We start from the raw sequence: 57,671 nt of genomic DNA, 5'->3' as shown, positions 1-57,671 counted from the left end.
AAGGCGGAGAAGTACCCGAACGCCGCCAAGGACGGCGAGGGCCGCCTGCTGGTCGGCGCCGCCGTCGGCGTCGCCGGTGACTCCTTCGAGCGCGCCCAGGCCCTCATCGAGGCCGGCGTCGACTTCATCGTCGTGGACACCGCGCACGGCCACTCCCGGCTGGTCGGCGACATGGTCGCCAAGATCAAGTCGAACTCCGCCGGCGTGGACGTCATCGGCGGCAACATCGCCACCCGGGACGGCGCCCAGTCCCTGATCGACGCCGGCGTGGACGGCATCAAGGTCGGTGTCGGACCCGGCTCGATCTGTACCACCCGCGTCGTCGCCGGTATCGGCGTCCCGCAGGTCACCGCCATCTACGAGGCCTCGCTCGCCGCCAAGGAGGCCGGCATCCCGGTCATCGGCGACGGCGGCCTGCAGTACTCCGGCGACATCGCCAAGGCGCTCGTCGCGGGCGCCGACACGGTGATGCTCGGCTCGCTCCTCGCGGGTTGCGCCGAGTCCCCGGGCGAGCTGCTGTTCATCAACGGCAAGCAGTTCAAGTCGTACCGCGGCATGGGCTCGCTGGGCGCCATGCAGTCCCGCGGCGACCGCAAGTCCTTCTCCAAGGACCGCTACTTCCAGGAGGGCGTCGCCTCCGACGAGCAGCTGGTGCCCGAGGGCATCGAGGGCCAGGTCCCCTACCGCGGCCCGCTCTCCTCGGTCGTCCACCAGCTGGTCGGCGGCCTGCGCCAGTCGATGTTCTACGTCGGCGGCCGCACCGTCCCCGACCTCCAGGCCAACGGCCAGTTCGTCCGGATCACCTCGGCGGGTCTCAAGGAGAGCCACCCGCACGACATCCAGATGACGGTCGAAGCGCCGAACTACAGCCGCAACAAGTAGTCACCAGGCACCACAAGGCTCCAGCAGGGCGGCCCCGGGACCTCCGGGGCCGCCCTCGCCGTGCCCGTCGGCGATACTGGAAGACGCTGAAACGCATCAGGGAAAGGCCACAGACGTGACTGAGATCGAGATCGGGCGCGGCAAGCGCGGCCGCCGCGCGTACGCCTTCGACGACATCGCCGTCGTTCCGAGCCGCCGTACGCGGGACCCGAAGGAGGTCTCGATCGCCTGGCAGATCGACGCCTACCGCTTCGAGCTGCCGTTCCTCGCCGCTCCCATGGACTCGGTCGTCTCCCCGGCCACCGCGATCCGCATCGGTGAGCTCGGCGGCCTCGGCGTGCTGAACCTCGAAGGGCTGTGGACGCGCCACGAGGACCCGCAGCCGCTGCTCGACGAGATCGCCGGGCTGCCCACCGAGACCGCCACCCGCCGTCTCCAGGAGATCTACTCCGCCCCCATCAAGGAGGAGCTGATCGGCGCGCGCATCAAGGAGGTGCGCGACTCCGGCGTGGTCACGGCGGCCGCGCTCTCCCCGCAGCGCACCGCCCAGTTCTCCAAGGCGGTCGTCGACGCCGGCGTGGACATCTTCGTCATCCGCGGCACCACCGTCTCCGCGGAGCACGTCTCCTCCTCGCACGAGCCGCTCAACCTCAAGCAGTTCATCTACGAGCTGGACGTCCCCGTCATCGTCGGCGGCTGCGCCACCTACACCGCGGCCCTGCACCTGATGCGCTCCGGCGCGGCCGGCGTGCTGGTGGGCTTCGGCGGCGGCGCCGCGCACACCACCCGCAACGTGCTCGGCATCAGGGTCCCGATGGCGACCGCCGTCGCGGACGTGGCCGCAGCCCGCCGCGACTACATGGACGAGTCCGGCGGCCGGTACGTGCACGTCATCGCCGACGGCGGCGTGGGCTGGTCCGGCGACCTCCCCAAGGCGATCGCCTGCGGCGCCGACGCCGTGATGATGGGCTCCCCGCTGGCCCGTGCCACGGACGCGCCGGGCAAGGGCCACCACTGGGGCATGGAGGCGGTGAACGAGGAGCTGCCGCGCGGCAAGAAGGTCGACCTCGGCACCGTCGGCACCATCGAGGAGGTCCTCACGGGCCCGTCGCACACCCCCGACGGCTCCATGAACTTCTTCGGCGCGCTGCGCCGGGCCATGGCCACCACCGGGTACAGCGAGCTGAAGGAGTTCCAGCGCGTCGAGGTGACGGTCGCGGACTCGCAGCACCAGCGCTGACACACGGGAAGGGCCGGTCCTCCTCGAGGGGACCGGCCCTTTCGCATGGGCCTACGGCGTTCAGAGCCGGTGCGCCGCCCCCGTGGGCGTGGCGCCCCGGGTGTCCAGCAGGAGCTGGGCCTTCACCGACAGGGCCTGGAGGTCGTACGTGCGGTGCTGCTGGAGCAGGATCGTCAGGTCGGCGTCGGCCGCCGCCTCGTAGAGGGAGTCCACGCGGGGGAGCGGGCGGTCCAGGACGTTCCAGGACGGGACGTGCGGGTCGTGGTAGCTGACGGAGGCGCCGAGGCTCATCAGCCGGACGGCGATCTCCTCGGCCGGAGTGGACTGCTGGTCGGCGAGGTCGGGCTTGTACGTCACCCCGAGCAGCAGCACGCGGGCGCCCCGGGCCGACTTGCCGTGCTCGTTCAGCAGGGTCGCGGCGCGCTGGACGGCGTAACGGGGCATCTGGCTGTTGACCTGCTGGGCCAGTTCCACCATGCGCAGGGTGCGGCCGGTGGGGACGGGCAGTTCCTGGGGGACCGAGTGGCCGCCGACGCCCGGGCCGGGGCGGAACGCCTGGTAGCCGAAGGGCTTGGTCTCCGCGCAGCGGATGACGTCCCACAGGTCGACGCCCAACTCCTGGCAGAGGACGGCCATCTCGTTGACCAGGGCGATGTTGACGTGGCGGTAGTTGGTCTCCAGCAGCTGGACCGTCTCCGCCTCCCGGGGGCCCCGCGCGCGGACCACCTTGTCGGTGAGCCGCGAGTAGAACGCGGCCGCCGACTCCGTGCAGGCCGGGGTCAGACCGCCGATCACCCGGGGAGTGGTCGCCGGCACGAAGTCCCGGTTGCCGGGGTCCACCCGACTGGGCGAGTAGGCGAGGTGGAAGTCGCGGCCCGCGCGCAGGCCGGAGCCCTCTTCCAGGAGCGGGCGCAGGAAGTCCTCCGTGGTGCCCGGCGGGACCGCCGACTCCAGCACCACCGTGGTGTGCGGGCGCATGTGCCCGGCCAGGGTGCGGGCGGCCGTCTCCACCTGGGCGAGGTCCAGGCCGCCGTCCGCGCCGCGGGGCGTCGGCGCGCAGATGACCGCGGTGCGCACCCGGCCCAGTTCGGCCGGGCTGGTGGCGTGCCGGAAGCCCGCCGCGAGCATGCGGCGAAGCTCCGCCGGGCTGAGCGACCCGGGCTCCGGCCCGGTGCGGTACCCGAGGGTGGGGATGCCGGCCGCCACGGCCGTCTGTGCCAGCGGCAGGCCGAAGGGGCCGAGTCCGATGACGGCGAGATCTGCGGGCATGGCGTGGGCCGTCCTTCCCAGTAGCCGAAGCGGGACAGGTGCGCAAACGCTGGGGACAGAATGAGCGAGCGCAATGTCACACTAGGAGTAAATATGACCGAAATACGGGATTGATCCACTGTGTCTTTCCGGCAGGCGGGCGACCGCCGACGGACGGCGCGGTGAAGGTTGTCCACAGGCTGAGGGCGACTGGTGGCTGAAGTCGGGCAACCCGGTCAGAATTCTGGGCATGGGGGACTTGACCGGGCTTCGCCCCACGGGTGATGCCGGCGGGACCTACAGCGGGAGGCAGCGGTGAGGACAGCGACACTGGGGCCGGCGCAACGCGCCGAGTCACTCGCATCAATGGCCGAGCGTGAGCTGGACGTGCTGGTCGTGGGAGCCGGAGTGGTCGGCGCGGGCACCGCGCTGGACGCGGTGACCCGAGGACTGTCCACCGGGCTGGTCGAGGCGCGTGACTGGGCGTCGGGCACGTCGAGCAGATCCAGCAAGCTGATCCACGGCGGCCTGCGCTATCTGGAGATGCTCGACTTCGCCCTCGTCCGCGAGGCCCTCAAGGAACGCGGCCTGCTGCTGGAGCGGCTCGCCCCGCACCTGGTGAAGCCGGTGCCCTTCCTCTACCCCCTCCAGCACAACGGCTGGGAGCGCCTCTACGCCGGTGCCGGCGTCGCCCTCTACGACGCCATGTCGATGGCCCGCGGCCACGGCCGGGGCCTGCCCGTCCACCGCCACCTGAGCCGACGTCAGGCGCTCAGGATCGCGCCCGCGTTGAAGCGGGAGGCCCTGGTCGGGGCCATGCAGTACTACGACGCCCAGATGGACGACGCCCGCTACGTCGCCACCCTGGTGCGCACCGCCTACGCGTACGGCGCCCAGGTCGCCAACCGCGCCCGGGTCACCGGGTTCCTGCGCGAGGGCGAGCGGGTGGTCGGCGCCCGGGTGCAGGACGTCGAGGCCGGCGGGGAGTACGAGATCCGCGCCAAGCAGATCGTCAACGCCACCGGCGTGTGGACCGACGACACCCAGGCCATGGTCGGGGAGCGCGGACAGTTCCACGTCCGCGCCTCCAAGGGCATCCACCTGGTCGTGCCCAAGGACCGGATCCACTCCGCGACCGGCCTGATCCTGCGCACCGAGAAGTCCGTGCTCTTCGTCATCCCCTGGGGCCGGCACTGGATCATCGGCACCACGGACACCGACTGGGACCTCGACAAGGCCCATCCGGCCGCCTCCAGCGCGGACATCGACTACCTGCTGGAACACGTCAACTCCGTGCTCTCGGTGCCCCTCACCAGGGACGACGTGGAGGGCGTGTACGCCGGACTCAGGCCGCTGCTGGCCGGGGAGTCGGACGCCACCAGCAAGCTCTCGCGCGAGCACACCGTGGCCCATCCGGTGCCGGGGCTCGTCGTGGTCGCGGGCGGCAAGTACACGACGTACCGGGTCATGGCCAAGGACGCGGTGGACGCGGCCGTGCACGGGCTCGACCTGCGCGTCGCCGACTGCGTCACCGAGGACATCCCGCTGCTGGGCGCGGAGGGCTACCGCGCGCTGTGGAACGCCCGGGCCCGCATCGCCGCCCGGACCGGACTGCACGTGGTGCGCGTGGAACACCTCCTCAACCGGTACGGCTCGATGGCGGAGGAGGTCCTCGACCTCGTCGCCGCCGACCCCGGCCTCGGGGAGCCGCTGCGCGCCGCCGAGGACTACCTGCGCGCCGAGGTGGTCTACGCGGCCTCGCACGAGGGCGCGCGGCACCTGGACGACGTACTGACCCGCCGCACCCGTATCTCCATCGAGACCTTCGACCGCGGCACGCTCAGCGCGCGCGAGGCGGCGGAACTGATGGCGCCGGTGCTCGGCTGGGACAAGGACCACATCGAACGCGAGGTGCAGCACTACGAGAAGCGGGTCGAGGCGGAGCGCGAGTCCCAGCGCCAGCCGGACGACCTGACGGCGGACGCGGCACGGCTCGGGGCGCCGGACATCGTGCCGTTGTGAGGGCGGAGGACGGCCGCCGGGCGGCGCGGGGGAGTCGAACTCGGGTGTGAGCGGCCCGTGTTCGAGTCGGCACTCCGCGCCCTCGGCGGGGCGCGGAATGCTCCGTTTCACCGGAGCTGTCCCCGGGCCGCGGACCTCTCGCGCACCAGCGGCACCCTGGGCGTCGGGCACTTGTCGGGTGAGGGACAATGGAGGCTCTGTCAGGGCGGGTTGCATGAGGGGACGCATGTCGGAGGCGGAGCGGGCGGGGTCATCCCGTCAGGACAGCAGCGCACGTCTCCTCGCCGGGCGGTACCGGCTGGGAGACGTACTGGGCCGCGGCGGCATGGGCACCGTGTGGCGCGCCGAGGACGAGACCCTGGGCCGGACCGTCGCCGTGAAGGAGCTGCGCTTCCCGTCGAACATCGACGAGGAGGAGAAGCGCCGGCTCATCACCCGGACGCTGCGCGAGGCCAAGGCGATCGCCCGGATCCGCAACAACAGCGCGGTGACCGTCTTCGACGTGGTCGAGGAGGACGACCGGCCCTGGATCGTGATGGAGCTGGTCGAGGGCAAGTCGCTCGCCGAGGTCATCCGGGAGGACGGCCTGCTGGAGCCCAGGCGCGCCGCCGAGGTCGGGCTCGCCGTCCTCGACGTGCTGCGCCTGGCCCACCGCCAGGGCATCCTGCACCGCGACGTGAAGCCCTCCAACGTGCTCATCGCCGAGGACGGCCGGGTCGTGCTCACCGACTTCGGCATCGCCCAGGTCGAGGGCGACCCGTCCATCACCTCCACCGGCATGCTCGTCGGCGCGCCCTCCTACATCTCCCCGGAGCGGGCCCGCGGGCACAAGCCCGGACCGGCCGCCGACCTGTGGTCGCTCGGCGGTCTGCTGTACGCGTCCGTCGAGGGTGTGCCCCCGTACGACAAGGGCTCGGCCATCGCGACGCTCACCGCGGTGATGACCGAGCCGCTGGAGGAGCCCAAGAACGCCGGGCCGCTGCGGGACGTCATCCACGGGCTGCTCACCAAGGACCCGGCCCAGCGGCTCGACGACGCGGGCGCGCGGGTCATGCTCAACGACGTCATCCACGCGCCGGCGCCGAGGGCGGCGGAGCCGCTGGACGCGACGAAGGTCGTCCCGCTGCCGGCGCAGCCCGACGGGGGGTCGGGGAAGGGCCGTTCGCGGTCGGCGTCGGGTGCGGGTGCGGGCTCCGGCTCGGGTTCGGGGGAGGCCGGGGAGCGGTTGCGCGGGGCGCTGCGCTCCGTGCGCAAGGCCGCCGTCGCCGCGGGGACGGGGGCAGCGGCCGCTACCGCTCGCGCCAAGTCGGCCGCGGGGTCGGGCGGTTCCGCCGGTTCCGCTGGTTCCGCCGGTTCTGCCGGTTCTGCTTCCGGGACCGAGGCCGGTTCTGGTTCCGGTGCGGTCACGGCTTCTCCGTCCGGTGGGGCCTCCGGTGGCGCGTCCGGCGGGCCGTCGAGCGGGGCCGGTGACGCCAAGTCGGGCGGGCGCAGTTCGGGTTGGCCCGTGATGACTCCGCCGGATCTGCCGGACCTGCCGCCCAGGCAGGTGCGCAGGGCGCCGATCACCGACGTGGTGCCGCGGCGGACCCTGGTGATCATCGCCGCGGTCCTCGTCGCCGTACTCGGTGTGGTGCTCGCGCTCGTGTTCAACGGTGACGACTCCGAGGACGCGGCGAGCGGCGGGGCGAAGCCCTCGACCAAGGCCAGCGCCGGCGAGAACCCCAAGGCCGAGGAGAGCGGCGGCACGCGTCCGGACGGCGACGGGAAGGAGTCCGCCCCGGCCGGTTCCGGCGCCTCGGCCGACGCCGGCCCGAGCGCCGACGACGACGCGGACGACGACTCCTCCGACGGCTCGTCCAAGGACTCCTCCGACGACGACGCGGACAGCGGTTCGAACAGCGGCGCGGCCACCACCCACCAGGGCGGCCAGGGCTACTCCATCGGGCTGCCCAAGGGCTGGAAGTACGTCTCCTCCAGCACGGCGGGGGACCGGTTCACCGGGCCCGACGGGCAGAAGCTGCTCATCGGCTGGACCACCCAGCCCAAGGACGACCCGGTTGCCGACTGGGAGAACCAGGAGCGCGGCATGGTGCGCTCGCAGTACCAGCGGATCCGCATAGAGGCGGTGGACTACCGGGGCTGGAACACGGCCGACTGGGAGTTCACCTATGTCGATGGCGGCACCAAGTACCGCAGCATCGACCGCGGGTTCGTCGTCGACGACGATCTGGGATACGGCCTCATGTACACGGCCGAGGCGGCCAATTGGGGCAGTGACTCCCGTAAGGCCACATGGCGGACGCTCACCAGGTCCTTCGAGCCGAGGTCGTGATCAACCGGCTTCGGTGACTGGTCACGGTTTGGGGCGTGAGATCTGGCATCCCCTCTTTGTGAGTTGCCTCCGGCACGTATCGTGAGTGCTTGCGGACCGTAAGCAGCCGACATCGGGGGCACAACGGGACGCAAGGCGAACGGATTTGACCAACCGGGCGGCCGGGGGAGGCATCGTGGACGACTACGCGGGTCGAGTGCTCGCCGACCGCTACCGCCTGCCGCTGCCGCCGTCGGACGAGTACGAACTCACCGAGACCCGCGCCTTCGACACCTACAGCGGGCAGGAAGTCCTGGTCCGCCAGGTGCCGTTGCCCGAGGTGGTCGAGGCGGAGGTGCTCGACGCCGAGGGGCTGCCCGACGGATTCACCGCGCGCGAGCGGGGTGCGGCACGGCGGCCCGCCGGCCGCGGCGGCACCCGGCGGCCCACCGACCCGGCCGTGCGGCGGGCGGTGGAGGCGGCCCAGGCCGCGGCCCGGATACCCGACCATCCCCGGCTCGACCAGGTCTTCGACGTGTTCGCCGAGGGCGGCTCGTTGTGGATCGTCAGCGAGATGGTGCCGGCGCGACCGCTTGCCGCGCTCCTCGCGGAGAAGCCGCTGACGCCGTACCGGGCGGCCGAGGTCGCCGCCGACGTGCTGATGGCGCTGCGGGTGCTGCACGCCCACGGCTGGGTGCACCGCAACATCACCGCGCGGACCGTGCTCGTCTGCGACGACGGGCGGGTGATGCTCACCGGGCTCGCCGTCGGCGCCGCGGAGGAGGCGCTGTGCGGGTACGACCCGGTGCCGCCCGCCGAGGGCGACGACGGCGCGGACCCCGCCGGGGCCGGCCCCGGCGGCCGGGGCGCGGCGGGTGCCGCCGTCTCGGTCGAGGTCGACCCGGAGGGCGCCCGTCGCGCCGCGATCGAGGCACGGGCCGCCGGCGGTCTTCCCCCGGCCGGCGCCGACCGTGGCGCGGGCGGCAACCGGGGTGGAGGCGGCGCGCCCGCCCCCCGGGCCGTGGAGGGCGGCGCGGACGTACGCGCCGCGCGGGCCGGGGCCATCGCCGCGTACCGGGCCGGTGCGCGGGCCGCGGCCCGGGTCCAGGAGGCCCAGCAGCACGACCGCACGGCCCTGCCGGGCGCCCGCCCGTCCCCGGAGGCGGGCGGCGGCACGGCTCAGCCGCCGTACGGCGCCGGTGCGGGGCAGCCGGGGTATCCGCCGCAGGGCGGCCCGGGGCAGCAGCCGTACCCGCCGGGGCAGGCGCCGTATCCGTCAGGCGGCGGGGCCGCCGGGCAGTCGCCGTACCCGCCCGCCCACGGGCCGCAGCCGCTTCCCGCCGCCGGGCAGCCCGCCGCGCCCCCCGCCGGCCCGCCCGGCCAGATCGCCGACCCCTACGGCGTACGCGCCACCCCCTGGCACGGCGCCGCACCCCGCACCGGGGCCGGACCCGCGCTCCCGGAGTCCGGCAACCGCCCGCCGGTTCAGCAGGGTCCGGGCCGCACCGCGCTGCCCCCCTCCGGCGTCGGCCCGCACGCCCCCGCCCCCGTACCGCGACCGGCCGGACCCACGGGCCCCGCCGCCGTACAGGGCCGCCCCCCGCACGCCGCCCTCCCCGGCGCCCAGGGCCCCGGCGCCCAGGTCGGTCCGCCCGGCGGGCCCAGCCGGTGGGAGGAACTGGCCGCCGAGGCGCCCGTGCGGCGCGGCCCGGCGACCGCGCTGGCCGCGGAGCGCGCACGGCAGGCCCGGATGGCCGTCGTCGGACCGGTCACCGAGCGGTGGGCTCCCGAGCAGGCCGGCCCCGTCCACGAGAACTGGCAGCTGGCGGCGCCGATCGGCCCCGCGACCGACCTGTGGGCGCTCGGCGCGCTGCTCTTCCGGGCCGTACAGGGCCACGCCCCGTACCCGGAGGAGTCCACCGCCGAACTGGTGCAGCTCGTCTGCGCCGAACCGCCCGCCTTCGCCGAGGAGTGCGGACCGCTGCGGCCGGTCGTGGAGTCCCTGCTGCGCCAGGACCCCACCGAGCGGCTCGACTTCGAGGAGCTGCGCGGCTGGCTGCGTTCGCTGGTCCGCTCCGCGCCCGAGCCGGACGCCGGTGCGTACGTCGTCGCCGCGCCGCCCGTCGACACCAGCCGTCTTCCGGTGGTGCGCCGCCGGGGCGAACTCGTGCGCAAGCGGCGGGCCCAGCTCCCCGCGCACCACGGACGCCACAAGCGGGCCCGGGAGGAGGCCGCGTCACCGCGCCGCCTCGGCCGCACCCTGCTTCTGCTGGTGCTGCTCCTGATGGCCGGCGCCATCGCCTACGCCGTGCTCTTCATGCCCAAGGCCGGCACCGACGGCACCGGCGACACCGGCCGGACCGGGGCCACCGGCGAGGCCAGTGGCGCGCCGGAGGCCAGCAGCGAGCCCCGCCCCGACCAGACCACACCGAACCCCACCGGAACCCCCTCGAAGACGGCGGACTCCAACGAGTCGCAGACCACCGGGCCCGAGACCGCCGACGGCTTCGCCCTGCGCGCCGACGACGAGGGCTTCCGGGTCGCCGTCGCCAACGGCTGGGACCGGACCCCGAAGAACGGACGCGGCCAAGTGCTCTACACCCACGGCGACTTCGAGCTGATCGTCGTCCCCGGCCGGGACAGCGCCTCGCAGTTCGGGGCCGACCCGATGGCGTACCAGCGCGAGAGCGAGCCCGAGCTCCAGCCCTACCGGGACTCCAGCTGGGCCACCTCCACCGGTCTGAAGACCATCGAGGTGGGCGGACGGACCATGGCCGAGGGCCAGTTCACCTGGACCGACGACGCGGGCCGGGAGAGGTACGTACGCAATCTCGCGATCCTGGTCGACGGCCGGTTCCATGTCGTGCAGGTGCGCGGCCCGGAGGCGGAACGGGACGAGGTGACACGGCTGTTCGAGCAGGCGTCGACCACCTACCAGGTCACCGGGTGAACGGTCTCCCCGACTGTCGGTGACGGAGAGCGGACGGTTCCCTTCCAGGGGTGGAAGCGACAACAGTCACAGTGGTGTCTCTGTGCCGTGCCGCCAGTTCCCTGTGCGCGACCCGGTCCCTAATGTGACCCTGTCAAGAGCATTGCGGGGCAACGTGAATCAGATGCAGGGCCGGCTTCTCGCGGGTCGCTACCGGCTGGCCGACGCCATCGGTGCCGGAGGCATGGGCCGGGTGTGGCGGGCGCACGACGAGGTCCTCCACCGGGCCGTCGCGATCAAGGAGTTGACCGCGGGGCACTTCGTGTCGGAGAGCGACCGGGACCGGCTGCTCGCCCGTACCCGGGCGGAGGCCCGCGCGGCGGCCCGGATCAACCACTCCGCCGTGGTCACCGTGCACGACGTCCTCGACCACGACTCCCGGCCGTGGATCGTGATGGAGCTCGTCGAGGGCAGGTCCCTGGCCGACGCGGTCAAGGAGCGGGGCTCCGTCGAACCGCGCGAGGCCGCCCGGATCGGACTGTGGGTGCTGCGGGCCCTGCGCGCCGCGCACACCGCCGGTGTCCTGCACCGCGACGTCAAGCCCGGCAACGTGCTGCTCGGCGACGACGGCCGGGTCCTGCTCACCGACTTCGGCATCGCGCAGATCGAGGGCGACACCACCATCACCCGCACCGGAGAGGTCGTCGGCTCCGTCGACTACCTCGCCCCGGAGCGGATCCGCGGCCACGACCCCGGCCCGGCCTCCGACCTGTGGGCGCTCGGCGCCACCCTGTACACCGCCGTCGAGGGCAGATCGCCGTTCCGCCGCACCTCGCCGCTGACCACCATGCAGGCCGTGGTGGAGGAGGAGGCGGACCGGCCGGAGAACGCCGGACCGCTCGGTCCGGTCATCGCGGCCTTCCTCCACAAGGACCCCGCGGCACGCCCCGACGCCGCCGCGGCCGAGGCCATGCTCGCCGAGGCCGCGGAGGGACGGCGGCCGCCCGCGGCGCAGACGTACGTGCCGACGCAGGCCGCGCACCCGGCGGCCACCCCCGAGGCCCGTACGACCCCGGAGGCGGCCCCCGCCACGCCGTACCCTCCGGCGTCGGCGTACGCACCGGCCACGCCGTACCCACCGGCGTCGGCGTACTCACCCGCCACGCCTTACCCCCCGGCCTCGTACCCGCCGCCCGCCGGTCCGTCCCGGGCGCGGCGGCTGCGCGGTCTCGCGCTCGTCGTGGTGCTCGCCGCGCTGGTCGGCGGGGGCACGGTCGCCGCGCTCCAGAAGTGGGGCCAGGGCGAGCGCTCCGACGGGACGTCCTCCTCGCCGAGCCCGACGCCCACGGACGCCGACACGCCGACGGACAAGCCCACGGACAAGCCCACCGGTTCGGCCACGCCCGGCGAGACCCCGCGCGACAACACCCCCGCCGGCTGGGTCGCCGTCAGCGACCCCCTGGGCTTCGGGATCTCCGTGCCCGAGGGCTGGGAGCGGACCAACCCCACCGAGTCCGGCGACATCCGGTCGGTCGACTACTCGCCCGACGGCGGCCGGAACCTGCTGCGCATCTCCGTGGACGGCGCGCCGGACTTCGACGAGGCGTACGCCCACCAGGTCTCCCTGGACAAGGGGTTGGCCAAGCGGCTCGTCGACTACACCACGCTCTCCCTGGAACCCGTCGTCTACCGGGACCGCCAGGCGTCCCGGATGGAGTGGACGTGGACCGCGCTGGCCAAGGACACGGCCTTCCCGGGGCCGTACCGGGCCGTCGACCAGATGTACATCGCCGACAGCGGGGTCGAGTACGCCTTCTACATGGCCGCCCCCGCCGGTGAATGGGAAGTCGCCGAGGAGCGGTTCGAGAGCGTGCTGCGGAGCTGGCGCGAGGGCTGAACCGACCGCCCACCTGCTGCGAACGCGCCACAGCTCTCGCACAGTTGGCCGGTCGGCACCGCGGAAGAGGGCCGTCCGGCGGGGCATGATGGGACGTATGGCGACCCATGGGGATCAGGGGGACGGCGACGTCCGGATCATCGCGGGACGTTACCGGCTGGAGGACCGGATCGGACGCGGCGGGATGGGCGTGGTGTGGCGGGCCACCGACCAGCTGCTCGGACGGCGTGTCGCGGTCAAGGAACTGCCCTTCGACGAGACCGACTCCGGCTCGCACTCCCCGGCCGAACTCCGGCTGCGCCGTGAGCGCACCCTGCGCGAGGCGCGGGCGGTCGCACGGCTGCGCCATCCACACGTCGTCGTCGTGCACGACGTGGTGGAGCACGCCGAACGGACGTACATAGTGATGGAGTTGATCGACGGCGGCTCGCTCGCCGACCTGATCCACACACACGGTCCCGTCGACCCCGCCGAGGCCGCCCGGATCGGCGCCGACCTGCTCAGCGCGCTGCGGACCGCGCACACGGCCGGGGTGCTGCACCGGGACATCAAGCCCGCGAACGTGCTCGTCGACGCCACCACCGGCCGGGTCGTCCTCACCGACTTCGGCATCGCCCAGGTGGCCGGTGCCAGCACCCTCACCGAGACCGGCACCTTCGTCGGCTCCCCCGAGTACACCGCGCCCGAGCGGATGTCCGGCGCCGCCGCCGGACCCGCCGCCGACCTGTGGTCGGTGGGCGCGCTGCTGTGCACGGCGGTCAGCGGTGAGTCGCCGTTCCGGCGCGACACGCTGGGCGGCATCCTGCACGCCGTCGTCTCCGACGAGATCCGGCCGCCGCCGCAGGCCGCACCCCTGCTGCCCGTCGTACGGGGCCTGCTGGAGCGCGACCCGCCGCGGCGGCTGGAGGCGGCCCGCGCCGAGTGGATGCTCCGCGACTACCTCGCCACCGGCCGGACCCCCGGAGCGCCCGCCGGGTCGGTCTGGCGTTCCCCCCGGGGCGTGCTGGTGAGCGTGCTCCTGGCGGTGGCGGTGGTGGTCGCGGGGGTGTCGGCGGTGGCGATGCTCATAAATGGGAGATAAGCCGTGCCTCGGGTCACGGGTCTGTGACCGGACACCGTTCGAGGTGGATTGACGGGCCCTTGGCGCGATATGGATGGATGCATGAGCAGCAACGGGGGAGGCCCTTACGGGGCCGACGAACCAACCAGTTTCGGTCTGCAACCGCCGAGACCGTCCGCGGGTGTTCCACAGCCGCACCACGTGCCCCACCCGGGCAACCCGTACGCGGCACCCGCCCAGGTCGCGCCGCCCGCCGCCCCGGAACCCACGCAGGTCGCGCCGCAGCGGCCCGCCGCCCCGGAACCCGGCACCGGCCGCCTGATCGCGGGCCGCTACCGGCTGCTGAGCAAACTCGGCCACGGCGGCATGGGCACGGTGTGGCGGGCCAAGGACGAGACCGTGGACCGCGAGGTGGCCGTCAAGGAGCCCCGCATCCCGGACCACCTTCCCGAGCGTGAACGCGCCAACGCCTTCGAGCGGATGCGCCGCGAGGCCCGGGCCGCGGCCCGGCTCGACCACCCCAGTGTCGTCAACGTCCACGACGTCGCCGTCGTCGACGGCCAGCCGTGGATCGTGATGGAGCTGGTCCAGGGCCGCTCCCTGGGCAGCGCCCTCCAGGAGGGCACCCTCGGCGCCCGCGACGCCGCCCGCGTCGGCCTGGAGGTGCTCGGCGCACTGGAGGCCGCGCACGCGGCGGGCATCCTGCACCGGGACGTCAAGCCGGACAACGTGCTGCTCGGACGGCACGACCGGGTCGTGCTCACCGACTTCGGCATCGCGCAGATCGAGGGCGAGACCAACCTGACGGACACCGGCGGCTTCGTCGGCTCGCCCGAGTACATCGCCCCCGAGCGGGTGCTGGGCCAGCGCCCGGGCCCCGCCAGCGACCTGTGGTCCCTCGGCGTGGTGCTCTACGCGGCGACCGAGGGCGTCTCCCCGTTCCGCCGCAGCAACACCCCGGCCACCCTCCAGTCCGTCCTCAACGCCACCCCGGCCGCGCCCGCCTCCGCGCAGGGCCCGCTCGCCGAGGTCATCACCGGGCTGCTCCAGAAGGACCCGGCCCGCCGTCCCAACGCGGCGCAGACGCGTGCGCTGCTGGAGGCGGCCGCCAACCCGCCGGCGCTCGCGCCCACCCAGGTCGTGCCGTTCGCGCCGGCCGGGGGCGGCGGCGGAGTGCGCGTCGGCCGGGGGACGCTCGTCGGGATCGGTGCGGCCTTCCTCGCCGTGGTCGTCGCAGCGGCCGGCCTGGTCCTCGCCGACCCGTTCGGGGACGAGGAGAAGCCGGACCCCTGGGCCCGGCACGCGCACACGAACCTCGGCGTGACCCTGAGCGTGCCCGAGGAGTACAAGGTGGGCAAGCCGGACGCGGACAACTCCGACCAGAACTGGGTCACTTACACGGACCTGAGCGGCGCCATCTGGATCCGTGCGCAGGTCGCCCGCAAGAAGGACGACACCTCGGGCACCATCAAGAACTCCGCGGCAGCCGAGATGTACGCCGACAACGAGACGTTCAAGGCCAGCGGCGACTACGACCTCGGTATGCCCGAGGGGCCCCGGACGGAGACCGAGGAGACTCGGTACAAGGGCAAGAAGTCGGCGCTGAACACGGTTCGCTACGACACCAACGACCTCCAGAACCCGCGCCCGCGCGAGGTGCAGCTCTTCTACTACAAGTCGTCCGGGGGCGACATGTACAAGGTGCTGATCAGCTACCCGGGCGACGGCGACTTCACCGAGCGGGGCCAGGAAGTGGCGGCGAACGTCATCCAGGACCTGGAGATCAAGCCCCTCTGAACTGGCGCCGCCCCGGCCGCGCGCGGTAGGCATGGCGCATGAGTGACAAGCGGGTCGGCCGGGGCGCCGAGGAGCGGGTGGTCGGCGGCCGGTACCGGCTGCTCGAACGCATCGGCTCGGGCGGCATGGGCACGGTGTGGCGCGCGCACGACGAACTGGTCGAGCGCGAGGTCGCCGTGAAACAGCCCCGGTTGCCCGGCGACCCGGAGGACGAGGCCCACCAGCGGGCCGCGCACCGGCTCTACCGCGAGGCGCGGGCCGCCGCCCGGGTCGACCATCCGTCCGCCGTCTCCATCCACGACGTCGTCGTCGAGGAGGAGGACGGACTGCCCTGGATCGTCATGGAGTTGATCCGCGGCGAGTCCCTGCACGAGTTGCTCCGGCGCGGCCCCGTGGAGCCCGCCGAGACGGCCCGGATCGGCCTCGCGGTCCTCGGCGCGCTGCGCGCCGCGCACTCCGTCGGCATCGTGCACCGGGACGTGAAACCCGCCAACGTGCTGATCGGCGGGCACGGCAGGGTCGTCCTCACCGACTTCGGCATCGCCCATGTCCAGGGCGAGGAGTCCCTCACCGCCACCGGGGAGTTCGTCGGCTCCCTGGAGTTCGTCGCGCCCGAGCGCATGTCCGGCCGCACCGCCGGCCCCGCCTCCGACCTGTGGTCCCTCGGCGTCCTGCTGTACGCGGCCGTGGAGGGATGGTCCCCGTTCCGCCGTACGACGGTGCAGTCCACGCTCGCCGCGATCCTCTCCGCCGAACCGCCCGAGCCCGAACGGGCCGGCGCCCTCACCCCGCTGCTGGCCGGGCTGCTGGCGAAGGAACCCGAGCTGCGCCCGGACGCCGAGGAGTGCGCGGCGGCCCTGGCGGCGGTGGCCGGTGGGCCGGGCGACCCGGAGGAGCCCCCGGTCGGGGCCGAGCCCCAGGACGCCGCGCGGCTGGCGGAGTTCGGGGACGACATCGGCACGGTGCGGCTGGCGGCGGAACCCGAGACGAGGGTCGGGCCGAGGCCCGGCGGGGCGCCGGCGGGGGAGGGGGCCGGCCCCGTGTCCGCCGAGCCGATACGCGGGGAGGCGTCCGCCGAGCCCCTGGCCGGGGAGGCCGCACCTGCCGAGCCCCTCCCCGGGGAGGTGTCCGCCGAGCCGATATCCGTCATACGTCCCCCTGGTGCCACCTCCGCCCCGCCCCGCCGCCGCCCCCTGCACCGCCGCCCGCTCCCCCTGGCCGGCGTCGGCGCCCTCCTGGTCGCCACCGCCTGGACGGGCATCGCCCTGCTGGCCCACCCCGACACCGGCGCGACCACCCGAGGCACCGGAAGCACGGGCAGCACCGGGAGCACAGGCAGCACCGGGAACACGGACAGCACAGGCAGCACCGGGAGCACCCCCGGCTCCACCCCCGGCTGGTCCGCCCACCCCGAGAAGGCCATGGGCGCCACGCTCGCCCTCCCCGACCAGTACGAGGAGTTCGCCCGGCAGGGCAGCGACACCTTCCAGCCCCGCGCCGTCGAGTACGCGGCCGGCTCCGTCCAGGTCCGCCTCACTCAGTGGGACAAGGCGCCCGGAACGCCCATGCGTCAGGCCGAGCAGCACGCGGCGACCTGGGAGTTCTTCGACGACCCGCAGACGCAGTACACCCGTACGAGCTTCCGGGGCTGGGAGGCCGTCCAGTCCGACAGCACCTACGGCGAGCCGGAGCTGCGGCGCCGCGTGATGGAACTCTTCGTCCGCACCGACGACGGCCGGCTCTACGAACTGCGCGTCGAGATGCCCAAGGGCACGGCCGAGGAGAAGCGCGGCACCGCCGTTTTCAAAAGTGCCCGCGACCGGCTCACGATTGCCACAACGCCCTGATCAGCGCGTTCGTTGCCAGCGCTCACTGGCAACATGTGAGCGGACGGTGAATCCCCGTTACCGACGGGTACACAAAGCCCTCGCCGCGGCATACCCTGCGGCTCATGACGGAGACCCAGGCCCCGGCACAGACCGGCACGAACCCCCTCGCCCCCGCCCCGGAGGGCGCCCGTACCGCCGCCGACGTGGTCACCCCGGAGCTGGTCGCCCAGCTGACCCGGGGCGTCACCGGCTCGGGCCGTACCGCCAACCACTCGCCGTACACCGGCGAGAAGCTGGCCGACCTGCCCGAGTCCACCCCCGAGGACGTCGAGAAGGCGTTCGCCGCGGCCCGCGCCGCCCAGGAGATCTGGGCGCAGACCCCGGTACGGCAGCGCGCCGCCGTGCTGCTGCGCTTCCACGACCTGGTGCTGGCCCGTCAGGCCGAGGTGCTGGACCTCATCCAGCTGGAGACCGGCAAGGCCCGGCTGCACGCCCACGAGGAGGTCCAGGCCGTCGCCGTCGCCTCCCGGCACTACGGCCGCAGGGCCGCCGCCTACCTGCGCCCCAAGCGGCACACCGGCGCGATACCGACCCTCACCAAGGTGACCGAACTGCGCCACCCGCGCGGCGTCATCGGCCAGATCGCACCCTGGAACTACCCGCTGGAGCTGTCCGTCGGCGACGCCCTGCCCGCGTTCGTCGCCGGCAACGCCGTCGTCATGAAGCCGGACACCGAGACCTGCCTGACCGCCCTGTGGGCCCGTGACCTGCTCATCGAGGCCGGACTGCCCGCCGACGTCTTCCAGGTCGTGCTCGGCGAGGGACCGGTCGTCGGACCCGAGGTCGTCCGCCACGCCGACTACGTCTCCTTCACCGGCTCCACCCGCACCGGCCGCGAGGTCGCCCAGGGCGCCGCCGCCCGCCTGGTCGGCGTCTCCCTCGAACTCGGCGGCAAGAACGCCATGCTGGTCCTGGAGGACGCCGACATCGAGAAGGCCGCGGCGGGCGCCGTACGCGCCTGCTTCTCCTCCGCCGGCCAGCTCTGCATCTCCATCGAGCGGCTCTACGTCCACGAGTCGATCGCCGACGCCTTCCTGGAGCGCTTCGCCGCCCGCACCCGGGCGATGCGGCTCGGCAGCTCCCTCGCCTACGGCGCCGACATGGGCTCCCTGGTCGGCGAGCGGCAGCTGGAGACCGTCAAGCGGCATGTGGAGGAGGCCGTCGCCAAGGGCGCCAAGCTCGTCGCGGGCGGTGTCGCCCGCCCGGACATCGGCCCGTACTTCTTCGAGCCGACCATCCTCGACGGCGTCGAGGCGCCGATGGCGGTCTGCACCGAGGAGACCTTCGGCCCGGTCGTCTCCATCTACCGCTTCAGGACCGAGGACGAGGCCGTCGAGCACGCCAACTCCACGCCGTACGGGCTCAATTCCTCGGTCTGGACGAAGGACGGCGGCCGTGGCCGCGCGGTCGCCGCCCGGCTGCGCACCGGCACGGTCAACGTCAACGAGGGCTACGCCCCGGCCTACGGCAGCGTCCAGTCGCCCATGGGCGGCATGAAGGACTCCGGCCTCGGCCGCCGGCACGGCTCGGAGGGCATCCTCAAGTACACCGAGGCCCAGACCGTCGCCCACCAGCGCCTGCTGCCCATGGCGCCCTCGCTCGGCATGGACGACGAGAAGTACGCGGCGTTCATGAGCCGCAGCCTGCGCCTGATGAAGGCCTTCCGCTTCCGCTAGAAGCGCCCGGAGCCGCCCGGACACACCGGGAAGCCTTGGGGAGCACCCCGAACCACCGAACCACCGCCGCACTGCTGGCTCAAAGGAGAGAACGCACGTGCCTCTGGACGCGTACGACTACGACGTCATCGTCGTCGGATCGGGCTTCGGCGGTTCGGTGACCGCCCTGCGCCTGACCGAGAAGGGTTACACCGTCGGGGTCCTGGAGGCAGGACGCCGCTTCACCCGGGACAGCCTGCCGAAGAACTCCTGGGACCTGAAGAACTACCTCTGGGCGCCGAAGCTCGGGCTCTTCGGCATCCAGCGCATCCACCTGCTCGGCAACGTCATGGTCCTGGCCGGCGCCGGCGTCGGGGGCGGCTCGCTCAACTACGCCAACACCCTCTACGTGCCGCCGACTCCGTTCTTCGAGGACCCGCAGTGGCGGGACATCACCGACTGGCAGGAGGAACTGCGCCCGTACTACGACCAGGCCAAGCGCATGCTCGGGGTGCGGCTCAACCCGACGATGACGCCCTCGGACGTCCATCTGAAGGACGCCGCCCAGCGGATGGGCGCCGGGGACACCTTCCACATGGCGCCGGTCGGCGTGTTCTTCGGCGACGGCGAGGACGGGCAGGGCACCCGGGCGAAGCCGGGCGAGAAGGTCGCCGACCCCTACTTCGGCGGCGCCGGCCCGGAGCGCAGCGCCTGCACCGAGTGCGGCGAGTGCATGACGGGCTGCCGCCACGGCGCCAAGAACACCCTCAACGAGAACTACCTCCACCTCGCCGAGAAGGCCGGCGCGGTCGTGCACCCGATGACCACGGTCGTCTCGGTGACCGGTGACTCCCAGGACGGCTACGCCGTCACCACCGTCCCCACGGGCCGGCGCCGCAAGGGCGAGGGCCGCACCTTCAAGGCCCGCCGGGTCGTCCTCGCCGCCGGCACCTACGGCACCCAGACCCTGCTGCACCGGATGAAGGCGAGCGGGCGGCTGCCGTACCTCTCGCCGCGCCTCGGCGAGCTGACCCGGACCAACTCCGAGGCCCTGGTGGGCGCGCAGACCGACAACCGGCGCTACCGCAGGGCCACCGGCGAGAAGAAGGTCGACTTCACCCGGGGCGTCGCCATCACCTCCTCCGTCCACCCCGACGCCAGCACGCACATCGAGCCGGTCCGCTACGGCAAGGGCTCCAACTCCATGGGCAGCCTGACGATCCTCCAAGTGCCCTACACCGAGGGCGCGTCCAGGTTCGCGGCCTGGCTCGGCAACGCCGTACGGCACCCGATGCTCGTCCTGCGCTCCCTGTCCAACCGGCGCTGGTCGGAGCGGACCATCATCGGCCTGGTGATGCAGTCGCTCGACAACTCCCTGACGACGTACCTGAAACCGGACGGCGTCGGCAAGGGCATGCTCACCGCCCGGCAGGGCCACGGCGCGCCCAACCCGATGCAGATCAAGGCCGCCACGGACGGCGCCACAGCGCTCGCGGAGTCGATCAACGGCTTCGCCGGCTCCAACATCGGCGAGCTGATGGGCACCCCGCTCACCGCGCACTTCCTGGGCGGCTGCCCCATCGGTTCCTCGCCCGAGAACGGCGTCATCGACCCGTACCACCGCCTCTACGGGCACCCGGGCATCTCGGTGGTCGACGGCGCCGCGGTCTCCGCGAACCTCGGCGTGAACCCCTCGCTGACCATCACCGCGCAGGCCGAGCGGGCGATGTCGTACTGGCCCAACAAGGGCGAGCCGGACACCCGTCCCGAGCAGCACCTGCCCTACGAGCGGCTCCAGGCCGTCGAGCCGAAGACGCCCGCGGTCCCGGCGGACGCCTTCGGCGCGCTGCGGCTGCCGTTCCTGGGGATGCCGACGGTGCCGCCGAAGAAGTGACGCGGGTGCGTCACGCGAACAAGTGACGGCAAAGGAAAAGGACCTGCGCCCCCCTCCGAGCGCAGGTCCTCTCCTTGCTTGTGCCGGGATGCCGGGGCTTACGCCTCGGCGCCCTCCTGACGGCGCCTCATCGCGAAGACCACACCGGTACCGGCGAGCACCGCGATACCGCCGATGGTCGCGACGACCGGCAGGTTCGAGTCCGAACCGGTCTCGGCCAGCTCACCGTCGACGTCGACCTCGTCGACGTCGGTGATCTCGTCCTTGCCGCCGGTCTGCGGCTTGGAGTCGTCCGGCTTCCCCGCGTCGGAACCGGCCGGCAGGACCTCGAAGAAGTAGATGCCGTAGTTCTCGTCCTCGGAGGTCCAGCAGGCGTCCTCGGTGGAGTACTCCGCCAGACCGATGGCGATGCCGATCGCGCTCGGGACGTCACGGCTGATGTTCAGCCGCAGGTCGTAGCTGATCGACTGGCCGCCCTCGAGGGTGAAGGTGTTGAGCGCGCCGCCCTCGCCGAACTGGGTGGCCAGGTCGACCCAGGTGCCGCCGCTCCTGACCTGCACGGTGATCAGGTCGGTGTAGTCGTCCTCCAGCTCCCAGTCCATCGCGGCGACACCGACGACGGGCAGGATGTTCTCGATCCTCTCGTCGCCGGAGTTGCTGACGTTGAACTTGAAGTTCGTCCAGCCGCTGCCGGCCACGACGGTCTCGGGCAGGCCGCTCAGCGAGCTGTGCAGCACCTGGCTGATGTCGTAGACCGGGTCGCCGTACTCGTCGACCGGGCACTCCTCGACGACGACCTCGTCGTCGTCCTCGTCCTCCGACTCCTCGTCGGACGGGGTGCTCTCGGACGGCGCGGGGGAGCTCTCACCGGCGGCGGGGCTGCTGTCGGCCGGGGCCGGGCTGCTCTCCCCGGCCGCCGGGGAGGAGTCGGCGGGCGCGGGCGAGGTCTCCTCGTCGGCCGGCGTCGACTCCGTCTCGGACGGCGTGGTCTCGGGGGTGGTCTCCGGCGCGCTCGGCGTGCTCTCCGTCGCCGACGGCGACGGCGTCACGTCGTCCGTGGCGAACGCGGCGGGGGCGGACAGCAGCGCGATCGGCGCTATGGCGGCCGTCGCGGCCGCGGCGGCCAGGGCGCGGCGAAGCTTCATGAAGACCTCAAGGTGTACGGCGCGCGCGGAGGCGTTCCGGCGCACGATGTGGGTGAGGCCTCCGCGATGGGGGCGCGGATGTGGCCCTTGGTACGCCTGGTTTGATCCACGAGCCCCGCCGATGGTTGCGGTCCCGCTTACGGCTTTCTTATGTGTCACGCGTCACAGGCATGTGCGCTCGGCACATGCCTCGGGGTGGCTGCATGGGTTCCGGCATGACGTCGTCGGGCCGACGGGCCGACGGGCGGGCGGGCCGGCGGGCCGGTGCCGGACATGGCGAAGGGCCCCGCGGGACGGATCCGCGGGGCCCTTCTTCCGTCAGCACCGACGTCAGGGCAGCGTCGGTGCCGGGGAGCGGCGCCGGGGGGTTGCGCCGCTGGTCTGCTGTGCCGGTCTCGGCATGGGTGCGACGGGTCGTCGCCGACGGGACCTGGGGGACGGGCCGGGTTCCCGCCGGTCGGCCCCGGGCGTCCCCGGAGCCGACCGTCTCTTGGGTGACCGGGCTGCTGTCCCCTGCCGTCCGGTCACTTGACTGGAGCGAGGTCCCACGACGCACGGCACGATCCGTACGTCTCACCGCTCCAGCGAAGCCACGCGTGGTTCTTTCGGGCCCGCCTCTGGGTGACACGGACAACAGCTCCAACGAAGCGCCGGGCGTCCCGGTCACGCGCCGTACGGGTGAGGGTGCGCCCGAACTCAGATGCGACCGCGGCACAGTTCGAGCAGCGTCATCGCCAGCGCCGTACCCGGCTTGCCGAGCGCCTCGCGGTAGTGGTCGAGGATCTCCATCTCGCGGGAGAGGTTCACCCGGCGCCCGCCGGAGGTGATCCGGGCCTCCTGGATGACGGCCGAGACGGCCACCCGTTCCTGGATCAGGCCGATGATCCGGTCGTCCAGCGCGTCGATGCGCTCCCGGGCGCCGGTGATCACGGAGGCGGCCTCGTCGGTGCGGGCACCGGTCTTCTCCGCGGCGGTGGTCCTGTCGATGGCGCCGGTCCTGTCCGTGGCGGTGCTCTTGTCCGTGGCGGTGGTGGTCATGAAGGGGGCTCCTGTACGGGGTGGGGTGCCCCGGATCGGCAAGGCCCGGACACGACAGACGCCCCGGGCCTTGTCGGCCCGGGGCGCCTGGGAAGTCGCTTGTCAGTAGCTCAAGCGGCACGACCATGGCAGCCGGCGGGCCGGTTGCCATAGGTAAAGAGGAAGGTCGTCTGCGTGAGCATGCGGTCAGTATGCAGTCCCGCACGGTGACCGCCCAAACCGGTTCGCATCCTGAGACGTCCCGAGACGCGATCCGGTGGTGGGCGCCCCGTTAGAATCGGTGCCACAGCCCTTGTCAAGCCGCCGGAAGGCAACCCGTGTCACCAGCGACCCACGCCGCCCCCGACACCGTCCTGGTCGTCGACTTCGGCGCGCAGTACGCCCAGCTCATCGCCCGCCGCGTCCGCGAGGCCCGGGTCTACAGCGAGATCGTGCCGAGCACCATGCCGGTCGCGGAGATGCTCGCCAAGAACCCGGCGGCGATCATCCTCTCCGGCGGCCCCTCGTCGGTCTACGAGCCGGGCGCCCCCCGCCTCGACCGCGCGCTGTTCGAGGCCGGCGTCCCCGTCTTCGGCATGTGCTACGGCTTCCAGCTGATGGCGCAGAGCCTCGGCGGCACCGTCGACAACACCGGCGCCCGCGAGTACGGCCGCACCGACCTGCACGTCTCCCGCTCCGCCTCCACCCTCTTCGAGGGCACCCCGGACGAGCAGCACGTGTGGATGTCGCACGGCGACGCCTGCTCCGCCGCCCCCGAGGGCTTCACCGTCACCGCGTCCACGGACGTCGTCCCGGTCGCCGCCTTCGAGAACGACGACAAGAAGCTCTACGGCGTCCAGTACCACCCCGAGGTCATGCACTCCACGCACGGCCAGCAGGTGCTGGAGCACTTCCTCTACCGCGGCGCCGGTCTCACCCCGTCGTGGACCACGGGCAACGTCATCGAGGAGCAGGTCGCCGCGATCCGCGCCCAGGTCGGCGACAAGCGCGCCATCTGCGGCCTGTCCGGCGGCGTCGACTCCGCGGTGGCCGCCGCCCTCGTGCAGAAGGCCATCGGCTCCCAGCTGACCTGCGTCTACGTCGACCACGGTCTGATGCGCAAGAACGAGACCGAGCAGGTCGAGAAGGACTTCGTGGCCGCCACCGGCGCCAACCTGAAGGTCGTCGACGCGCAGGAGCGGTTCCTCGACGCGCTGGCCGGCGTCTCCGACCCGGAGACCAAGCGCAAGATCATCGGCCGCGAGTTCATCCGCGTGTTCGAGCAGGCGCAGCTGGAGATCCTCCAGGAGGACGGCCCCGAGGTCGCCTTCCTGGTGCAGGGCACCCTCTACCCGGACATCGTCGAGTCCGGCGGCGGCACCGGCACCGCCAACATCAAGTCCCACCACAACGTCGGCGGCCTCCCCGACGACATCGAGTTCGAGCTCGTCGAGCCGCTGCGCCAGCTGTTCAAGGACGAGGTCCGCATGGTCGGCCAGGAGCTGGGCCTGCCCGAGGAGATCGTCCAGCGCCAGCCGTTCCCCGGCCCCGGCCTCGGCATCCGCATCGTGGGCGAGGTCACCCGGGAGCGCCTGGACCTGCTGCGCGAGGCCGACGCCATCGCCCGCGAGGAGCTGACCGCGGCCGGCCTCGACCGCGACATCTGGCAGTGCCCGGTGGTCCTGCTCGCCGACGTCCGCTCGGTCGGCGTCCAGGGCGACGGCCGCACCTACGGCCACCCGATCGTGCTGCGCCCGGTCTCCTCCGAGGACGCCATGACGGCCGACTGGTCGCGCCTGCCGTACGACGTCCTGGCGAAGATCTCCACCCGGATCACCAACGAGGTGCGGGACGTCAACCGAGTGGTCCTCGACGTGACGTCGAAGCCGCCGGGCACCATCGAGTGGGAGTAGGCGCTCCCCGTGGGTACGCCTAGGTGCGCTTGATCAGGCGCGTCGGCTGACCGGGCTTCCAGACCTGGAGGACGAGGTACTTCTCGTCCTCCACCCAGGTCCGGACGACCTCCGTCAGCTCGGTACGGAAGAGGTGGAACGGCTCCGGCGGTTCCACCTCTTCGCTGTACGCGGCCTTCTCCGCCGGGTCCTCGACCTCGAACGCCCGGCCGCTGATCCGGACGTCACCGCCGCCCATCGACTGGCCCTCCCCGGGGTTCGCCTGGAGCGCGAAACGCGGGTCGCGGCGCAGGTCGAGCGCCTTGAGAGAGTTCGGCATCATGCCGAGCCACAGCCCGCCGCCGCGGAAGGTCACCTCGAGCCCGGTGGTGCGCGGGGAGCCGTCCTTGCGGAGGGTGGCGAGGACATGGTGCGTGAAGGCGCCGAAGCGCTCCTCGACGGTCCTCGCGAGGTCGGGTTCGGCGGCGGTCAGGTCGGCCCAGCTGTTCGTCATACGCCGAGTCTCGCGCCGAATCCCGACACCCGCTGTCCGGATATCCCGGGCTCCGGGGGCGGGGTGCGGCGCTCAGGGGCGTACGAACCGCTCCGCGCCCTGCTCGTCGCGCACCGGCGTGCAGCCGGCCGCGGTCAGGCGCTCGGCGAGCTTGGCGCGGCGGGCCGTGTTGATGCGCAGGGTGAGCAGCAGGAACGCCGGGGTCAGCGCGGCGAGCGTGAGCAGCACCGCGAACTTCCCGGTGACCGCGGCCAGCAGCACGAACAGCAGCGGGAACGCCCAGGACATGGTGATCAGCTGCTTGCGGTTGGCGGCGGCGCCGAGGGCGTCGTACCGGATGAGCGTGGCGATCAGGTCGACATCCGGCTGCGCCTCGGGCACCGGCGTCAGGGAGCCCTGGTACATGCCGGGCACCGGGCCGCCCGCGCCCGCCTGCGGGAACGCGGCCGCGTTGGCCGCCGCGCGCTGCTGGGCCCGCGGGTCGAAGTCACGGACCATGCGGACGCAGAGCATCTTCTGCTTGCCGATGTGCCGGACGTCCGCGTACCGGAAGCCGTAGCACTCGGCGATGTAGGCGAGCGCGCCGATGGTCTCCCACTCGGCGAAGGGGTGGATGAGCTCGACCACGTCCTGCGAGGCGAGCTGCCGCATGAGGGCGGAGACATGACGGTCGGCGATGCTCACGGGGACTCCTGGCATTCCTGGCGATTCTGGCTGAAAAATGACGCTGAACTACTGATTCCGGATACCAGACCGCCCAGCCCCTGAAAGGGTTGTGCGTCATCTTTACAACTCGGCCCTGCCCTTTTGCCCTGACCGAAGGTAACTTCCGGGCCGTAAAGGACCAGCGCAGGAGGCTGCCACATGCCCGGGCCCACCCCACCGCTTCCGCTCCCCACCGACCGGCTGCGCTTCGCCATGCCGCCGATGCACGAGTCGGCCGAGGACGAACGCCGGCACCGCAAGGAACGGCTCGCCGGCGCGCTGCGGGTCTTCGGGCGGCTCGGCTTCGAGGACGGTGTCTCCGGGCACATCACCGCACGCGACCCGGAGTACTCCGACTGCTTCTGGGTGAACCCCTTCGGGATGCCCTTCCGGCACGTCACCGTCAGTGACCTCGTCCTGGCCAACTCCGACGGGCAGGTCGTCGAGGGCCGCTACCACGTCAACCAGGCCGCCTTCACCGTCCACGCCCAGGTGCACGCCGCACGCCCCGACGTCGTCGCCGTCGCCCACTGCCACTCCGTGCACGGCCGCGCCCTCGCCGCCCTCGGCGAACTCCTCGACCCGATCACCCAGGAGAGCTGCGCCTTCTACGAGGACATCGCCCTCTACGACGCCTACAGCGGAGTCGCCGTGGACACCGTCGAGGGCCGCCGCATCGCCGGCGCGCTCGGCTCCCGCAAGGCGCTGGTCCTGCGCAACCACGGGCTGCTCACCGTGGGGGACTCGGTGGACGCGGCGGCCTGGTGGTTCCTGTCCCTGGAGCGCTCCTGCCAGGTGCAGCTCACCGCGAGGGCGGCGGGCCGGCCCGTCCTGATCGACCACAAGGCGGCGGTCGCCACCCGGGAACAGCTCGGCGGCGACCTGGTCGCGTGGATCAACTACCAGCCCATGTGGCAGGACATCAGCCGCAGCGAACCGGACCTGCTGAGCTGAGCCTGTCTAGAAGTCCCGCAGGACGGCGGCCTTGGTCAGCGTGAACTCCTCGTCCGTCAGCACCCCGTCGCGGTACAGCTCGCCCAGCTCCCGCAGCCTGCGCAGCAGCACGTCGTGACGGTCGGCGGGCGGCGACGGCACGGTCGCGGCGGTCGGACGGGCCCGCTCGGCGTGACCGCCGCCGGTCCGGGTGGAGGGGTGCGGGAGCCGCGCGGTCACCGCGGTGGCGACGAGCGCGGTGAGCAGATCGCGCCGGGCGCTGCCCCACAGATCGAGGGCGTACGGGTCCTTCTCCGGCGGGAGCTTCGCGAACGCCGTCTCCCGGGTCACGAACCGCAGAAAGCCGTCCTCGTGACCGGTGTTGGGCAGCCACTCCACCGCCGAGACCTCGGCGATACCGAGAATCCGCGGCCCGGTCGCCCGCTTGACCCGGTCGGAGGTGTCGGCCCAGTCCACCCGGATCCGGCCACCGTCGAAGGAGACCGTGCCGTCCGAGGAACGCACCGCGACCGGGACCGGCGGCCCGGGCAGCAGATACGCCTTCGTCGGCTCGCCGGGGACCTGGTCCAGCAGCAGCGAGCGACGGATCTCCTCGACCACGTACTCCGCCGCCCCCGCCCCGTCCGCCTCCACCGCCAGCCGGTACGGGTCCGCCGGTTCCGGCAGCCGCCCGCCCGTCGCCTGGAGGAGCGGATCGGCCCCCTCGCGCAGCCGCATCCGCAGCCTGCCGCGCCTGCGCTCCGGCTCGAAGGCGACACCGGCCACCGCCTCCAGCGGGACCGCGATCTCCCCGTACGTCCGCCGGAACAGGGACACCGAACGGTGCAGCCCCGGGGTGATCCGCACCGTGCCGCCGTCGAAGGCCCAGGACCCGTCGCGCTGGATGATCTCGGCCATGGGGGGATTCTCCCAGCCGGGTCAACACGAGGCCCGCGACCTCGCCGCGGACCGGCTTCCCACGGACCGGACCTGCCCGCCGGACCCCCCGTGGCGTAGGGCACAATTCGCTGTCATTGCAATGGAGTTGTGGCGGTACGGAGCGCGGGGAAGGCAGGCGTCGGACGTGGCGGTGCAGGAGGCGAGACAGGGCTCGGACGCGGGCGCGGGAGCGCACGCGGGTGGCTGCACCTGCGGGGACTGTCCGCACGGGGCGCGGGCCGGACACCGGCGCGCGGTGGCCGAGTTCCTGGTGAAACGGGACGAGTTCGCCGCCGGACAAGGAGTCCCGGCGGCGGTGGCGCACTCCGCCTCGGCGTCCCGGCAGTGGGTCTCGGAAGAACTCACCCAGTCCGCCGAACTGGTCGCCGAACGCGGCCGCGCCGAGGGCGAGGCATGGCTGGCCCGGCTGTGGCACCGCACCGCGTTCACCGTGTGGGGCCTGGTGGTCCTGCTGCTCCTCGCGCAGGCGCTCACCGCGGTCGGCACGGGCTGGAGCAGCGCCCGCACCGCCGGACTCCTCGCCGCGGTGATCACCGCCGGGGCCCTGACGGCGGCCTCCTGGTTCCACCGCGCCCGGGGCGGCTCCCTGGCCCCCGTCATCGGCGAGGACAACCGCCTGTCCACCTCCCGTGCGGTCGCCGCGGTCTGGGTGCTGTTCGTGGCCTACGCGGTGCTGGTCCTGGTCGGCCGCCTCGCCGTCGCCTCCGACCCCGCCGAACGCGACGCCCTCATCTCCGGCCTCGAACTCGCCCGCGGCGCCGGGGTGGTGACGGTCCTCGCGGTGGTCTGCGCCATCGCCGTACTGGTCCGCCGCGTCGTCGGGCTGCGGGTCCTGGGACAGCGGCTGCAGAAGGTCCGCGCCGACCGGCCCCGCGCGGCCGACCTCCTCACCGACGACGCCGGACGCGGCACCTTCGCCGACATCCAGTACGTCGTGATCAGCGCCGTCGCCCTGCTGTTCGCCGCCGTCCGCCTCGCCCGTCGCCCCGACCAGCTCCCCGACCTGCCCTGGGGTCTGGCGGTACTGGTCCTGATCTCCGCGGCCACCTACGTCGCCGGCAAGTACGCCGAGGGCGGCCGCCCCATCATCCTCTCCGTCGTGCGCTCCCGCGAGGCCGGCGACCTCGACGCCCCCATCCGGACCGGCGACGACATCGAGATCCGCGGCGCCGGCTTCGTACCGCCCGGCGCGCAGGGCGCGGAACGGCTGTCCCGGATGACCGTCCGCGTCGGCACCGTCCATGTCCATGTCCCGCTCGTCCCGGTGACCGGGGGCTTCAGCAACCCGACGGACGCCGTGCTGACCGTGCCCGTCCCGGCGGACGTGGAGCCCGGACGGGTCGAGGTCCAGGTGATCACCGCGGCGGGCGTGGAGACCAACCGCTACGCGATCGACGTGACGGACTGAGCGGGGGCCCCGTGCGGTTGCGGTCCGGGCTGCCGACGGCGGGCCGGGTCCGCTGACCTCGGCCGTCGACCGGTGGACAGGCGGGGGCGAAATCCGGTCGAGCCGGTGAGAATGGGCGGGTCAGGATTGAGCGGGCTCCGGTCGGTGTACGTATCGTCCTTTGAGGGGCACGTCCCGACGGGCGAGAGGCGGCACCGATGACTCACGGCTTCCGTACCGACACGCATGACCCCTATCTGGACGGCGGCCACGACTGGCGTGAGCTGGCCACCCGCTACTGCCTTCTCCCGTTGCGGATCTTCCTCGGCGTCACCTTCGTCTACGCCGCCCTCGACAAGCTCACCGACAGCGCCTTCCTGAAGGACTCCGGGTCCGGCTCCATCGGCGACATGATGCGCGCCGTCCGCGACTCCTCCGCCATCCCCGCGATGGTCGACGCCGCCCTGGACAACCCCGTCGCCTTCGGTTACGCCATCGCCCTCGGCGAACTGGCCGTCGGCATCGGCACCCTCCTCGGCCTGTTCGCCCGTGTCGCCGCCCTGGGCGGCGCCCTGATCTCCCTCAGCCTGTGGCTGACGGTCAGCTGGGCGGCGGAGCCGTATTACTACGGCAACGATCTTGCCTACTTGATGGCCTGGCTGCCCCTCGTCCTCGCCGGCGCCCCCTATCTCTCCCTCGACGCCATGATCCGGGCCCGGCGGCGGCAGCGGGCCGGATACCAGTAGGCGGCACCCCGCCGGAGCGAGTGTCCGCGACCGCGGTGGTGGTGGCGGGCGCCCGGTCCGGCTAGCGGGACGGGCCCGGCCGCTCGGGATGCGCCGCCGTGGAGCCGTCCCCATCGGTACGGCCCTCCCGGCGACGCCTGCGTATGTCCCCCGTCAGCACGGTGACCGTGCCGGCCAGGCCGAGGCCACCCAGCACCACCGGGATCACCACGAACCACGGTGTCTCCCAGGCCCCGCCCGCGTCACCGACGTAGATCACTCCCGCGAGGGCCAGGAACGCGCCCGCGACCAGTCGCCCGGGCTGGAACTCATGACGCAGCACGGCTGACCTCCGCCTGGCCTATCCCGACGTTCAGGTCGATCTCGATGGTGCCCGCGGCGTCGGCGCCCTTGGCGGGCCGCAGCGTCACCTCCTGGTGCTTGCCCGGCTCCACGTCCACGTCCTTCTTGTCGTCGCCCGGCAGCTGGATGTCGCCCACACCGACGTCGATGCTCGCCTTCACGGTGACGTCCGGCGGAACGATCACCTTCACCCGGCCGACGCCCACGTCTGCGCTGGTGCTCACCGTCTTCCCCTCGGCGACGTCCAGCGCGCTCAGATCCAGCGTGCCGACACCCGTGCCGAGGTCGTACCGGTCCTGGACGGCCGCCACGGTGGCCGGCTGCCAGGTCGTGCGTATCCACTCGGTGCCGATGTCCTTGGGCAGGGCGGCGGAGGCGGCCAGCAGACCCGCGGTGACGACCGCGAGGAATATGGACCCGGCGCCGGTGCGCCCCAGGAAGGAGCTGACCGCGATGCCCAGCCCGAACACCAGCAGCGCACAGGCCAGGCCGGTCTGGAGGCTGGTGCCGAGCGGGTGCTCGTCCCAGCTCGCACGCGTGCCCAGGGCGCCCGCGAACAGGGCCAGCAGCAGGATCCAGCCGCCCGTCCAGCGCGGGCCCCGCGGCTTCGGCGGCTCCGGGCGGCGGGTGCGCGGGTCGTGGCGGCCGGTGACGCCGCGGCCGATGGTGACGGCCGCCGCGACATCCCGGTCACGCGACTCACGGGGGCCCCACAGATAGCCGGTGCCTCCGTCGTGGGTGCCGTCCTTGACGATCGGGTCGCGCCACCAGGAGGGGTAGGCGGTGGGCACCGGGGGCGCCTTCGCCTCCGGCGGGGCGTCGGCGACGGCCTGCGCGGCGAGCGGATCGGGGTCCGCGCCGCCCCGCTGCCGCGACCAGTACCCGGCGCCCGCGAGCAGCAGGGAGAGTATGACGGCGAAGCTCAGCACCCCGCCGTTGCTCAGCATGGTCAGGAACACCCCGCACCCGACCAGCGCGAACAGCACCGCCGTCAGGGCCTGCCCGTCGACCCGGCCGGTCAGGAGCTTGCGGACCTCGTTCTCCTCGTCGTCCTCGTAGGGCACGAAGAGCCAGGCGAAGCCGTAGAAGATCAGGCCGAGGCCGCCGGTCGCGGAGAGCACCGCCAGGGTGATCCGGAAGATCACCGGGTCCATGTCGCACTGCCGGCCGAGGCCGGCGCACACCCCGGCGAGCATCTTGTGCGGCCGGTCCCGGCGGAACCGGCCGGGCGGCTCCGCGCCGCCCCCCTCTTCCCGCGGGTTCGCACGCCCCGCGCCCGCGCCGGGCGCGGCAGCCCCCGGCCCGGCGCCCGCGGCGGGGCGCGGGCCGGAGCCGGGTCCCGGACCCATCGCGGCGTGCTCGTGATCAGTCATGTGTCCATGGTGACGGCCGCGACGGCCCAGCGGCAGTGGGAACGACCCTGGCCGGACCCTGATATCGCCCCTGAGCCGGGGCCGGGGCCGGGGCCGGGGCCGGGGGCCGAGGGCCGGGGGCCGGGCCGGTTCCGGCTCAGGGGTGGTCGGGGACACGGGCCGGGACCGGTGGAGAGGCCGGTCGCGGGCCGTCGAAGGGTTGGCCGGGGTCGGCGTCGGGGGCCACCGAAGGCCCGGGCGGGGTCGGCGTCGGGGGCGGGTGGGGTTGGGCTGGGGCAGGGGGAGGCCTGGCGTGGGCTCGGGCGGGGCTGGGCAGGGCCCGGCAGGGGTGGGCCGGGGCGCGGCGGCGGGGCTTGGCGCGAGGCCGGGCGGGGCAGCGTGGGCATCGGCGGGAACTCAGCGGGAATCGACGGGAACTGGTTGGGGACCGACGGTGGGCCCGGCCGGGGCACGTGCCCTGCCGGGGCGCGGCGGGGGTTGGCATGAGCTCGACGAGAGGCAGGCCGGGGTCGGGGCCGGCGTGGGCTCGACGGGAGCTGGGTGGGAGCTGGGTGGGGTCGAAGATCGGGGGAGTCTCGGGGGTCAACCCTGATGCTCCGCTCGGCCGGTCGTGTGACCATCGGTGGCATGTCGGATGCCGCAGCAGCCCCCCTCGTCGAACCGCGGCCGCCGCGCAAGCTCTACCGCAGCAGCGACGGACGCTGGCTCGGGGGCGTGGCGCGAGGGCTCGCCGGTCATCTCGGGCTGCCCGTCATCTGGGTGCGGCTGGTCTTCGTCGGCCTGTTCATGGCGGACGGCCTCGGCGCCCTGCTATACGCCGCGTTCTGGTTCTTCGTACCGCTCGGCGTCGGCGGAGTCGCCGGACAAAGGCCGCCGTCCCTCGTCACCACCGAGACCTCGGCGGACGGCCGGCGCCGACTGATCGCCCGCCGCCCCGACAAGGGCCAGATCGTCGCCCTGCTGCTCATGGTCGTGGTCGCCATGGTCTTCGTGGGCAGCGTCGACCTCGGCAGCGGCGCCCAGGCCTACCTCTGGCCAGCCGTGCTGGTCGCCGCCGGCGTCGCCCTGGTCTGGCGGCAGGCGGACAACGCCCGCCGGGCCCGCTGGATGGCGGTCGGCCGCCGCCGACGCACCCTGACCCTGCTGCGCGCGGCCGGCGGAGTCCTGCTGGTCACCGCGGGAGTCTCCGGCATCTTCGTGCTCCAGGGCTCCGCCGCCCACCTCGGCTCCGTCCTCCAGGCGGCCCTCGCCGTCCTCGTCGGGATAACGCTCCTCGCGGGCCCCTATCTCGTCCGCATGACCCAGGACCTCTCCGAGGAACGCCTGATGCGCATCCGGGCCCAGGAGCGCGCCGAAGTCGCCGCCCACGTCCACGACTCGGTGCTGCACACCCTGACCCTGATCCAGCGCAACGCGGAGAACGCGGGCGAGGTCCGCCGGCTGGCCCGCGCCCAGGAGCGCGACCTGCGCACCTGGCTCTACAAGCCCGAGGGCACCGGAAAGGACGAGGAGGACGAGCCGACCACGCTCGCCGACGCGGTCCGGCGCAACGCCGCGGAGGTCGAGGACAAGCACGGCGTGCCCATCGAGGTCGTCGTGGTCGGCGACTGCCCCCTCGACGAGAAGATCGGCGCACAGATGCAGGCCGCGCGCGAGGCGATGGTGAACGCCGCCAAGTACGGTGGCGAGGGCGGCGCGGTGCAGGTCTACGCCGAGGTCGAGGGAAGACGGGTCTTCGTGTCCGTGCGGGACCGCGGTCCCGGTTTCGACCTCGATTCGATACCCGCCGACCGGATGGGCGTCAGAGAATCGATCATCGGCCGTATGGAGCGCAACGGCGGGACGGCGCGGCTGCGTCCCGTGCCCGACGGCGGCACGGAGGTCGAACTGGAGATGGAGAGGGCGGAGAAGACGTCATGAGCGACCCGACCGAGGCGAACGCGGAGCCCACCGGCACAGCGGGCGGGCGGCATGTGCGGGTGGTCCTCGTCGACGACCACCGTATGTTCCGCACGGGGGTCCAGGCCGAGATCGGCCAGACCGAGCAGACCGGGGTGGAGGTCGTCGGCGAGGCCGCGGACGTCGACCAGGCGGTCACGGTGATCACCGCGACGCGGCCCGAGGTGGTCCTCCTCGACGTGCATCTGCCGGGCGGCGGCGGCGTCGAAGTGCTGCGCCGCTGCGCCCCGTTGATGGCCGACGCCGAGCAGCCGGTCCGCTTCCTCGCGCTGTCCGTGTCGGACGCCGCCGAGGACGTGATCGGGGTGATCCGCGGCGGCGCGCGCGGCTACGTCACCAAGACGATCACCGGCACCGACCTGGTCGACTCCATCTTCCGGGTCCAGGAGGGCGACGCGGTCTTCTCGCCCCGCCTGGCCGGGTTCGTGCTGGACGCCTTCGCCTCCACCGACGCCCCGCCGGTCGACGAGGACATGGACCGTCTCACCCAGCGCGAGCGCGAGGTGCTGCGGCTCATCGCCCGCGGTTACGCCTACAAGGAGATCGCCAAGCAGCTGTTCATCTCGGTGAAGACGGTCGAGTCCCATGTCTCGGCGGTGCTGCGCAAGCTCCAGCTCTCCAACCGGCACGAGCTGACCCGGTGGGCGACGGCCCGGCGCCTGGTCTGAGGGCGCCCGCCGCGCCGGGGCCTCACACCACCCGGGTCGCCCCCGCGAACGGCATCTCGCTGATCGGCGCGAGTCGTACCGGGGCGGACGGGTTGGGGGCGTGGATCATCTGGCCGTTGCCGACGTAGAGGCCGACATGGGTGATCCCGGAGTAGAAGAACACCAGGTCGCCCGGGCGGAGTTCGGAGCGGGAGACCCGCCGGCCGGCGTCGATCTGGGTGTAGGTGGTGCGCGGGAGGGCGACGCCGGCCGCGCGGTAGGCGGCCTGGGTCAGTCCCGAGCAGTCGAAGGCGTTGGGGCCGGTCGCGCCCCACACATAGGGGCTGCCGAGCTTCTGGTAGGCGTAGGCGACCGCCGCCGCGGCACGGGAGTTGGGCGCCTGCGCGGTGGCCGACCCGGGCGCCGCGAGCCCCTCCCGGGCCCCGGACGCGGAGCGGGTGGCGCGGTCGCCGGAGCCGTCGGCGAGGCCGCCGTCCGCGATCCGGGCGCGTTCCTCCGCCGTCAGCCGCGCCAGCAGCCGGTTGGCCGACTCCAGCTTCCCGGTGATGGTCCTCTTGTGCCGCTTCAGCTCCGCCTGGCGCGACTTCAGCGAGGCCAGCTCGACCCGCGCGGCCCCGCGCAACTGCCCGATCTCCCGCAGCCGCTCGCGCACGTCGGCGACGGTCGCCGCCTGCCGGGTGCCGACCCGCTCCACGAACTCGGCGCCGTGCAGATACCGTTCGGGGTCGTCGGAGAGCGCGAGCTGGGCGGCGGGCACGAGACCGCCCGCGCGGTACTGGGCGGCTGCCATCGAACCGAGCCCTTCCCGGGCCGAGTTGAGTTTCTCCGTCCTGCGCGCGGCCTCGTCGCGCAGCTTCGCCAGCCGGCTCTCCGCCACCTCGGCCTTCTCCTTCGCGCCGTTGTACTTCTCGGTGGCGGCCTCCGCCTCCTGGTACAGCCGGTCGACCCTCGCCTTGACCTGCGACGGTGTCAGTTCCGGCTCGGCGTGTCCGGTCCCGTCGAACCCCGTCGCGGTCGCCGCGCCCGCGAGGGCGACGGTGGCGGCCGTACGGACGGTGTTGCCGCCGCCCGAGCGGATGCGGGGCCTGCGGTGCGCTGCCACGTGGACTGCACGTCCTTTCGCACGACTTTCTCCGACCGCCTCGCCGTTACGTCCGCCATGGGGGAGCGGGTACGGCTCTGCGCGTCCGGCGGCGGCCCGCACAGGGGGAGCGCGCCGCCGCCGGACCTTCTCGGCGGTGGTGTCCGACTGCCGCCCCTGGCCCGGGCGGCGGTGGGGAGCCGGTCACCTGGGGGAGGACGCTAGGCCCGAGTATGTCGGGCCGGTAACGCGTTGTACGGAACTGCCAGGAGGGGATCGCGTGGTGACCGTATGTGACCGAAATTCGCGGGCGGGGCAATCGCCTTCACACTGCGCGATGACCGAAGTGCGGGTTTCGGGGCTGGTGGGAGCGGTGTGCTGCTATGGACCGCATATATGCACCACCCGCACGGCGGGAGGGGTGGGCCGGTGTCGGAGCGTCCAGGGGCCCCTGATTAGGCTCCGGCCCCATGGACGTACTCATCCATCTCTTCGTCGGCCTGCACATCATCGGCATCGCCTCGCTCCTGGGCGGCTTCCTCACCCAGATGAAGGCCATGGGCCGCGGGACCGCCCGGTTCGTGCCGGCGATGCTGCACGGCGCGGTGACGATGCTGGTCACCGGTGTGATCCTGGTCGGCCTCAACCAGGCGGACGACCAGACCGTGAACAACATCAAGATCGGCGTGAAGCTCGCCCTGCTGATCGTGATCCTCGGTCTGGTCTATGTGAAGCGCGACGACGAGAAGGTGGACAAGGGCCTGTTCGGCCTGGTCGGCCTCCTCACCACGGCGAACGTCTTCATCGCCGTGCTGTGGACGTGAGCCCGGCCCCTCCGGCCCCCTCGCCCGTGTAGGCCCGGAACGCCCGTACCGCGCCCACGGCGACGACCAGCCAGACCGCGACCGCGACCCACAGCAGGACCTCGCCGGGCCCCTCCAGCCAGGAGACGTCGAGAGCGGCGGCGACCGAAAGGGTCGCCGCCGCCGTCATGCCCAGTGGGAACACGGTCGCCCAGCGGCGCACGTCGTATCCCGTCCGCGGCCGCGCGAACTCGGCGGCCAGCAGGACGGCGTACCAGGCCAGGTCCAGCGCGAGCAGCCCGCCGGTGACCGTGTGCAGGACGTCGTCGGCGTCGACGTTCCACAGGTACAGCCGCGGACTGTCGGCCGCGATCAGCTTGGACCCGGCGAGCGCGGAGATGGCCAGCGCCCCGCCCGCGACCCAGTGGTCACCGGGCCCCTCGGTCACCTGGCGCAGATCGAAGCGGCCGAGGGCGACCGCGTAGAGGACCAGGCCGAGCCAGAACAGTACGAGCGCGGCATGGGCCAGCCAGGCGGAGGTGTCCGCGGCGGCGAGCGTGGCGCCGAGTACGGCCAGACCCTGCGTGGCCACGCAGCCCAGGAACACCGCGCCGGGCATACCCCGGTGCCAGTGCCGTACGACGGCGTACAGCAGCCCCGGCCACAGCAGCGCGGACAGGGCCAGCAGGGCCGCCGCGAGGGTCTGCCAGCCGAGGGCGGAGAAGCGGGTGCCGAGCACGGTCGTCGCCGCGACGGCGGTCAGCGCGCCGGGCGTGACGGCCTCCTGCCGCCACCGCCGCGGCCACCGCACCAGCCGTACGGCGAAGTCGGCGGCCAGGGCGAGCCACGCGGCGCAGGCCACCGCCAGGGCGATCCGGGACAGGACCTCGTAGCCGGCCAGATGGAGACCGACCGAGACGATGCCGGTGGCCATCACCGCGGCACCGGCCGCCGGAGGACGCTGCGCCCACCAGGCGCGCAAGGAGTGAGGGGCAGGGGTGCCGGGCATGCGCCGATGCTAAGGAGCCCGGCGCGCGTTCCCCGGGGGCCACGCGCGCGGGGGCCCCGAAATACGCGCGGGCGCAGGCACCGGCGGCTCCCCGGACACCGGGGGCCACGCGCGCGTGCCGCTCACCCGAGGACGGCGGCCACGCGCGCGTGCGGTGCGGTAAGGCGGGCCCCACGGTGTGATCAGGCGGGCCCCACGCGCGCGTGCGGTGTGATCAGGCGGGCCGTACGACGCTGTGGATCGAGCCCTCGCCGTCGTAGTAGATCGACTCCTCGCGCACGTACGTGCCGGGCTTGGGAGCGTGGATCATCATGCCGTTGCCGATGTAGATGCCGACGTGGGTGACGTCGTCGTAGAAGAAGACGAGGTCGCCCGGCCGGGCGTTGGCCAGGGAGACCGTGGTGCCGGCGTTGACCTGGTCGTAGGTCGTGCGGGGCAGGGTGATCCCGGCGGCGTTCCAGGCGCCCTGGGTCAGCCCGGAGCAGTCGTAGGAGTCGGGGCCGGTGGCGCCCCAGACGTACGGCTTGCCGATCTGCGCGCGGGCGAAGGCGAGCGCCTTCTCGGCCTTCGAGGAGTAGGAGGAGTCCGACGTGGACCCGGACTCGCTGCCGCTCGTCGCGGTGGAGCCGGACGAGCCGGTGGAGCCGCTCTCCTGCTGGGCGGCGGCCTCCTCGGCCTCCTTGCGGCGCTGCTCCTCGGCGGCCTGCTGCTCGGCCAGCTCGGCCGCCTTGGCCGCGGCCTCCTCCTGCCGCTTGCGCTCGATCGCGGCGAGGCGGGCCTTCTCCTCCGCCGTCAGCTCCGAGAGCAGCTCGCGCGCGTCGGCGAGCTTCTTCTGAACCGTGGACTTGGCGGTCTTCAGGTCGCTCTGCGACTCGCTGAGCGTCTGGAGGCTCTCGGCGGCCTCCTGACGCTTCTCCATCGTCGAGGACTGCTCGGTGATGTAGTCGTCGACCGCCTCCTTCTGACGGCCGGTCATCCGGTCCATCAGCTGGGTCTGGTCGAAGTAGTCCTGCGGGGAGTCGGCCAGCAGGAGCGTCGCGGTGCTGGGGGCCGCCGCGCCGGTGCGGTACTGGGCGGCGGCGAAGGAACCCAGCTCCTCACGCGCGTCGTTGAGCTTCTGGGTGCGCTTGGCGACGTCGTCCAGGAGCGTGTCGACCTGCTTGCGCTGCTTGGTCGTCTTCTCCTTGGCCGCGTTGTACTTCTCGGTCGCCGACTCCGCCTGGCGGTAGAGGTCGTCGACCTTCTTCTCGACCTCTTCGAGGCTGGGCTTGTCGTCCGCGGCCGGGCTGGCGTTGGCCGTCTGGGACAGCAGGGCCACCGAGGTGAGGGCGGCCGTGGCGAGGGCGGGGGTCCGTATGCCTGCTACGCGCGTACCCGCGGGACGCGACTTGCGGTGCGACGCCAAGGGAGGCGACTCCTTCCATGCTCCGCCTACCGAGTTAGCTGTCGGGTTCGGGCGGGTGGTTCGGAAGGGTTGCCCTACAGCCCTGTCCCTATAAGGGAGTTGGGCCGATTCACCCCAAGGTCGGTTGGGTCCCCGGCTCGGCTGCCGTGGAAGGGCAGCGGACTCGGCGGAGGCCGCGCGGCCCGGCGACGTTCGCCGGTGGGGGTCGTGCGGCCTGCTCGGCACGGTAGCCAACTCGTGTGGCCCCTGTGAAGGTTGATGGGCGATATGCCCGATACATTTTCGTGACCTTTGGTCAGCGCGGCCCGGAGTGCGGTCGGTCCGGACCGGACTGCGGCGGCTTGCCCGGATCGCGTACGGAATGGTGCTTTCCGGCTGGATCGGGGCGGTGTCCGCGGCGTATCGCCGCCGCGCGGTCACGTTGGGTGAGGGCCTCGTGCGGCGTGGCGGTGCGGCGAGGTGACGAACGTCTCGGGCGTGTGTACGGCTTGCGGGAGCGGTCGTTCCCGGTCGGAACGGCCGACTCCGGCCGGGCGGCGAGGGTCGTCCGACAGGACTGCGGCGCCCGCCCGTTCGCCCGGCCGGTCGCGGAACGTGACGGCGCGGTCGCGGGCCGGGAGCCCTCGGGAGAGCCCTCGCCGGCCGGCCCCGGGAAGATCATCGGCCGCTGGATCGAGGGATGTTCGCCAGGGCGGCGGCGGGCTGTCAGTGGGGCACCCTAGACTCGGAGAGCGATGAGCAGCCTCTTTGACGACAGCTTCCTGGCGGATCTCCAGGGCCCCCGGGCCCACGACGAGGAACCCCCGCCGCCGCCCGAGGACGATCACGCTCCGGAGCCGGTTCCGGACGATCTGTTCGGCGGGAAGTTCGACGTGCCCCCGGACCGGGACACCCACTACCGCGACGGCGCCCCGCGCCCGCCGCTCGACGCCGCGGCGCTCATCGAGGGGCTCAACGAGAACCAGCGCGCGGCCGTCGTGCACTCCGACACCCCGCTGCTCATCGTGGCCGGCGCCGGATCCGGCAAGACCCGCGTCCTGACCCACCGCATCGCGCACCTGCTCGCCGCCCGCGACGTCCACCCCGGCCAGATCCTCGCGATCACCTTCACCAACAAGGCCGCGGGCGAGATGAAGGAACGCGTCGAGCAGCTCGTCGGCCCGCGCGCGAACGCCATGTGGGTGATGACCTTCCACAGCGCGTGCGTGCGCATCCTGCGCCGCGAGAGCAAGCGGCTCGGGTTCACCTCGTCGTTCTCGATCTACGACGCCGCCGACTCCAAGCGGCTCATGGCGCTCGTCTGCCGGGACCTCGACCTCGACCCCAAGCGCTTCCCGCCCAAGTCCTTCAGCGCCAAGATCAGCAACCTGAAGAACGAGCTGATCGACGAGGAGGACTTCGCGGCCCGGGCGGCGGACGGGTTCGAGAAGACCCTCGCGCAGGCGTACGCCATGTACCAGTCGAGGCTGCGGGAGGCCAACGCCCTCGACTTCGACGACCTGATCATGACCACGGTCAACCTGCTGCGCGCCTTCCCGGACGTCGCCGAGCACTACCGCCGCCGCTTCCGGCACGTCCTCGTGGACGAGTACCAGGACACCAACCACGCCCAGTACGCCCTGGTGCGCGAACTCGTCGGGACCGGCGAGCACCCCGTCGACGCACCGCCCGGCGAGTACGACCTGCCGCCCGCCGAACTGTGCGTGGTGGGCGACGCCGACCAGTCGATCTACGCCTTCCGCGGCGCGACCATCCGCAACATCCTCCAGTTCGAGGAGGACTACCCGGACGCGACGACGATCCTGCTGGAGCAGAACTACCGCTCCACCCAGACGATCCTCTCCGCCGCCAACGCCGTCATCGAGCGCAACGAGTCCCGCCGCCCCAAGAACCTGTGGACCAACGCGGGTTCGGGCGCGCGCATCACCGGCTACGTCGCCGACACCGAGCACGACGAGGCCCAGTTCGTCGCCGACGAGATAGACCGACTGACCGACGGAGGCGACGCCAAGGCCGGCGACGTCGCCGTCTTCTACCGCACCAACGCCCAGTCCCGGGTCTTCGAAGAGGTCTTCATCCGCGTCGGCCTGCCCTACAAGGTCGTCGGCGGGGTCCGCTTCTACGAGCGCAAGGAGGTCCGGGACGTCCTGGCCTACCTGCGCGTACTGGCCAACCCGGAGGACTCGGTCCCCCTGCGGCGCATCCTGAACGTCCCCAAGCGGGGCATCGGCGACCGCGCCGAGGCGATGATCGACGCCCTCTCCCAGCGCGAGAGGATCAGCTTCCCGCAGGCCCTGCGCCGCGTCGACGAGGCGTACGGCATGGCCGCGCGCTCCACCAACGCCGTCAAGCGGTTCAACACGCTGATGGAGGAGCTGCGGACGGTCGTGGAGTCCGGCGCCGGACCGGCGACCATCCTGGAGGCGGTCCTCGAACGCACCGGCTACCTCGCCGAGTTGCAGGCGTCCACGGACCCGCAGGACGAGACCCGGATCGAGAACCTCCAGGAACTCGCCGCCGTGGCACTGGAGTTCGAGCAGGAGTCGGAGGAAACCCCGCGCGGACTCTCGGACTTCCTGGAGCGGGTCGCGCTCGTCGCCGACTCCGACCAGATCCCCGACGAGGACGAGGACGGCTCCGGGGTCATCACCCTGATGACCCTGCACACCGCCAAGGGCCTGGAGTTCCCGGTGGTCTTCCTGACGGGCATGGAGGACGGCGTCTTCCCGCACATGCGGGCCCTCGGCCAGGCCAAGGAGCTGGAGGAGGAGCGGCGGCTCGCCTACGTCGGCATCACCCGCGCGCGCGAACGGCTCTACCTGACGCGCTCGGCGTTGCGCAGCGCGTGGGGGCAGCCCTCGTACAACCCGCCCTCCCGGTTCCTGGAGGAGATCCCGGCCCAGCATGTGGACTGGAAGCGCACCGGTGCCACGGCGCCGGTCTCCTCCGGGCCCGTGTCGGGGGTGGCCGCCTCGCTGTCGTCGAGCCGCTCGCGTTCGGCGGCGTCCGGCGCCTCCGGCTTCGCCACCCGGCGGACCTCGGAGAAGCCGGTCGTCGCGCTGGCGGTGGGGGACCGGGTCACCCACGACCAGTTCGGTCTCGGCACGGTGATGGCGGTCAAGGGCACCGGGGCGAACGCCGAGGCGACGATCGACTTCGGCGACAAGCCCAAGCGGCTGCTGCTGCGGTACGCGCCGGTGGAGAAGCTCTAGGGACCGTTGCGAGAGCGGCCTCCGCCGTACGGCGCCCCGGTCCCGGGGCTTCGGACGGCCGAGGCCCTCGCTCGTCGAACGGCGGGGGCCCGCCGGGGAGTTGTTACGTCGGGTCGAGACCGTGGCTGCGCAGCCACGCGAGCGGGTCGATGGTCCCACCGCCGGCCGGGCGCACCTCGAAGTGCAGGTGTGCGCCGGTCGAGTTGCCCGAGTCGCCCGCGGACGCGATCTGGTCCCCGGCCTTCACGGTCGTACCGGAGGGGATCTGGTAGGTGGAGAGGTGGCAGTACCAGGTCTCCGTGCCGTCCATCGCGGTCACGATCATCATGTTGCCGTAGGCGCTGTTGAACTGGGTGCGCACGGTGCCGTCGGTGGCCGCCAGCACCGGGGTGCCGTAGGCGACGGGGAAGTCGATGCCGGTGTGCGAGGACATCCAGTTGATGCCCGCCTGGCCGTAGTAGGCGCTCAGGCCGTGCTGGGCGACCGGCAGCGCGAACTTGGGGCGCAGCCGCTCCTTGCGGGCCGCCTCCTCGGCGGCCTTCTTCCGCTCGGCCTCCTGCTGGGCCTTGAGGTCGATCCGCTCCTGCGTCCGGCTGGCCCGGTCGGCGAAGTCGTCGGCCCCGGCCGAGAGGCTCTCCAGCTGGGTGTCCAGCTTGTTGTTGGCCGTGGACGGTTTGACGGCCTGCGCGTCCGAGGCCGTCGTCGCGGTCTCCTTGTCGTCGGCCAGGGTGCCGACGGAGGCGGCGGCGATCCCGGCCACACCCATGACGCACGCCGACGGAACGGCGATGGTCAGCAGCGCGGAGCGCCGGGCGGGGGGACGGCGGCGGGAACGGGCCGCGGAGCGGGCGGCGACCCGGGAACCCGGGGCGGGCGTCGTCTCCTCCTGCTCCTCCAGCAGGACGTCGGCGGGGTCGACGACGGGAAGCTCACCGGTGGAACCCGGCTCGCCCGCGCCGTGGACGGTCTCCTCGTACGAGGGCTCGTCGTGGGAGGAGGGGGCGTGGTAGCCGGTCTCGTCCGCGACGGCGTGCTCGAAGGTCGCGGTCGCCTGCTGGTCGAACGATTCGGCGCGGTGCTCGTGGTCCTCGCCCCCGGCCGTGGCTCCGTCGGAGTTCCACTGCGTGGCGTCGTAGGCACCGGTGTCGAGCGCCGTTTGGGCGTCCCACTGCCAGTGCTGGGTCTGCTCGGCGTGGGCGGCGGTCTGCTGCTCGGGCTGGAGCCAGGCGTTCGCGTCCCACTGGCCGCTGGTCTCGGGGCCGTTGGACTGCGGCGGCACCGTCGACAGGTGCTGGTAATCGGCCGACCAGGCGGTCGTCTCGTACGCGCCGGTGTCGTAGGCGGCCTGGTGCTGGGCCGCGTACACGTCGTAGTTCGGGGTCTGGGCGCCCGCCGTGGACCACTGGCCCGAGTCGTACGAGCCGGTGCCGTCGGCCGGCAGCGTCCCGAACAGGGGGTCCGCCGCGAAGGTCCCGGAGTCCTGCTGGAATCCTGTGGCGTCGTACGAGGCGTACGTGGTGAAGTCGCCGTACTGGGCTTCCTGGGTGCCGTACGACGCGTAGTGCGCTTCGGCGGCGTCGGAAGCCGATGCCGGGGTGGTCATGGTCCCCGACGGGTGACGGTCGTTCACCAACTTCTCTTTCGCCTCGACAACAGGGGCTGCCAGAGCAGTGCGGCGACTGTACCCGGCGGTACGCGGGCACGACAATCTTCAGCTGGTTTCAGGCTTGGGGGAAACGGGCATTCGGCCGTGTTTCGGGGGACTGCGGGCGCGAGTTTGGCCTTGTGTTCGAAGAGTGTTCGATCCTGTGGGGCCTCCGGCCGCCCCTGGAGGGCGACTCGGAGGAGCCTCGGAGCGGACTCGGAGTGGACTCGGCGGCCCCTCGGGCGGTGATTCAGGAGCGGCTCGAAGGCGACTCGGGAGTGGCTCGAAGTCGGCGCGGGGTGGGGTGCGGTTCGGGGCGCCCGGGGGTTTCTCAGGCCACGGTCAGTCCACCGGCCCGCGCGGCCTCGGTTCCGGTCCCGGCCGGCTCGTCGTCGAGGGCCCGGCGCACCCCGGCCGCCACCGCCGGGTGCACCGGCAGCGCGAGATGGCCGACCCCGCTCACCCGGACGTTCTGCGCCAGCAGATCGGGGTGGTCGATACAGGCCGTCTCCAGCGGGTCCATGAGGTGGTCGAGGTCGCTCCAGAAGCCGACGAACCGCGTACGGCAGCCGGGCGCGGGCAGGGCCAGCTCCTCCAGCACCGCCGACCCGGGCCGCATCTGCCGCACGATGGGATGGGCGTTGGCCAGGGGCGCCACCTTGGTGCCCGAGTGCGGGGTACCGAGCGTCACCAGGGTCCGCACCCGCGTGTCGCCACCGAGCCGCTGCACGTAGTAACGGGCGATGAGTCCGCCGAGGCTGTGCCCCACCACGTCCACCCGCGGGCTGCCGGTACGCGCGCAGATCTCCTCGATGTGGCGCCCGAGCAGCTCGGCCGCGGCCCGGATGTCACAGGTCAGCGGAGAGTAGTTGAGCGACTCGATCTGGTGCCTGCCGTGCTGGGCGAGGCTGCGGCGCAGCAGCACGAACACCGACCGGTTGTCGATGAACCCGTGCAGCAGCACCACCGGCGGCCGGGCCTCCGTCGGCAGCCGGGAGGTGTCCGAGGAGTCCCGCGGGGGGAGCGCGGCCCGGCGCTCCTGGGTGATTCCCGATGGATAGAGCAGCAGGTGTCCGGCGAGGATCGCGATCTCCAGGGCGGTGGCCTTCATGAGCGCCACGGAAAAACCGGCCAACCGGCTCGGGAGGAGCCGCTGACAGAGCGGAAGAAGGGGCAGCACTGCCTTGGTGACCTTCATGGCCGACCTCCTGTCGGCACACCGGAGGACGCCTCTGTCCCCCGTGTGCCCTCATGGGAGGCCACGCCGAGACCCGGCGGGTCGTGGGCGGCCGGGACGGCGCGGCGTACGGCGCTCCTACGCCGTCGACCCGACGGGGCCCCTGCCGGTGCGGCTACGGGGCTCCTCGTTGTCGTGCCTTGCCTGCCCTGCGTGTTCTTCGTGCCCTTGCCGGCGCGCCCCACCACCTCGGCGCGCGGCTCGCGGCGCGATGGTGCGGCGACCTCGTTGCGGCTCCCGTTGCGCATGATGCGATGCGCGGCGAACGTGTCCCACCGTGTGATTTCCCCCTCGGTCTCCACCGCGAAACGGCCGGTTGCGGGATGCTGGCGATAACGTTCGTTCACTTCCCCGGGCGGTGTGGCGCGGGGCGTCCGTGCCACGGCGTGTGCGGCGTGTACGGCGCGAGCGATGTGTGCGGTACTTGTCGGCACGGATGTCGGTACGGATGGATGTAGTCGCTTCATGGAGGCAGTGATGGGTGTGGCAGCCGGTCCGATCCGCGTGGTGGTGGCCAAGCCGGGGCTCGACGGCCACGATCGAGGGGCGAAGGTGATCGCGCGGGCGCTGCGTGACGCCGGTATGGAGGTCATCTACACCGGGCTCCACCAGACGCCCGAGCAGATCGTCGACACCGCGATCCAGGAGGACGCCGACGCGATCGGCCTGTCCATCCTCTCCGGCGCCCACAACACGCTGTTCGCCGCCGTGATCGCCCTGCTCAGGGAGCGGGACGCGGAGGACATCCTGGTCTTCGGCGGCGGCATCATCCCCGAGGCGGACATCGCCCCGCTGAAGGAGAAGGGCGTCGCGGAGATCTTCACGCCCGGCGCGACCACGCAGTCGATCGTGGACTGGGTCCGCGCGAACGTACGCCAGCCGAGCGTCTCCGGCGGCTGAGCCGGCTCCACACGGACGGATGCCCGGGGCGCCGACCTGACCGACGCGCCCCGGACCCGGGTGGCGGGGCGCGGGTGCGCCGCCGGAGCGGAGCCGGGGTGGTCCCCCCATGGGCCCCTGACGGCTCTGTCAGCCCTGACGGCTCCGCCGAGCCGGTCGCCCTGCCCTGCGGCGGGCGCGCCGCTGCTCTCGGTGTCCCTGACCGACGTGCCCTGGACCCGGGTGCCGGGTCGTGGGTGTGCCGCCGGGGCTGTTGGTCCCCGTGGCCCCCTGAACGGCTCTGCCGGGCCCGACACTCTGCGCGCCGCCGTTCTGGGCGGCCCCTGACCGACGCGCCCCGGACCCGGGTGCCGGGGCGCGCGGCGGTGCCCCCGATCCGACGAGCCCCGACGAGCCCAGGCGGGCCCTGTGGCCCTTGCCGGCCCGGCCCGGCCCTGACTGACGCGCCGCCGGACCCGGGTGCCTGGTCCGCGACGGGAGGGTCCACGGATTCGACAGTCCGGTGACCCGCCGGCTCCCTGCCGGGGCTGACGGCTCTGCCGACCTCGTCGCCGCCCCGCCGCTCCGACCGCTGCGTTGCTCGTCGGCCTCCGGCCGTTGCACCCGGGCCCGGGTGGTCCGACCGACCTTGACGGTGCGTCCGCCGAGCCCTCGCTGGCCGCGGTGGCCCGGCGGCCGTCGGCGGGCCTGAACGCTGAGAGAGCCCCGCCTTCCTGCCCGGCCGGTCCCGGGCTCCCGGACCTCGGACCCCATCCCCGGGGCATCGTCCCCCGAGGCTTCCGTCTTTGGGCCCCCGCCCCCGGGCCCCCGCCCCCGGGCCCCCGCCCCCGGGCCCCCGCCCCCGGGGCCCCGTTCCCGGGGCCCCGTTCCCGACCCCGCCCCGGGGCCCCCGCCCCCGGACCCCTGGACCACGGACCTCTGGCCGGACCCCTGGGCCCTCCGGACCCCAGGCCCCGTCCCCTCCCGCCCAACCGCCCCGGTCCCCGCTCAGCGCTCGCCCCTCGCCCGGCCTAGTCTTCCGCTCTCCTCTCCTTATCCCTCCGCCCCACGTCCTCCCGTGCCGGGTCGCGCAGTTCCTCCGTCATCGCCGCGCGCAGACGCAACGTGGTGACCAGGCGTTGGAACGCCTCCGCCCAGTAGCCGCCGGCGCCCGGTGACGCGTCCTCCGCCTCGTCGGGTACGGCCAGCAGGCCGTCGAGGCGGTCCGCCTCGGCCGGGTCCAGGCAGCGCTCGGCCAGTCCCATCACCCCGCTGAAGCTCCACGGATAACTGCCCGCGTCCCGCGCGATGTTCAGCGCGTCGACCACCGCCCGCCCCAGCGGCGGCGCCCAGGGCACCGCGCACACCCCCAGCAGCTGGAACGCCTCCGACAGACCGTGCCGTGCGATGAAACCGGCCACCCACTCGGCCCGCTCCGCCGCCTCCAGCGTGCCCAGCAGCTTCGCCCGCTCGGCCAGCGACACCGCGCCGGGACCGCCCGCCTCCGGCGCCGCGGGCGTCCCGAGCAGCGCCCGCGCCCACTCGGCGTCCCGCTGCCGTACGGCCGCCCGGCACCACGCCGCGTGCAGTTCGCCCTGCCAGTCGTCCGCCACGGGAAGCGCCACGATCGCGGCCGGGGTACGGCCGCCGAGCCGGTCCGGCCAGGTGCCCAGGGGCGTCGCCTCCACCAACTGGCCGAGCCACCAGGACCGTTCCCCGCGTCCCGTCGGCGCCTTGGGCACCACGCCGTCGCGCTCCATGGCCGCGTCGCACTCGTGCGGCGCCTCGACGGTGATCGTCGCAGTGCGCTGCGTCCGGTCGACGGCCACGCACGCCCCGGCCCGCACCGCCATCCGCCCGGCCAGCGCCGAGCCGGGCAGTGCGGACAGCAACTCCGCCGCCGTGGCACGGACGTTGCGGCTCCGGTCGGCCAACGCCCCTTCCAGGAAAGGCTCGTCCGCGGGACCCAGGCCGCTGCGCAGCGAGTCGAGGAACATCAGCCGGTCCTCGGCCCGCTCCGTCGCCCAGGTCGTGGCGAGCAACTCCCGGGCGGCGGCGGGCTCCCGGGCCCGGACCGCGGCGAGCAGCGCGACCCGCTCCGCGAACAGGCCCTCCTGCCACAGGCGTCGCACACCCTCCCCGTCCTCGGGGCCCGGCAGCGCGCTGCCCCCGCCGGGCGCGGCGCGCAGGGCGAACCGCCAGTCCGGGTTCAGCCGGGCCAGCCACACCGCGCGGGGGCCCGCGAAACGCAGCGCCGCCGGCCGCAGATCCGTCCGCCCCCGGGCCGCGTCCAGCAGGGCGGGCAGCAGGTGCGGGGGCGCCGCCCACCCCTGGGCGCCTGCCGCCGCCAGCCACTGGGGCAGCAGCTCCGTGAGATCCGGAGCGGTCCCTCTGCGCCCGCCGCCGGTGCCCCCGGCACGGTCGGCCAGCAGCAGCGCGAGCCGGCGGGCCGCCGCCACGGGCAGCGCGGGCCGGGTGTCCTCGGGAGCCGGTCCGGGCCGTTCCGCGGCGCGCGCCGGCCGCAGTCCCGCCCGGCGCCGTACGGTCTCCACGGCCGCCGCGTCCAGCAGGGCCACCGGCGCCTCCCGGTCCGGGCCGCCGCCCGGCGGCGTACGGCGGTCGGTGCCGAGCAGGGCGGCGGTGACGAGTTCCTCCCAGGCCGGCGCGGCCCCGGGAGCGGAGGTGCTGTTCATGGGAGTCGTCCCTTCCTGAGCGGGCCCGAGCAGGGATCCTGGGGTTCCGGGCGGCGGGTCAGCACAGCCGCACCGCCTCGCCCGATCCCGCCGGCCAGGCCACGAGCGGGGTGAAGCCCCGGTGCCCGCACTCGCCGAAGACCTTGACCGGGCCGCCGCCGGAGAGGGCGACCAGCTTCCACAGCCCCGGGCGGGACCGCGCCGCGGGGGCGATCGGCAGGGCCGTGTCCCCGTCGGCGTCCGCGAGCTGCCAGGACTCGCCGTCCGGAGTCGGTATCACCCGGTCCAGCGTCACCGGGACCGACTCCAGCCACGGATCGTCCCGCAGCGCCTCCCCGTAACGGGCGGCGGCCTCGGCCGTCGTCATCCCCGGCGGCCGCAGCGAGGCCGGCGCCGGCCCGCCGAACCGCTCCCCGAGCGCCGCCCGTGACTGCCCGCCGCCCGGATAGAAGGACAGCTCGGCCTCCAGCGCCAGCCCGACCGGCAGCGCCAGCTCCGGGGCGCGGCCCGCCGCACCGTAGGACAGCAGCAGCGCCGTACGGGACGAGGCGGCGCCGTGGAGCCAGATCCGCCGGGTCGTCAGCCGGGCGTCCGCCGTGTCGTACTGGGCGAGGACCAGCCAGCGGTCCCGGACCGGCGGCCCGTCCGCCGAGGCGGGCAGCCCGATCCGGGAGCGGACGGTGGCCGCCAGCTCCGCCGGCAGCCGCTCGCGGTTCAGCCAGCCCTGGTCCAGGAGATGGAGCAGCGCGCACTCCTCCAGCAGCCGCACCGGCCAGCCCGCACCGGACGACGGAATCGCCCCCAGCTCCCGCACCCGCGCCGCGAGCCCCCCGGCCTGCGCGTCCACCATCCGGGCCGCGGTCTCCTCCCACAGCCCGTACCCCGCCTGCTCGGCGCCGGCCAGACCGCCGCGCAGTAGATCCGTCAGCCGCTGCTCCAGCTCCACCGCCCCCGCGGTGACCTTCTCCGCCCGGCGCTCGGCCCGCTTCCGGGCCGCCTCCGGATCGACGGAACCGGACCCGGACCCGCCGTCCGCCCGCTTCCGCTCCGCGCGCTGCTTCCTCCCCTCGATCCACTCCTCGGCCCAGCCCGGCGGCTTCCCCGACGGCACCGCCGAGTCCCCGCCCGACCACAGCAACAGCAACCCGAGCGCGTGCTTGCACGGGAACTTCCGGCTCGGACAACTGCACTTGTACGCGGGACCGGCCACGTCCGCGACGTCGACGACCGTCTGATACGGCTTGCCGCCACTGCCCTTGCACAGCCCCCACACCGTCCCCTCGTCGGAACTGCCCGCCTCGGACCACGGCCCCGCCGCGCCGAGTTTGCCGCCCGCCTTGCGTGACGCGGCGTCAGGCGCCAGTGCCAGCACCTGTTCCGCGCTCCAGCGCACCCCCTGCTGAGTCATGTCTCCGAAGGTAGATCCCACCACTGACAATCGCCCTCGACGGAACATCTGCGCAGGTCAGGGCCGATTGTCAGTGGCGTGGTGCACCGTTGGTGCCAGATCCGAACCGGCCGAGCTGGAGGGGGACTTAGCCATGACCGTGTCCGTTGCACCGACGTCCGAGAAGACCCGTGAGAACGCACCGGCGGAGTCGTTGCGACCGCACGCCGAGGACGCCTTCGCGGCCGAACTGTCCGCGCTCGCCGCGCAGGACGACCGGCCGCGCCCGGCCCGCTGGAAGCTGTCGCCGTGGGCCGTGGCGACCTATCTGCAGGGCGGCACGCTGCCGGACGGCACCGTGATCACCCCGAAGTACGTCGGCCCGCGCCGCATCGTCGAGGTCGCCGTCACCACCCTCGCCACCGACCGCGCCCTGCTCCTGCTCGGCGTGCCCGGCACCGCGAAGACCTGGGTGTCCGAGCATCTGGCGGCCGCGGTCAGCGGCGACTCGACCCTCCTGGTGCAGGGCACCGCCGGCACCCCGGAGGAGGCGATCCGGTACGGCTGGAACTACGCGCAGCTGCTGGCCAACGGCCCCAGCCGGGACGCCCTGGTGCCGAGCCCCGTCATGCGGGCCATGGCGGAGGGCATGACGGCCCGGGTCGAGGAACTGACCCGGATCCCGGCCGACGTCCAGGACACGCTGATCACGATCCTCTCCGAGAAGACCCTGCCGATCCCGGAACTCGGCCAGGAGGTGCAGGCCGTCCGCGGCTTCAACCTCATCGCCACCGCCAACGACCGCGACCGCGGGGTCAACGACCTGTCCAGCGCCCTGCGCCGCCGCTTCAACACGGTCGTGCTGCCGCTGCCGGAGAGCGTCGAGGCCGAGGTCGACATCGTCTCCCGGCGCGTCGACCAGATCGGCCGCTCCCTGGACCTGCCCGCCGTGCCCGAGGGCGTCGACGAGATCCGCCGGGTGGTGACCGTCTTCCGCGAGCTGCGCGACGGGCTGACCTCCGACGGACGCACCAAGGTGAAGTCGCCGAGCGGCACCCTGTCCACCGCCGAGGCCATCTCCGTCGTCACCGGCGGGCTCGCGCTGGCCGCCCACTTCGGGGACGGCGTGCTGCGCCCCGCCGACGTCGCCGCGGGCATCCTCGGCGCCGTGGTCCGCGACCCCGCGGCCGACCGGGTGGTCTGGCAGGAGTACCTGGAGGCGGTCGTGCGCGAGCGCGACGGCTGGACCGACTTCTACCGCGCCTGCCGCGAGGTGAGCGCATGACCGCACACGCGCACCAGGGGGACCGGACACACGAGGACGGCACCGGCCGGTCGGCCGGGCGAGGGGGACGGTGTGACGAGGGAAGCTGACCGGGCCGCGGGCGGACCGCTGCTGCTCGGTGTGCGGCACCACGGGCCCGGGTCGGCGCGGGCGGTCCGGGCGGCACTGGACGCCGCCCGGCCCCGGATCGTGCTGATCGAGGGACCGCCGGAGGCGGACGCGCTGATCCCGCTGTGCGCCGACGAGCGGATGCGCCCGCCGGTCGCCCTGCTCGCCCACGCCGTGGACGAGCCCGGCCGCTCGGCGTTCTGGCCGCTGGCCGAGTTCTCCCCGGAGTGGGTCGCGATCCGCTGGGCCCTGGACCACGGGGTACCGGCCCGCTTCATCGACCTGCCGGCCACGCACACCCTGGCCTGGGAGAAGGAGGCGACCGCCGAAGGCGCGAAGGACGAGGACGCGAAGGGCGAGGAGGGGGGCGCCGGCCAAGAGCCTGCCCACGACCCCGCGCCCGGGCGGGACCCCGACCCCGCCGGGCCCCGTCCCGACGTTCGGGTCGACCCCCTCGCCGTGCTCGCCGAGACCGCCGGACACGACGACCCCGAGCGCTGGTGGGAGGACGTCGTCGAGCACCGCGGAACCGGCGACGGCGACCCGCTCGCCCCCTTCGCCGTGCTCGCCGAGGCCATGGGAGCGCTGCGGGAGGTGTACGGCAGCGGCGGACACGACCGGGACCTGGTGCGCGAGGCCCATATGCGCCTCCAACTGCGGGCGGCGCAGAAGGAGTTCGGCGCCGACGTCGCCGTCGTGTGCGGGGCCTGGCACGTACCCGCGCTCGGCGAGCGGACCACCGTCGCCGCCGACCGGGCCCGCCTGAAGGGGCTGCCCAAGGTCAAGGCGGACATGACCTGGGTGCCCTGGACGAACCGCAGGCTCGCACGGGCCGGCGGCTACGGCGCGGGCATCGACTCGCCCGGCTGGTACGGGCATCTGTTCGGCGCGCCCGACCGGCCGGTCGAGCGATGGCTGACCAAGGTGGCGGGCCTGCTGCGGGAGGAGGACCGCATCGTGTCCTCCGCCCATGTCATCGAGGCGGTCCGGCTGGCCGAGACCCTCGCGGTGATGCGCGGCCGCCCGCTGCCCGGCCTGAGCGAGACCGGCGACGCCGTACGGGCGGTGATGTGCGACGGCTCGGACGTGCCGATGGCGCTGATCCACGACCGGCTGGTGGTGGGCGACGTGCTCGGCGAGGTGCCGCCGGACGCGCCCGCCGTGCCGTTGCAGCGGGACCTCGACCGGATCCAGCGCCGACTGCGGCTCCGCCCGGAGGCGCTGGAACGCGAACTGGAGCTGGACCTGCGCAAGGAGACCGACGCCGCGCGCAGCCGCCTGCTGCACCGGCTGCGGCTGCTGGACGTGCCGTGGGGGGAGCCGGCCGCCTCGCGGGGCAGCACGGGCACCTTCCGGGAGACCTGGCGGCTGCGCTGGGAGCCCGAGCTGTCCGTGCGGATCGCCGAGGCCGGCGTGTGGGGCACGACCGTGCTCGCCGCCGCCACCGGCAAGGCCGAGGCGGAGGCGGTCTCCGCGCAGGCCCTCGCCGACGTCACCGCCCTCGCCGAGCGGTGTCTGCTGGCCGAACTGCCGGACGCGCTGCCCACGGTCATGCGCGTCCTCGCCGACCGGGCCGCGCTCGACTCGGACGTCGGCCACCTCGCCCAGGCCCTCCCGGCGCTGGTCCGCTCCCTGCGCTACGGCGATGTGCGCGGCACGGACACCGGGGCGCTCGCGGAGGTCGCCGCCGGCCTCGCCGAGCGGATCTTCGTCGGGCTGCCCCCGGCCTGCGCCCAGCTCGACGCGGAGGCCGCCGAGGAGACCCGGCGCCATGTGGACGCGGTGCACGGCGCGGTGGGCCTGCTCGGCGACCTGCCGACGGCCGGACACGGTGATCTGCGCGCCCGCTGGCAGGCGGTGCTCCGGGTGCTGTCGGTGCGGGACACCGTGCCGGGCGTGATCCGCGGCCGAGCCGTACGGCTGCTGCTGGACGAGGGGGAGCTGGCGCAGGACGAGGCGGCGCGGCTGATGGGGCTCGTGCTGTCGCCGGGTACACCGCCGGGCGACGCGGCCGCCTGGATCGAGGGCTTCGTCGGCGGCGGCTCGGGCGGCGGGATGCTCCTCGTGCACGACGAGCGCCTGCTCGGACTGGTCGACTCCTGGCTGACCGGGGTTCCCGCGGACGCCTTCACCGACGTACTGCCGCTGCTGCGGCGCACGTTCTCCGCGTACGAGCCGGGCGTGCGCAGAACCCTCGGCGAGCTGGTGCGGCGGGGACCCGGGCAGCGGGCCGGAGCGACGGCCGCGGGCTCCGCGGTGCCCAGGTTCGGGGCCGATCCGGACCCGGCGCGGGCGGACGCGGTGCTGCCGGTGGTGCGGCTGCTGCTGGGCCTGGACGCGGGAACGGGAACGGGCACGGACGACAACGATCTGGTGGGGGTGGCGCGATGACGGCCGACCGGCTCAGGAAGCCCGGTGAGCGGGCGCGGACGGCGGACACGGCGGGACGGGAGCAGGGCCCGCGCCCGCGGACCGAACACCGGCCCGGGACGACGGTCCTCGTCGTCCCGCTGTGGGAACGCCTCGGCGGAGGGACACGCGGATGACCACCGGAACAAGCAGCGGAACGACCACCGGAGCGACCGCCGGGGCCGTCCCCGAGCAGGCGGACCCGGCGCGGGAGCGGCTGCGCCGCTGGCGGCTCGTGCTCGGCGGGGACTCCGCCGACGGCACCGGATGCGCCCTGTCCGGGCGGGACGCCGCGATGGACGGCGCCCTCGCCTCGCTGTACGGCAAGGGCGACCGGCCGCAGACGGGGAAGGACCGCTCGGCGGGGCTCGGGGCGTCCGCGCCGGCCGTGGCCCGCTGGCTCGGCGACATCCGCACCTACTTCCCCTCCTCCGTCGTCCAGGTCATGCAGCGCGACGCCATCGACCGGCTCGGCCTGTCCACGCTGCTGCTGGAACCGGAGATGCTGGAGGCGGTCGAGGCCGACGTCCACCTCGTCGGCACCCTCCTCTCCCTCAACAAGGCCATGCCCGAGACGACGAAGGAGACGGCCCGGGCCGTCGTGCGCAAGGTCGTCGAGGACCTGGAGAAGCGGCTGGCCACCCGCACCCGCGCCACCCTCACCGGCGCCCTGGACCGCAGCGCGCGCGTCAACCGGCCGCGCCACCACGACATCGACTGGAACCGCACGATCGCCGCCAACCTCAAGCACTATCTGCCGGAGCACCGGACGATCGTGCCCGAGCGGCTCATCGGCTACGGGCGGGCCTCCCGGTCGGTGAAGAAGGACGTCGTCCTCTGCATCGACCAGTCGGGGTCGATGGCCGCCTCGGTGGTGTACGCGTCGGTGTTCGGGGCGGTGCTGGCGTCCATGCGGTCGATCGACACCCGGCTGGTGGTCTTCGACACGGCGGTCGTCGACCTCACCGATCAGCTCGACGACCCGGTCGACGTCCTGTTCGGCACCCAGCTCGGCGGCGGCACCGACATCAACCGCGCCCTCGCGTACTGCCAGTCCCAGATCACCCGGCCCGCCGAGACGGTCGTCGTCCTGATCAGCGACCTCTACGAAGGGGGCATCCGCGACGAGATGCTGAAGCGGGTCGCCGCGATGAAGGCGTCCGGAGTGCAGTTCGTGGCGCTCCTCGCCCTCTCCGACGAAGGCGCCCCGGCGTACGACAGGGAGCACGCGGCCGCGCTCGCCGCGCTGGGCGCCCCGGCGTTCGCCTGTACGCCGGACCTGTTCCCGGAGGTGATGGCGGCCGCGATCGAGAAGCGGCCGATACCGGTCCCCGACCCGGTCTGAGGCCCCCGCCCACCGAGCCCCGGCTCCGTGCGCAGGCTCCGCTCCCCGCCCCGGTCTGAGGCCCCGGCCCACCGAGCCCCGGCTCCGTGCGCAGGCTCCGCTCCCCGCTCCGGAGGGACCCGGACGGGCGAAAGCCCCCGGACTTCGTCCGGGAGCGGTCGCACGCCCCGGCGGGGCGGTCCCCAGGGGGGGTGGGGACCGCCCCGCCGGACCCCCCGGGCGCGTGCATTCGTGCGCCTTCGTGCTGTTCAGGCGGCCTCACCCGGACAGCTCCGACCCGGTGAGGCCGCTCACCGACGGCACCCGGTGCCAGTGAGCGCGACATCATGTGACAGGTATCACCGCTCAGGTGTGACCCTCGATTTAGGGGCCCTCCGCAAGCAGCGATAACCTGCGAGACGGACATGCCGCGCGCTCGGACACCGTGTGCGCCTCCCTTGTGACAGCGGACGTCACGTTGCCCTTCGCGGCACGCCCACGCATCCAACGAACCGCGAGATCACTGATAGGGACGGAAGCGCGTGGACCTGTTCGAGTACCAGGCGAGGGACCTCTTCGCCAAGCACGATGTACCGGTGCTGGCCGGTGAAGTCATCGACACGCCTGAGGCGGCCCGCGCAGCCACCGAGCGTCTCGGTGGCAAGTCCGTCGTCAAGGCCCAGGTGAAGGTCGGCGGCCGCGGCAAGGCCGGTGGCGTGAAGCTCGCCGCCACGGTGGACGAGGCCGTCGAGCACGCCACCAACATCCTCGGCATGGACATCAAGGGCCACACGGTCCACAAGGTGATGATCGCCGAGACGGCCCCGGAGATCCTGGAGGAGTACTACGTCTCCTTCCTCCTCGACCGTGCCAACCGCACCTTCCTCTCCATCGCCTCCGTCGAGGGCGGCATGGAGATCGAGGAGGTGGCGGCCACCCGTCCGGAGGCCGTCGCCAAGACGCCGATCGACGCGATCGACGGTGTGGACGAGGCCAAGGCCCGCGAGATCGTCGAGGCCGCCAAGTTCCCGGCCGAGGTCGCGGACAAGGTCGTCAACGTCCTGATCAAGCTCTGGGACACCTTCATCAAGTCGGACGCCCTCCTCGTCGAGGTCAACCCGCTGGCGAAGGTCGCCTCCGGCGAGGTCATCGCCCTCGACGGCAAGGTGTCGCTCGACGAGAACGCCGAGTTCCGCCACCCCGAGTACGAGGAGCTGCACGACAAGGACGCGGCCAACCCGCTCGAGGCCGCGGCCAAGGCGAAGGGCCTCAACTACGTCAAGCTCGACGGCGAGGTCGGCATCATCGGCAACGGCGCGGGTCTCGTCATGAGCACCCTGGACGTCGTCGCGTACGCCGGTGAGAACCACGGCGACGTCAAGCCGGCCAACTTCCTGGACATCGGCGGCGGCGCCTCCGCCCAGGTCATGGCCAACGGTCTTGAGATCATCCTCGGCGACCCGGACGTCAAGTCCGTCTTCGTCAACGTCTTCGGTGGCATCACCGCCTGTGACGAGGTCGCCAACGGCATCGTCCAGGCCCTGCAGCTCCTTGAGGACCGCGGCGAGAACGTCTCCAAGCCGCTGGTCGTCCGCCTCGACGGCAACAACGCCGAGCTGGGCCGCCAGATCCTCACGGACGCCAACCACCCGCTGGTGCAGCGCGTCGACACGATGGACGGCGCGGCCGACAAGGCCGCCGAGCTGGCCCACGCCGCAAAGTAAGCACTCAGGACGAGGACAGAACACACCATGGCTATCTGGCTCAACAAGGACAGCAAGGTCATCGTCCAGGGCATGACCGGCGCCACCGGCATGAAGCACACCAAGCTCATGCTGGGTGACGGCACCGAGGTCGTGGGCGGCGTGAACCCGCGCAAGGCGGGCACCACCGTGGACTTCGACGGCACCGAGGTACCCGTCTTCGGGACGGTCGCCGAGGCCATCGAGAAGACCGGCGCCAACGTCTCCGTCATCTTCGTGCCGGAGAAGTTCACCAAGGACGCCGTCGTCGAGGCCATCGACGCCGAGATCCCCCTGGCCGTCGTGATCACCGAGGGCATCGCCGTGCACGACACGGCCGCCTTCTGGGCGTACGCCGGCAAGAAGGGCAACAAGACCCGGATCATCGGCCCGAACTGCCCCGGCATCATCACCCCGGGCCAGTCGAACGTCGGCATCATCCCGGGCGACATCACCAAGCCGGGCCGCATCGGTCTGGTCTCGAAGTCCGGCACGCTGACGTACCAGATGATGTACGAGCTGCGTGACATCGGCTTCTCCACCGCCGTCGGCATCGGTGGTGACCCGATCATCGGCACCACGCACATCGACGCGCTCGCCGCGTTCGAGGCCGACCCCGACACCGACCTGATCGTGATGATCGGTGAGATCGGCGGCGACGCCGAGGAGCGGGCCGCGGACTTCATCGCGAAGAACGTGACCAAGCCGGTCGTCGGCTACGTCGCGGGCTTCACCGCGCCCGAGGGCAAGACCATGGGCCACGCCGGCGCCATCGTCTCCGGCTCCTCCGGCACGGCCCAGGCGAAGAAGGAGGCCCTGGAGGCCGCCGGCGTCAAGGTCGGCAAGACGCCGACCGAGACGGCGAAGCTGGCCCGCGAGGTCCTCACTCCTACTTCGCGCTGTACACGCTGGTCCTGATCGCCGTCATCCACGCCACCCCGCCCCTGCTCTATTCGGAACTGCGCTACGCGTGGGCGTGGAAGCACG

Annotated in this window: 41 protein-coding genes and 1 riboswitch (1 of these 42 running past the window's edge); of the genes, 26 read left to right on the top strand and 15 right to left on the bottom strand. The window is 73.1% G+C overall.

The annotated features are described in order from the left end of the window. Both guaB and ABT296_RS25395 read left to right on the top strand, forming a co-directional pair. Positions 1-882, top strand: the 3' portion of a protein-coding gene (gene guaB / locus ABT296_RS25400; RefSeq protein WP_351930950.1) for an IMP dehydrogenase. Its footprint begins 627 nt before the window's first position; the window shows 882 of its 1,509 coding nt (coding positions 628-1,509); its start codon lies beyond the left edge, outside the window; it ends in the stop codon at positions 880-882. Between the two features lie 115 nt (positions 883-997). Further along, positions 998-2,122 (top strand): GuaB3 family IMP dehydrogenase-related protein, encoded by a 1,125-nt coding sequence (locus ABT296_RS25395; RefSeq protein WP_351930949.1) that lies wholly within the window; start codon positions 998-1,000, stop codon positions 2,120-2,122. 60 nt (positions 2,123-2,182) lie between these two features. Here the strand turns inward: ABT296_RS25395 and ABT296_RS25390 are convergent, their stop codons facing one another. Further along, on the bottom strand, positions 2,183-3,391 hold the full coding sequence (locus tag ABT296_RS25390; RefSeq protein ID WP_351930948.1) for a nucleotide sugar dehydrogenase: 1,209 nt from the start codon (positions 3,389-3,391) through the stop codon (positions 2,183-2,185). A 294-nt stretch (positions 3,392-3,685) separates the two neighbouring features. Here ABT296_RS25390 and ABT296_RS25385 point away from each other — a divergent pair, with 294 nt between their 5' ends. The 9 genes from ABT296_RS25385 (at position 3,686) to ABT296_RS25345 (ending at position 20,824) form a co-directional block, all read left to right on the top strand. After that, positions 3,686-5,392 (top strand): glycerol-3-phosphate dehydrogenase/oxidase, encoded by a 1,707-nt coding sequence (locus ABT296_RS25385; protein ID WP_351930947.1) that lies wholly within the window; start codon positions 3,686-3,688, stop codon positions 5,390-5,392. 226 nt (positions 5,393-5,618) lie between these two features. Beyond that, on the top strand, positions 5,619-7,724 hold the full coding sequence (locus ABT296_RS25380; RefSeq protein WP_351931007.1) for a serine/threonine-protein kinase: 2,106 nt from the start codon (positions 5,619-5,621) through the stop codon (positions 7,722-7,724). A 175-nt stretch (positions 7,725-7,899) separates the two neighbouring features. After that, positions 7,900-10,653 (top strand): serine/threonine kinase C-terminal domain-containing protein, encoded by a 2,754-nt coding sequence (locus ABT296_RS25375; protein WP_351930946.1) that lies wholly within the window; start codon positions 7,900-7,902, stop codon positions 10,651-10,653. Between the two features lie 163 nt (positions 10,654-10,816). Next, on the top strand, positions 10,817-12,529 hold the full coding sequence (locus ABT296_RS25370; RefSeq protein ID WP_351930945.1) for a serine/threonine-protein kinase: 1,713 nt from the start codon (positions 10,817-10,819) through the stop codon (positions 12,527-12,529). 97 nt (positions 12,530-12,626) lie between these two features. Continuing rightward, the gene (locus ABT296_RS25365; RefSeq protein WP_502977316.1) at positions 12,627-13,610 is read left to right on the top strand and encodes a serine/threonine-protein kinase; all 984 of its coding nucleotides are present in this window, start codon (positions 12,627-12,629) and stop codon (positions 13,608-13,610) included. A gap of 81 nt (positions 13,611-13,691) precedes the next feature. Then, positions 13,692-15,386: a serine/threonine-protein kinase gene (locus ABT296_RS25360; protein ID WP_351930944.1), complete on the top strand. Its 1,695-nt coding sequence runs from the start codon at positions 13,692-13,694 to the stop codon at positions 15,384-15,386. Positions 15,387-15,424: 38 nt separating this feature from the next. Beyond that, positions 15,425-17,233, top strand: coding sequence for a serine/threonine-protein kinase (locus ABT296_RS25355; RefSeq protein ID WP_351930943.1), 1,809 nt, complete (start codon positions 15,425-15,427; stop codon positions 17,231-17,233). 104 nt (positions 17,234-17,337) lie between these two features. After that, a complete protein-coding gene (locus ABT296_RS25350; RefSeq protein ID WP_351930942.1) occupies positions 17,338-18,951 on the top strand; it encodes a succinic semialdehyde dehydrogenase in 1,614 nt (537 codons plus the stop codon). Between the two features lie 97 nt (positions 18,952-19,048). Further along, positions 19,049-20,824 (top strand): GMC oxidoreductase, encoded by a 1,776-nt coding sequence (locus ABT296_RS25345; protein WP_351930941.1) that lies wholly within the window; start codon positions 19,049-19,051, stop codon positions 20,822-20,824. A 98-nt stretch (positions 20,825-20,922) separates the two neighbouring features. Here the strand turns inward: ABT296_RS25345 and ABT296_RS25340 are convergent, their stop codons facing one another. Continuing rightward, entirely contained in the window at positions 20,923-21,969 is a 1,047-nt protein-coding gene (locus tag ABT296_RS25340; RefSeq protein ID WP_351930940.1) for an LAETG motif-containing sortase-dependent surface protein, read from the bottom strand. Positions 21,970-22,665: 696 nt separating this feature from the next. Further along, entirely contained in the window at positions 22,666-23,007 is a 342-nt protein-coding gene (locus ABT296_RS25335) for a chorismate mutase (RefSeq protein WP_351930939.1), read from the bottom strand. 317 nt (positions 23,008-23,324) lie between these two features. Between ABT296_RS25335 and guaA the strand changes: the two genes are divergently transcribed. Then, entirely contained in the window at positions 23,325-24,899 is a 1,575-nt protein-coding gene (gene guaA / locus ABT296_RS25330; protein WP_351930938.1) for a glutamine-hydrolyzing GMP synthase, read from the top strand. Between the two features lie 19 nt (positions 24,900-24,918). Here guaA and ABT296_RS25325 read toward each other — a convergent pair whose 3' ends face one another. Together ABT296_RS25325 and ABT296_RS25320 are read right to left on the bottom strand one after the other, a co-directional pair. Beyond that, complete coding sequence (locus ABT296_RS25325) at positions 24,919-25,392, bottom strand: pyridoxamine 5'-phosphate oxidase family protein (protein WP_351930937.1); 474 nt, start codon at positions 25,390-25,392, stop codon at positions 24,919-24,921. Between the two features lie 72 nt (positions 25,393-25,464). After that, positions 25,465-26,076, bottom strand: coding sequence for a hypothetical protein (locus ABT296_RS25320; RefSeq protein WP_351930936.1), 612 nt, complete (start codon positions 26,074-26,076; stop codon positions 25,465-25,467). Between the two features lie 180 nt (positions 26,077-26,256). Here ABT296_RS25320 and ABT296_RS25315 point away from each other — a divergent pair, with 180 nt between their 5' ends. Further along, positions 26,257-27,051, top strand: a complete 795-nt coding sequence (locus ABT296_RS25315) for a class II aldolase/adducin family protein (protein ID WP_351930935.1) — start codon at positions 26,257-26,259, stop codon at positions 27,049-27,051. 6 nt (positions 27,052-27,057) lie between these two features. Here the strand turns inward: ABT296_RS25315 and ABT296_RS25310 are convergent, their stop codons facing one another. Next, positions 27,058-27,948, bottom strand: a complete 891-nt coding sequence (locus tag ABT296_RS25310) for a DUF4429 domain-containing protein (protein ID WP_351930934.1) — start codon at positions 27,946-27,948, stop codon at positions 27,058-27,060. A gap of 166 nt (positions 27,949-28,114) precedes the next feature. Here ABT296_RS25310 and ABT296_RS25305 point away from each other — a divergent pair, with 166 nt between their 5' ends. Continuing rightward, positions 28,115-29,398 carry a hypothetical protein gene (locus tag ABT296_RS25305; protein ID WP_351930933.1) on the top strand — a complete coding sequence of 428 codons (1,284 nt, stop codon included), beginning with the start codon at positions 28,115-28,117 and terminating at the stop codon, positions 29,396-29,398. 197 nt (positions 29,399-29,595) lie between these two features. Beyond that, positions 29,596-30,123 carry a DoxX family protein gene (locus tag ABT296_RS25300; protein ID WP_351930932.1) on the top strand — a complete coding sequence of 176 codons (528 nt, stop codon included), beginning with the start codon at positions 29,596-29,598 and terminating at the stop codon, positions 30,121-30,123. A gap of 61 nt (positions 30,124-30,184) precedes the next feature. On the opposite strand, the gene ABT296_RS25295 is transcribed toward ABT296_RS25300, so the two are convergent. Together ABT296_RS25295 and ABT296_RS25290 are read right to left on the bottom strand one after the other, a co-directional pair. After that, positions 30,185-30,445 (bottom strand): hypothetical protein, encoded by a 261-nt coding sequence (locus ABT296_RS25295; RefSeq protein ID WP_351930931.1) that lies wholly within the window; start codon positions 30,443-30,445, stop codon positions 30,185-30,187. Then, positions 30,432-31,838, bottom strand: coding sequence for a PspC domain-containing protein (locus ABT296_RS25290; RefSeq protein WP_351930930.1), 1,407 nt, complete (start codon positions 31,836-31,838; stop codon positions 30,432-30,434). Before ABT296_RS25290 ends, ABT296_RS25295 begins: the two co-directional genes overlap by 14 nt. Positions 31,839-32,465: 627 nt before the next feature. On the opposite strand from ABT296_RS25290, the gene ABT296_RS25285 reads away from it, so the two are divergent. Continuing rightward, the gene (locus tag ABT296_RS25285) at positions 32,466-33,758 is read left to right on the top strand and encodes an ATP-binding protein (RefSeq protein WP_453172021.1); all 1,293 of its coding nucleotides are present in this window, start codon (positions 32,466-32,468) and stop codon (positions 33,756-33,758) included. Next, positions 33,755-34,465, top strand: coding sequence for a LuxR C-terminal-related transcriptional regulator (locus ABT296_RS25280; protein ID WP_351930928.1), 711 nt, complete (start codon positions 33,755-33,757; stop codon positions 34,463-34,465). Before ABT296_RS25285 ends, ABT296_RS25280 begins: the two co-directional genes overlap by 4 nt. 22 nt (positions 34,466-34,487) lie before the next feature. Here ABT296_RS25280 and ABT296_RS25275 read toward each other — a convergent pair whose 3' ends face one another. Then, on the bottom strand, positions 34,488-35,567 hold the full coding sequence (locus ABT296_RS25275; protein ID WP_351930927.1) for a C40 family peptidase: 1,080 nt from the start codon (positions 35,565-35,567) through the stop codon (positions 34,488-34,490). 449 nt (positions 35,568-36,016) lie between these two features. Here ABT296_RS25275 and ABT296_RS25270 point away from each other — a divergent pair, with 449 nt between their 5' ends. Then, positions 36,017-36,370, top strand: a complete 354-nt coding sequence (locus ABT296_RS25270; protein ID WP_351930926.1) for a hypothetical protein — start codon at positions 36,017-36,019, stop codon at positions 36,368-36,370. Here ABT296_RS25270 and ABT296_RS25265 read toward each other — a convergent pair. Together ABT296_RS25265 and ABT296_RS25260 are read right to left on the bottom strand one after the other, a co-directional pair. Continuing rightward, positions 36,348-37,358: a tellurite resistance/C4-dicarboxylate transporter family protein gene (locus tag ABT296_RS25265; RefSeq protein ID WP_351930925.1), complete on the bottom strand. Its 1,011-nt coding sequence runs from the start codon at positions 37,356-37,358 to the stop codon at positions 36,348-36,350. The two genes, ABT296_RS25270 and ABT296_RS25265, sit on opposite strands and share 23 nt — an antisense overlap. A 214-nt stretch (positions 37,359-37,572) precedes the next feature. After that, the gene (locus ABT296_RS25260) at positions 37,573-38,763 is read right to left on the bottom strand and encodes a C40 family peptidase (RefSeq protein WP_351930924.1); all 1,191 of its coding nucleotides are present in this window, start codon (positions 38,761-38,763) and stop codon (positions 37,573-37,575) included. Between the two features lie 8 nt (positions 38,764-38,771). Next, positions 38,772-38,942: riboswitch (cyclic di-AMP (ydaO/yuaA leader) on the bottom strand. A gap of 555 nt (positions 38,943-39,497) precedes the next feature. On the opposite strand from ABT296_RS25260, the gene pcrA reads away from it, so the two are divergent. After that, positions 39,498-41,975: a DNA helicase PcrA gene (gene pcrA, locus ABT296_RS25255; RefSeq protein ID WP_351930923.1), complete on the top strand. Its 2,478-nt coding sequence runs from the start codon at positions 39,498-39,500 to the stop codon at positions 41,973-41,975. A 103-nt stretch (positions 41,976-42,078) separates the two neighbouring features. On the opposite strand, the gene ABT296_RS25250 is transcribed toward pcrA, so the two are convergent. Both ABT296_RS25250 and ABT296_RS25245 read right to left on the bottom strand, forming a co-directional pair. Continuing rightward, positions 42,079-43,605, bottom strand: coding sequence for a M23 family metallopeptidase (locus ABT296_RS25250; protein WP_351930922.1), 1,527 nt, complete (start codon positions 43,603-43,605; stop codon positions 42,079-42,081). A gap of 346 nt (positions 43,606-43,951) precedes the next feature. After that, positions 43,952-44,818 (bottom strand): lipase family alpha/beta hydrolase, encoded by an 867-nt coding sequence (locus ABT296_RS25245; RefSeq protein ID WP_351930921.1) that lies wholly within the window; start codon positions 44,816-44,818, stop codon positions 43,952-43,954. A gap of 516 nt (positions 44,819-45,334) precedes the next feature. On the opposite strand from ABT296_RS25245, the gene icmB reads away from it, so the two are divergent. Further along, positions 45,335-45,757, top strand: coding sequence for a coenzyme B12-dependent isobutyryl CoA mutase small subunit (gene icmB, locus ABT296_RS25240; protein ID WP_351930920.1), 423 nt, complete (start codon positions 45,335-45,337; stop codon positions 45,755-45,757). Positions 45,758-46,767: 1,010 nt separating this feature from the next. On the opposite strand, the gene ABT296_RS25235 is transcribed toward icmB, so the two are convergent. Beyond that, positions 46,768-48,429, bottom strand: coding sequence for a DUF5691 domain-containing protein (locus ABT296_RS25235; RefSeq protein ID WP_351930919.1), 1,662 nt, complete (start codon positions 48,427-48,429; stop codon positions 46,768-46,770). 58 nt (positions 48,430-48,487) lie between these two features. Continuing rightward, the gene (locus ABT296_RS25230; protein ID WP_351930918.1) at positions 48,488-49,837 is read right to left on the bottom strand and encodes an SWIM zinc finger family protein; all 1,350 of its coding nucleotides are present in this window, start codon (positions 49,835-49,837) and stop codon (positions 48,488-48,490) included. Positions 49,838-49,970: 133 nt separating this feature from the next. On the opposite strand from ABT296_RS25230, the gene ABT296_RS25225 reads away from it, so the two are divergent. The 6 genes from ABT296_RS25225 to sucD all read left to right on the top strand — a co-directional run bounded on the left by ABT296_RS25225 (position 49,971) and on the right by sucD (position 57,602). After that, positions 49,971-51,101: an ATP-binding protein gene (locus ABT296_RS25225; RefSeq protein ID WP_351930917.1), complete on the top strand. Its 1,131-nt coding sequence runs from the start codon at positions 49,971-49,973 to the stop codon at positions 51,099-51,101. Between the two features lie 72 nt (positions 51,102-51,173). Continuing rightward, positions 51,174-53,600: a DUF5682 family protein gene (locus ABT296_RS25220; RefSeq protein WP_351930916.1), complete on the top strand. Its 2,427-nt coding sequence runs from the start codon at positions 51,174-51,176 to the stop codon at positions 53,598-53,600. After that, positions 53,597-53,755: a hypothetical protein gene (locus ABT296_RS25215; protein WP_351930915.1), complete on the top strand. Its 159-nt coding sequence runs from the start codon at positions 53,597-53,599 to the stop codon at positions 53,753-53,755. Before ABT296_RS25220 ends, ABT296_RS25215 begins: the two co-directional genes overlap by 4 nt. Beyond that, a complete protein-coding gene (locus ABT296_RS25210) occupies positions 53,752-54,963 on the top strand; it encodes a VWA domain-containing protein (RefSeq protein WP_351930914.1) in 1,212 nt (403 codons plus the stop codon). Before ABT296_RS25215 ends, ABT296_RS25210 begins: the two co-directional genes overlap by 4 nt. Before the next feature lie 521 nt (positions 54,964-55,484). Continuing rightward, the gene (gene sucC / locus ABT296_RS25205) at positions 55,485-56,666 is read left to right on the top strand and encodes an ADP-forming succinate--CoA ligase subunit beta (RefSeq protein ID WP_351930913.1); all 1,182 of its coding nucleotides are present in this window, start codon (positions 55,485-55,487) and stop codon (positions 56,664-56,666) included. A gap of 27 nt (positions 56,667-56,693) precedes the next feature. After that, complete coding sequence (sucD, locus tag ABT296_RS25200; protein WP_351930912.1) at positions 56,694-57,602, top strand: succinate--CoA ligase subunit alpha; 909 nt, start codon at positions 56,694-56,696, stop codon at positions 57,600-57,602. Positions 57,603-57,671: the final 69 nt, after the last annotated feature.

It is taken from the genome of Streptomyces sp. NPDC000983 (assembly GCF_040299205.1).
Taxonomy (GTDB): Bacteria; Actinomycetota; Actinomycetes; order Streptomycetales; family Streptomycetaceae; genus Streptomyces.
Note: the sequence above shows the minus strand (reverse complement) of the source record. Positions and strands in the feature narration are given on the sequence as shown.

What these genes read in the sequence shown, in the direction of transcription:
- ABT296_RS25355 (WP_351930943.1), top strand. Translation starts at nt 15,425, where the DNA reads ATGAGTGACAAGCGGGTCGGCCGGGGCGCCGAGGAGCGGGTGGTCGGC.
- ABT296_RS25350 (WP_351930942.1), top strand. Translation starts at nt 17,338, where the DNA reads ATGACGGAGACCCAGGCCCCGGCACAGACCGGCACGAACCCCCTCGCC.
- ABT296_RS25390 (WP_351930948.1), bottom strand. Translation starts at nt 3,391, where the DNA reads ATGCCCGCAGATCTCGCCGTCATCGGACTCGGCCCCTTCGGCCTGCCG.
- ABT296_RS25300 (WP_351930932.1), top strand. Translation starts at nt 29,596, where the DNA reads ATGACTCACGGCTTCCGTACCGACACGCATGACCCCTATCTGGACGGC.
- ABT296_RS25230 (WP_351930918.1), bottom strand. Translation starts at nt 49,837, where the DNA reads ATGACTCAGCAGGGGGTGCGCTGGAGCGCGGAACAGGTGCTGGCACTG.
- ABT296_RS25360 (WP_351930944.1), top strand. Translation starts at nt 13,692, where the DNA reads ATGAGCAGCAACGGGGGAGGCCCTTACGGGGCCGACGAACCAACCAGT.
- ABT296_RS25235 (WP_351930919.1), bottom strand. Translation starts at nt 48,429, where the DNA reads ATGAACAGCACCTCCGCTCCCGGGGCCGCGCCGGCCTGGGAGGAACTC.
- sucD (WP_351930912.1), top strand. Translation starts at nt 56,694, where the DNA reads ATGGCTATCTGGCTCAACAAGGACAGCAAGGTCATCGTCCAGGGCATG.
- ABT296_RS25265 (WP_351930925.1), bottom strand. Translation starts at nt 37,358, where the DNA reads ATGCCCGGCACCCCTGCCCCTCACTCCTTGCGCGCCTGGTGGGCGCAG.
- icmB (WP_351930920.1), top strand. Translation starts at nt 45,335, where the DNA reads ATGGGTGTGGCAGCCGGTCCGATCCGCGTGGTGGTGGCCAAGCCGGGG.
- ABT296_RS25315 (WP_351930935.1), top strand. Translation starts at nt 26,257, where the DNA reads ATGCCCGGGCCCACCCCACCGCTTCCGCTCCCCACCGACCGGCTGCGC.
- ABT296_RS25215 (WP_351930915.1), top strand. Translation starts at nt 53,597, where the DNA reads ATGACGGCCGACCGGCTCAGGAAGCCCGGTGAGCGGGCGCGGACGGCG.
- ABT296_RS25210 (WP_351930914.1), top strand. Translation starts at nt 53,752, where the DNA reads ATGACCACCGGAACAAGCAGCGGAACGACCACCGGAGCGACCGCCGGG.
- ABT296_RS25340 (WP_351930940.1), bottom strand. Translation starts at nt 21,969, where the DNA reads ATGAAGCTTCGCCGCGCCCTGGCCGCCGCGGCCGCGACGGCCGCCATA.
- ABT296_RS25325 (WP_351930937.1), bottom strand. Translation starts at nt 25,392, where the DNA reads ATGACGAACAGCTGGGCCGACCTGACCGCCGCCGAACCCGACCTCGCG.
- ABT296_RS25365 (WP_502977316.1), top strand. Translation starts at nt 12,627, where the DNA reads ATGGCGACCCATGGGGATCAGGGGGACGGCGACGTCCGGATCATCGCG.
- ABT296_RS25310 (WP_351930934.1), bottom strand. Translation starts at nt 27,948, where the DNA reads ATGGCCGAGATCATCCAGCGCGACGGGTCCTGGGCCTTCGACGGCGGC.
- ABT296_RS25245 (WP_351930921.1), bottom strand. Translation starts at nt 44,818, where the DNA reads ATGAAGGTCACCAAGGCAGTGCTGCCCCTTCTTCCGCTCTGTCAGCGG.
- ABT296_RS25370 (WP_351930945.1), top strand. Translation starts at nt 10,817, where the DNA reads ATGCAGGGCCGGCTTCTCGCGGGTCGCTACCGGCTGGCCGACGCCATC.
- ABT296_RS25290 (WP_351930930.1), bottom strand. Translation starts at nt 31,838, where the DNA reads ATGACTGATCACGAGCACGCCGCGATGGGTCCGGGACCCGGCTCCGGC.
- ABT296_RS25380 (WP_351931007.1), top strand. Translation starts at nt 5,619, where the DNA reads ATGTCGGAGGCGGAGCGGGCGGGGTCATCCCGTCAGGACAGCAGCGCA.
- ABT296_RS25335 (WP_351930939.1), bottom strand. Translation starts at nt 23,007, where the DNA reads ATGACCACCACCGCCACGGACAAGAGCACCGCCACGGACAGGACCGGC.
- ABT296_RS25225 (WP_351930917.1), top strand. Translation starts at nt 49,971, where the DNA reads ATGACCGTGTCCGTTGCACCGACGTCCGAGAAGACCCGTGAGAACGCA.
- pcrA (WP_351930923.1), top strand. Translation starts at nt 39,498, where the DNA reads ATGAGCAGCCTCTTTGACGACAGCTTCCTGGCGGATCTCCAGGGCCCC.
- ABT296_RS25280 (WP_351930928.1), top strand. Translation starts at nt 33,755, where the DNA reads ATGAGCGACCCGACCGAGGCGAACGCGGAGCCCACCGGCACAGCGGGC.
- ABT296_RS25270 (WP_351930926.1), top strand. Translation starts at nt 36,017, where the DNA reads ATGGACGTACTCATCCATCTCTTCGTCGGCCTGCACATCATCGGCATC.
- ABT296_RS25285 (WP_453172021.1), top strand. Translation starts at nt 32,466, where the DNA reads ATGTCGGATGCCGCAGCAGCCCCCCTCGTCGAACCGCGGCCGCCGCGC.